The organism is Herbinix hemicellulosilytica (genome assembly GCF_002904165.1).
Lineage (GTDB): Bacteria > Bacillota > Clostridia > Lachnospirales > Lachnospiraceae > Mobilitalea > Mobilitalea hemicellulosilytica.
This window is the reverse complement of sequence record NZ_CVTD020000025.1, coordinates 1-57,671: the sequence shown is the minus strand read 5'-3', so window position 1 is coordinate 57,671 and position 57,671 is coordinate 1. Positions and strand designations below refer to the sequence as shown.

Annotated in this window: 50 protein-coding genes, 2 tRNA genes, 1 pseudogene, 1 riboswitch and 2 other annotated features (1 of these 56 running past the window's edge); of the genes and pseudogenes, 48 read left to right on the top strand and 5 right to left on the bottom strand. The window is 38.6% G+C overall.

Features of this window, described 5'->3' with window-relative positions:
• From HHT355_RS11410 to HHT355_RS11385, 6 genes are all read left to right on the top strand, one after another.
• On the top strand, window positions 1-96 hold the 3' end of the coding sequence (locus tag HHT355_RS11410; protein ID WP_103203572.1) for a glucoamylase family protein. The gene continues 6,006 nt to the left of window position 1, outside the view; only the last 96 of its 6,102 coding nucleotides appear in the window; its start codon lies off the left edge, out of view; the stop codon is at window positions 94-96.
• 12 nt (window positions 97-108) lie between these two features.
• Complete coding sequence (locus tag HHT355_RS11405) at window positions 109-2,541, top strand: GH36-type glycosyl hydrolase domain-containing protein (protein ID WP_103203571.1); 2,433 nt, start codon at window positions 109-111, stop codon at window positions 2,539-2,541.
• A 241-nt stretch (window positions 2,542-2,782) separates the two neighbouring features.
• Window positions 2,783-3,018 (top strand) — a binding site (T-box leader).
• Between the two features lie 178 nt (window positions 3,019-3,196).
• Window positions 3,197-4,186 (top strand): ABC transporter substrate-binding protein, encoded by a 990-nt coding sequence (locus HHT355_RS11400; RefSeq protein WP_103203570.1) that lies wholly within the window; start codon window positions 3,197-3,199, stop codon window positions 4,184-4,186.
• Window positions 4,187-4,343: 157 nt separating this feature from the next.
• Window positions 4,344-5,240: an ABC transporter permease gene (locus tag HHT355_RS11395; RefSeq protein WP_103203569.1), complete on the top strand. Its 897-nt coding sequence runs from the start codon at window positions 4,344-4,346 to the stop codon at window positions 5,238-5,240.
• The gene (locus HHT355_RS11390) at window positions 5,224-5,997 is read left to right on the top strand and encodes an ABC transporter ATP-binding protein (protein WP_103203568.1); all 774 of its coding nucleotides are present in this window, start codon (window positions 5,224-5,226) and stop codon (window positions 5,995-5,997) included. The genes HHT355_RS11395 and HHT355_RS11390 overlap by 17 nt, the downstream gene beginning before the upstream one ends.
• Before the next feature lie 83 nt (window positions 5,998-6,080).
• Window positions 6,081-7,301 (top strand): 6-phosphofructokinase, encoded by a 1,221-nt coding sequence (locus tag HHT355_RS11385; protein ID WP_103203567.1) that lies wholly within the window; start codon window positions 6,081-6,083, stop codon window positions 7,299-7,301.
• An 80-nt stretch (window positions 7,302-7,381) separates the two neighbouring features.
• Here HHT355_RS11385 and HHT355_RS11380 read toward each other — a convergent pair whose 3' ends face one another.
• The 3 genes from HHT355_RS11380 to HHT355_RS11370 all read right to left on the bottom strand — a co-directional run bounded on the left by HHT355_RS11380 (window position 7,382) and on the right by HHT355_RS11370 (window position 11,253).
• Window positions 7,382-8,650: a cell wall hydrolase gene (locus tag HHT355_RS11380; protein WP_103203566.1), complete on the bottom strand. Its 1,269-nt coding sequence runs from the start codon at window positions 8,648-8,650 to the stop codon at window positions 7,382-7,384.
• A 132-nt stretch (window positions 8,651-8,782) separates the two neighbouring features.
• A complete protein-coding gene (locus tag HHT355_RS11375) occupies window positions 8,783-9,496 on the bottom strand; it encodes a lysophospholipid acyltransferase family protein (RefSeq protein ID WP_103203565.1) in 714 nt (237 codons plus the stop codon).
• A gap of 383 nt (window positions 9,497-9,879) precedes the next feature.
• A complete protein-coding gene (locus HHT355_RS11370; RefSeq protein ID WP_103203564.1) occupies window positions 9,880-11,253 on the bottom strand; it encodes a TrpB-like pyridoxal phosphate-dependent enzyme in 1,374 nt (457 codons plus the stop codon).
• Window positions 11,254-11,334: 81 nt separating this feature from the next.
• Window positions 11,335-11,589 (bottom strand) — a binding site (T-box leader).
• A gap of 237 nt (window positions 11,590-11,826) precedes the next feature.
• On the opposite strand from HHT355_RS11370, the gene HHT355_RS11365 reads away from it, so the two are divergent.
• The 15 genes from HHT355_RS11365 to HHT355_RS11295 all read left to right on the top strand — a co-directional run bounded on the left by HHT355_RS11365 (window position 11,827) and on the right by HHT355_RS11295 (window position 28,004).
• Window positions 11,827-12,903: an IS30 family transposase gene (locus HHT355_RS11365; protein ID WP_103202157.1), complete on the top strand. Its 1,077-nt coding sequence runs from the start codon at window positions 11,827-11,829 to the stop codon at window positions 12,901-12,903.
• A 138-nt stretch (window positions 12,904-13,041) separates the two neighbouring features.
• Window positions 13,042-14,112, top strand: a complete 1,071-nt coding sequence (locus HHT355_RS11360) for a tetratricopeptide repeat protein (protein ID WP_103203563.1) — start codon at window positions 13,042-13,044, stop codon at window positions 14,110-14,112.
• Window positions 14,106-14,630, top strand: a complete 525-nt coding sequence (locus tag HHT355_RS11355) for a metalloprotease family protein (protein WP_103203562.1) — start codon at window positions 14,106-14,108, stop codon at window positions 14,628-14,630. Before HHT355_RS11360 ends, HHT355_RS11355 begins: the two co-directional genes overlap by 7 nt.
• A 262-nt stretch (window positions 14,631-14,892) precedes the next feature.
• Window positions 14,893-15,315 (top strand): 30S ribosomal protein S12, encoded by a 423-nt coding sequence (rpsL, locus tag HHT355_RS11350; RefSeq protein WP_103203561.1) that lies wholly within the window; start codon window positions 14,893-14,895, stop codon window positions 15,313-15,315.
• 221 nt (window positions 15,316-15,536) lie between these two features.
• Window positions 15,537-16,007, top strand: coding sequence for a 30S ribosomal protein S7 (gene rpsG / locus HHT355_RS11345; protein ID WP_199179192.1), 471 nt, complete (start codon window positions 15,537-15,539; stop codon window positions 16,005-16,007).
• 209 nt (window positions 16,008-16,216) lie between these two features.
• Window positions 16,217-18,337, top strand: coding sequence for an elongation factor G (gene fusA, locus HHT355_RS11340; RefSeq protein WP_103203559.1), 2,121 nt, complete (start codon window positions 16,217-16,219; stop codon window positions 18,335-18,337).
• 194 nt (window positions 18,338-18,531) lie between these two features.
• Window positions 18,532-19,725 carry an elongation factor Tu gene (gene tuf / locus HHT355_RS11335; protein WP_103203558.1) on the top strand — a complete coding sequence of 398 codons (1,194 nt, stop codon included), beginning with the start codon at window positions 18,532-18,534 and terminating at the stop codon, window positions 19,723-19,725.
• A gap of 677 nt (window positions 19,726-20,402) precedes the next feature.
• Window positions 20,403-21,395: a rod shape-determining protein gene (gene mreB / locus HHT355_RS11330; protein ID WP_103203557.1), complete on the top strand. Its 993-nt coding sequence runs from the start codon at window positions 20,403-20,405 to the stop codon at window positions 21,393-21,395.
• A 1-nt stretch (window position 21,396) separates the two neighbouring features.
• Entirely contained in the window at window positions 21,397-22,170 is a 774-nt protein-coding gene (gene flgF, locus HHT355_RS11325) for a flagellar basal-body rod protein FlgF (RefSeq protein WP_103203556.1), read from the top strand.
• Between the two features lie 40 nt (window positions 22,171-22,210).
• Complete coding sequence (gene flgG, locus HHT355_RS11320; protein ID WP_103203555.1) at window positions 22,211-23,023, top strand: flagellar basal-body rod protein FlgG; 813 nt, start codon at window positions 22,211-22,213, stop codon at window positions 23,021-23,023.
• A gap of 95 nt (window positions 23,024-23,118) precedes the next feature.
• The gene (locus tag HHT355_RS11315; RefSeq protein ID WP_103203554.1) at window positions 23,119-23,448 is read left to right on the top strand and encodes a rod-binding protein; all 330 of its coding nucleotides are present in this window, start codon (window positions 23,119-23,121) and stop codon (window positions 23,446-23,448) included.
• Window positions 23,449-23,565: 117 nt separating this feature from the next.
• Window positions 23,566-25,785, top strand: coding sequence for an SF1B family DNA helicase RecD2 (gene recD2 / locus HHT355_RS11310; protein ID WP_103203590.1), 2,220 nt, complete (start codon window positions 23,566-23,568; stop codon window positions 25,783-25,785).
• A gap of 98 nt (window positions 25,786-25,883) precedes the next feature.
• Window positions 25,884-26,774 (top strand): nucleotidyltransferase family protein, encoded by an 891-nt coding sequence (locus HHT355_RS11305; RefSeq protein ID WP_103203589.1) that lies wholly within the window; start codon window positions 25,884-25,886, stop codon window positions 26,772-26,774.
• 23 nt (window positions 26,775-26,797) lie between these two features.
• Entirely contained in the window at window positions 26,798-27,541 is a 744-nt protein-coding gene (locus HHT355_RS11300; RefSeq protein ID WP_103203553.1) for a ComF family protein, read from the top strand.
• A gap of 37 nt (window positions 27,542-27,578) precedes the next feature.
• Window positions 27,579-28,004 (top strand): flagellar protein, encoded by a 426-nt coding sequence (locus tag HHT355_RS11295; protein ID WP_103203552.1) that lies wholly within the window; start codon window positions 27,579-27,581, stop codon window positions 28,002-28,004.
• 154 nt (window positions 28,005-28,158) lie between these two features.
• Here the strand turns inward: HHT355_RS11295 and HHT355_RS11290 are convergent, their stop codons facing one another.
• Window positions 28,159-29,004 carry a CvfB family protein gene (locus HHT355_RS11290; RefSeq protein WP_103203551.1) on the bottom strand — a complete coding sequence of 282 codons (846 nt, stop codon included), beginning with the start codon at window positions 29,002-29,004 and terminating at the stop codon, window positions 28,159-28,161.
• Between the two features lie 434 nt (window positions 29,005-29,438).
• Between HHT355_RS11290 and trxB the strand changes: the two genes are divergently transcribed.
• Together trxB and HHT355_RS11280 are read left to right on the top strand one after the other, a co-directional pair.
• Window positions 29,439-30,362: a thioredoxin-disulfide reductase gene (trxB, locus tag HHT355_RS11285; RefSeq protein WP_103203550.1), complete on the top strand. Its 924-nt coding sequence runs from the start codon at window positions 29,439-29,441 to the stop codon at window positions 30,360-30,362.
• A gap of 220 nt (window positions 30,363-30,582) precedes the next feature.
• Entirely contained in the window at window positions 30,583-31,833 is a 1,251-nt protein-coding gene (locus HHT355_RS11280; protein WP_103203549.1) for a C40 family peptidase, read from the top strand.
• Window positions 31,834-32,023: 190 nt separating this feature from the next.
• Here HHT355_RS11280 and HHT355_RS11275 read toward each other — a convergent pair.
• Window positions 32,024-33,198: pseudogene (locus HHT355_RS11275) on the bottom strand (ISL3 family transposase).
• A 248-nt stretch (window positions 33,199-33,446) separates the two neighbouring features.
• Between HHT355_RS11275 and HHT355_RS11270 the strand changes: the two are divergent.
• The 25 genes from HHT355_RS11270 to HHT355_RS11150 all read left to right on the top strand — a co-directional run bounded on the left by HHT355_RS11270 (window position 33,447) and on the right by HHT355_RS11150 (window position 57,517).
• Window positions 33,447-33,809 (top strand): PilZ domain-containing protein, encoded by a 363-nt coding sequence (locus HHT355_RS11270; RefSeq protein ID WP_103203548.1) that lies wholly within the window; start codon window positions 33,447-33,449, stop codon window positions 33,807-33,809.
• A 743-nt stretch (window positions 33,810-34,552) separates the two neighbouring features.
• Entirely contained in the window at window positions 34,553-35,080 is a 528-nt protein-coding gene (hpf, locus tag HHT355_RS11265; protein ID WP_103203547.1) for a ribosome hibernation-promoting factor, HPF/YfiA family, read from the top strand.
• A 231-nt stretch (window positions 35,081-35,311) separates the two neighbouring features.
• Window positions 35,312-37,885: a preprotein translocase subunit SecA gene (gene secA / locus HHT355_RS11260; RefSeq protein WP_103203546.1), complete on the top strand. Its 2,574-nt coding sequence runs from the start codon at window positions 35,312-35,314 to the stop codon at window positions 37,883-37,885.
• A 72-nt stretch (window positions 37,886-37,957) separates the two neighbouring features.
• Window positions 37,958-39,080, top strand: a protein-coding gene (prfB, locus tag HHT355_RS11255; RefSeq protein WP_103203545.1) for a peptide chain release factor 2 whose coding sequence is annotated in 2 segments (ribosomal slippage) — window positions 37,958-38,032 and window positions 38,034-39,080 — 1,122 coding nt in all. Because the reading frame shifts where the segments join, the coding sequence is not laid out codon by codon here.
• Between the two features lie 38 nt (window positions 39,081-39,118).
• Window positions 39,119-39,574: a chemotaxis protein CheW gene (locus tag HHT355_RS11250; RefSeq protein WP_103203544.1), complete on the top strand. Its 456-nt coding sequence runs from the start codon at window positions 39,119-39,121 to the stop codon at window positions 39,572-39,574.
• A gap of 51 nt (window positions 39,575-39,625) precedes the next feature.
• Window positions 39,626-40,378 carry a transporter substrate-binding domain-containing protein gene (locus HHT355_RS11245; RefSeq protein WP_103203543.1) on the top strand — a complete coding sequence of 251 codons (753 nt, stop codon included), beginning with the start codon at window positions 39,626-39,628 and terminating at the stop codon, window positions 40,376-40,378.
• 148 nt (window positions 40,379-40,526) lie between these two features.
• Window positions 40,527-41,264, top strand: a complete 738-nt coding sequence (locus HHT355_RS11240; RefSeq protein ID WP_103203542.1) for an amino acid ABC transporter permease — start codon at window positions 40,527-40,529, stop codon at window positions 41,262-41,264.
• Window positions 41,251-41,973, top strand: a complete 723-nt coding sequence (locus HHT355_RS11235; RefSeq protein ID WP_103203541.1) for an amino acid ABC transporter ATP-binding protein — start codon at window positions 41,251-41,253, stop codon at window positions 41,971-41,973. Before HHT355_RS11240 ends, HHT355_RS11235 begins: the two co-directional genes overlap by 14 nt.
• A gap of 376 nt (window positions 41,974-42,349) precedes the next feature.
• Complete coding sequence (locus HHT355_RS11230; protein WP_103203540.1) at window positions 42,350-42,790, top strand: ACT domain-containing protein; 441 nt, start codon at window positions 42,350-42,352, stop codon at window positions 42,788-42,790.
• Between the two features lie 44 nt (window positions 42,791-42,834).
• A complete protein-coding gene (locus HHT355_RS11225) occupies window positions 42,835-44,049 on the top strand; it encodes a homoserine dehydrogenase (protein ID WP_103203539.1) in 1,215 nt (404 codons plus the stop codon).
• 41 nt (window positions 44,050-44,090) lie between these two features.
• On the top strand, window positions 44,091-45,290 hold the full coding sequence (locus HHT355_RS11220; RefSeq protein ID WP_103203538.1) for a cofactor-independent phosphoglycerate mutase: 1,200 nt from the start codon (window positions 44,091-44,093) through the stop codon (window positions 45,288-45,290).
• A gap of 39 nt (window positions 45,291-45,329) precedes the next feature.
• Complete coding sequence (locus HHT355_RS11215) at window positions 45,330-46,544, top strand: aspartate kinase (RefSeq protein WP_103203537.1); 1,215 nt, start codon at window positions 45,330-45,332, stop codon at window positions 46,542-46,544.
• Between the two features lie 276 nt (window positions 46,545-46,820).
• Entirely contained in the window at window positions 46,821-49,145 is a 2,325-nt protein-coding gene (locus HHT355_RS11210) for a Tex family protein (protein WP_103203536.1), read from the top strand.
• Window positions 49,146-49,211: 66 nt separating this feature from the next.
• A complete protein-coding gene (locus HHT355_RS11205) occupies window positions 49,212-49,967 on the top strand; it encodes a YdcF family protein (protein WP_103203535.1) in 756 nt (251 codons plus the stop codon).
• 177 nt (window positions 49,968-50,144) lie between these two features.
• Window positions 50,145-50,275, top strand: a riboswitch (FMN riboswitch).
• Between the two features lie 100 nt (window positions 50,276-50,375).
• Complete coding sequence (locus tag HHT355_RS11200; protein WP_242967665.1) at window positions 50,376-51,017, top strand: ECF transporter S component; 642 nt, start codon at window positions 50,376-50,378, stop codon at window positions 51,015-51,017.
• A gap of 340 nt (window positions 51,018-51,357) precedes the next feature.
• Entirely contained in the window at window positions 51,358-51,819 is a 462-nt protein-coding gene (gene tsaE / locus HHT355_RS11195; protein WP_103203534.1) for a tRNA (adenosine(37)-N6)-threonylcarbamoyltransferase complex ATPase subunit type 1 TsaE, read from the top strand.
• The gene (gene tsaB / locus HHT355_RS11190; protein WP_103203533.1) at window positions 51,816-52,547 is read left to right on the top strand and encodes a tRNA (adenosine(37)-N6)-threonylcarbamoyltransferase complex dimerization subunit type 1 TsaB; all 732 of its coding nucleotides are present in this window, start codon (window positions 51,816-51,818) and stop codon (window positions 52,545-52,547) included. Before tsaE ends, tsaB begins: the two co-directional genes overlap by 4 nt.
• A 17-nt stretch (window positions 52,548-52,564) precedes the next feature.
• On the top strand, window positions 52,565-53,005 hold the full coding sequence (gene rimI, locus HHT355_RS11185) for a ribosomal protein S18-alanine N-acetyltransferase (protein WP_103203532.1): 441 nt from the start codon (window positions 52,565-52,567) through the stop codon (window positions 53,003-53,005).
• 83 nt (window positions 53,006-53,088) lie between these two features.
• Window positions 53,089-53,334 (top strand): hypothetical protein, encoded by a 246-nt coding sequence (locus HHT355_RS11180; RefSeq protein ID WP_242967664.1) that lies wholly within the window; start codon window positions 53,089-53,091, stop codon window positions 53,332-53,334.
• Between the two features lie 177 nt (window positions 53,335-53,511).
• Complete coding sequence (locus HHT355_RS11175) at window positions 53,512-54,432, top strand: ribonuclease Z (RefSeq protein ID WP_103203531.1); 921 nt, start codon at window positions 53,512-53,514, stop codon at window positions 54,430-54,432.
• Window positions 54,433-54,473: 41 nt separating this feature from the next.
• Window positions 54,474-55,049: a DUF6715 family protein gene (locus tag HHT355_RS11170; protein ID WP_103203530.1), complete on the top strand. Its 576-nt coding sequence runs from the start codon at window positions 54,474-54,476 to the stop codon at window positions 55,047-55,049.
• Between the two features lie 46 nt (window positions 55,050-55,095).
• Window positions 55,096-56,118 (top strand): tRNA (adenosine(37)-N6)-threonylcarbamoyltransferase complex transferase subunit TsaD, encoded by a 1,023-nt coding sequence (tsaD, locus tag HHT355_RS11165; RefSeq protein WP_103203529.1) that lies wholly within the window; start codon window positions 55,096-55,098, stop codon window positions 56,116-56,118.
• 143 nt (window positions 56,119-56,261) lie between these two features.
• Window positions 56,262-57,053 carry a 2-C-methyl-D-erythritol 4-phosphate cytidylyltransferase gene (ispD, locus tag HHT355_RS11160; protein ID WP_242967663.1) on the top strand — a complete coding sequence of 264 codons (792 nt, stop codon included), beginning with the start codon at window positions 56,262-56,264 and terminating at the stop codon, window positions 57,051-57,053.
• A gap of 137 nt (window positions 57,054-57,190) precedes the next feature.
• A tRNA-Ser gene (locus HHT355_RS11155) sits at window positions 57,191-57,276 on the top strand.
• A 152-nt stretch (window positions 57,277-57,428) separates the two neighbouring features.
• A tRNA-Ser gene (locus HHT355_RS11150) sits at window positions 57,429-57,517 on the top strand.
• Window positions 57,518-57,671: the final 154 nt, after the last annotated feature.

Genomic DNA, 57,671 nt, shown 5'->3' with positions numbered 1-57,671 from the left:
AATCTTATATATACTGTGGCAAGGGTTGTATTTACTGAAAAAAGCGGCATTTATTTCAGAAAATTCAGTGAGGAATTTTCCGATTCCGAGGACTAGGAGGTGAATGATTTGGATAGAAAGCCAGGAAACCTGCAGATGTTAAATTTGGCCGAATATGAGTTCTTTAATGGATTTGGAGGCTTTATTAATGACGGAAGCGAGTATGAAATAGTGCTGGATGGACATAAGCGGCCGCCTGTCCCCTGGATCAATGTTGTTGCAAACAAGAAATTCGGCTTTCAGATATCGGAATCAGGAGGAGGCTTCACCTGGGCAATCAACAGCCGGGAAAACAAAATCACCTCCTGGAGCAATGACCCTGTTTGTGACAGGTCTTCCGAAGCTATTTATATTCTTGATGAAACCAGCGGTACCATAATGACTCCAATGTCGCTTGGCAGAACTGATCGGGGCCTTTACAGGGTCAGAGACGGAATCGGCTATAGCAAATTCCTGCATGAGGAAGAGGAGCTTGCACAGGAACTTGTGGTATTTACCCCCATTGATGAGTCAATCAAGCTATGGCTGCTTAAGCTAACCAATAATTCATACAGGAACAGGTATCTGAGGCTTAGCTATTATCTTGAGTGGGTGCTGGGGACCAGCAGGGAGCATACCAGCCCTTATATATGCACCGGATATGACAAGGAGCAGGATTACTTCTATGCGAAAAACTTGTATACATTTAACTTTGGCGACAGAATTTCATATATCTTTTCTAATCTTCCCACCCTGGGCTATACAGGTGACAGGAAGGAGTTTATAGGCTTAAAGGGCTCCATACAAAGCCCCAGTGGAGCGGATAAGACTCTTTCTAAAAATTGCGGTGTTTGCTACGACTCTTGCGGAGCTATACAGGTATCACTTGAAATGAAGCCCGGTGAAAGCTCCACCGTCCTTTTTGCCTTGGGACAGAGCAACGATCCGAATGAGATAAAGCAGCTTCGCAGCAAATACAGGGATATTGCAAATGCTGAAATTGAACTTGAAAGGGTTAGGCAATACTGGGATAAAATTCTGGGAACTGTTCGGGTAAAGACCGGCGACAGGGCAATTGATATACTTATTAACAGATGGCTCCTATATCAGACCATTTCCTGCAGACTAAATGCCAAGACCGCCTTTTACCAGTGCGGAGGTGCCATAGGCTTTCGTGACCAGCTGCAGGATTCGCTGGCATTGCAGCTTGCTGATCCTGATGCTTTGCGCACTCAGATTTTGATTGCCTGCAGCAGGCAGTTTGAAGAAGGGGATGTTCAGCACTGGTGGCACCCTCCTCATGGTGTGGGAGTCCGCACTAAGATAAGTGATGACCTGCTGTGGCTGCCCTATGCGGTGGAAGTCTATATAAGGGCAACGGGGGATTATTCTATACTTAAGGAGGAGGTAAACTATATAAAGGGGCCTTTGCTTGATGAAAGTAAACATGAAATTATGTTTACCCCTGAGGTTTCGCCTAAGGCCGGAAGTGTGTATGAACATTGCAAGAAAACAATAGACAGAATCCATTTTGGACAGCACGGTATCCCGCTGATGGGAGGGGGAGACTGGAATGACGGAATGAACGAGGTTGGAATAGGAGGAAAGGGTGAAAGCGTATGGCTGGGCTGGTTCTTTTATAAGGTGCTGACGGATTTTATTCCTTTGTGTCTGCATATGAAGGATACCGAATATGCGGCTCAGCTTGAGGCAAAAAGGGACGGCCTGCAAAGAAGCCTTAATGAAAATTGCTGGGACGGCAATTGGTATCTGAGGGCGTTTTATGATGACGGCACAAAGCTGGGCTCCAAGGACAATGACGAGTGTATGATAGATTCCATCAGCCAGTCCTGGAGTATCATATCGGGGGCCGGCAGCAGGGAAAAAAGTATACAGGCCATGCGGTCGGCATGGCGCTATCTGGTGAGGGAGGAGGACTTTGTATCTTTGCTTCTTACCCCTCCCTTTAACAAGACTAACAAAAATCCCGGTTATATAAAGAACTATCTGCCGGGTATCAGGGAAAACGGCGGCCAATATACCCATGCCGCCATATGGCTGGCTATTGCCACCGCCATGATGAGGGAGTATGACATGGCCCATAAACTCTTTACCATGCTTAATCCTATCCATATTTGCTCCAACAGCAGGGATACAATCAGGTATGAAAAGGAGCCCTATGTAATGGTGGCGGATATTTCCTCTTGTCCGCCATATGCCGGACGCGGCGGCTGGAGCTGGTATACGGGTTCAGCAGGCTGGATGTACCAGGGTTTGCTTTTTTGGTTTTTGGGCATAAGGAAGGAGGCGGATACTCTTGTTATCGATCCGGCCACTCCGGCCGGCTTCGGAGATTATACGGTTTGGTATAAATATGGAAGTTCGGAATATGAGATAAGGGTGGAAAACAGGAAAAGGGGCAGGCTCACTACCGAAGCACTGCTGGTAGATGGCAACAGGGTGAATGGCAAGCGCCTTAAGCTGGTTGACGACGGCAAAAAACATGAGGTTATTGTGTTGTGAAAGCTTATCTTTTTAATCACCGGAGTGGTAAAATGTAAATGCTCATTTTTGAGTGCTGTGGAGACCAATCTAGGCAAAAATCAGCAGAACAAGAGCAAAGAAATCTGCTATACGCAAAGACGATGATATAAAATTCAGCTTGATTATCTCGTTAATAAGCTGAATAAATATTCACTTTTATGACAGAAGATACTTGACAAAATTTTTAAGTCGTATTATTATGCTCATAATAAATAATATAGTTAAACCGATGAGAAAGAGGAGTAGGCTATTGTACGAAATCACAGAGAGTCGCCGGCGGTGAGAGTGCGATATGGAGTCTTTAGCTGAATGGGCTTTCGAGGGCAACCCGAAATTGCAGTAGGCGTTGACGGAATCCATCTCCGTTAAAAGGATGGCATATATGTAACGTATATGTAAGAGGTGGGCAAGTATTTGCCAAATTGAGTGGCACCGCGGATTTTATTCGTCTCAAGTATTTTATACTTGAGATTTTTTTATTGGGAAAATATCCGCTTTAAATCTGACAATTACTCAAGTAAGTGTAAAAGATGTGCTGAAATATCGAAAAACATAAATTAAGCAATCAGATAATATTTTTATATCCAAGCATTTTTAGAGATATCATTTTAATTTTAAAAGAGGAGGAGTAAGTATGAAAAAAATTATCACTGTAATTTTGTCTTTATCCTTACTTGCAGCACTTTTTGCCGGATGTTCCAAGAAAGACAATGAAGTTGTTATAGGCATAGGGCAATTTGCAGAGCACGGTTCACTTGATAACTGCAGGGAAGGTTTTATAGCAGGACTTGCGGAAGCCGGATTTAAGGAGGGAGAAAACCTAAAAGTCTTGTATGAGAACGCTCAGGCCGATGCCAATATGGCTTCCCAGATTTCAAAGAATTTTATAGCAAAAAAAGTTGATTTAATCTGTGCCATTGCCACTCCTATGGCTCAAAGTGCTTTTGGCGCAGCAAAAAATACGAATATTCCGGTAATATTTACAGCGGTTACTGATCCTATAAAAGCGGAACTGGCGAAAGAAGACGGTACCCCTAACGGCAATACAACAGGTACCAGTGACAAGCTTCCGGTTGAAAAGCAACTGGAAATGATAAGAAAAATTCTGCCGGAAGCAAAAAAAATAGGTATAATGTACACTACCAGCGAGGTTAACTCCCTGTCGGCTATAGAAGAGTATAAGGCTGCCGCTCCCGGTTTTGGTTTTGAAATCATAGAAAGCGGAATCTCTACTGCGGCCGATATTCCTCTGGCAGCAGATAATCTGCTGGAAAAAGTGGATTGTATCAATAATCTGACGGATAACACAGTGGTCAGCGCCCTGCCTATTATTCTTGATAAGGCTGCCAAAAAGAACATTCCCGTATTCGGCAGCGAAGTTGAACAGGTGAAGATAGGTTGCCTTGCAACTATGGGGCTTGATTATTATGACCTTGGCAAACAGACAGGCAGAATGGCGGCACAGGTTCTTAAAGGAGAGAAAAAGGCCAGTGATATTAAGTTTGAAATTATAGAGGAATTTGCATTCTACGGCAACTTTGCAGTGGCAGAAAATCTTGGGATAACTTTACCCGATGACCTGGTAAATAACGCAAAGGAAATGTTTGACAGTATAGCGGAATAATGACAGAGATATATTGGGGTTTATACAAAATCATATATAATTATAGTAAGAGAATTCAGGATATGTTATATTAAAAAATTCGAATAATACAGATTAGCTTAAATATTGGCATAAGGCAGAATAATGATTTTAGGTTTAAGCTGACTAAGGAGGAAAAATGCAGACTTTTATTCTCGGTATATTGGAAGAAGGATTTGCATATGCAATCCTGGCTTTGGGGGTATACATAACTTATAAAATATTGGATTTTCCTGATTTGTCGGTGGACGGAACCTTTCCGTTGGGAGGGGCTTTGACTGCGATTTTAATTACGGCAGGGGTTAATCCCTTGCTTGCCCTGCTTCTTTCCTTCATGATCGGAGCTGTGGCAGGTATTGTAACGGGGATTATTCATGTTAAATTTAAGGTACGGGACCTGCTTTCAGGAATTATTGTAATGACCGGCCTGTACTCAATTAATTTAAGAGTTGCCGGCAGTGCCAATGTGCCGATTTTTATGAAGGATTCGATTTTCGAAAACAGGTTTACCGAAAGACTTATACCCGACCGGTTCAATCCTTATCTGGTAGTAACCATACTCTTTTTAATAGTTGTAATTATGAAAGTTCTGCTGGATTTGTATCTGGGGACTAAATCCGGATACCTTTTAAGGGCGGTCGGTGACAACGAAACGGTTGTGACTTCACTTGCTAAGGATAAGGGAGTAATGAAGATAATAGGACTTTCCATTGCCAATGCCTTTGTTGCCGTATCCGGCAGCATATTTGCCCAAAAGAACGGTTATTTTGATATATCTATAGGTACCGGGGCAATTGTTACCGGTGTAGCAAGTGTTATTATAGGTATAAATACCTTTCAAAGGTTTTCAAAAGTTAAGGCTACGACTGCAGTTATCATAGGGTCCGTACTATATAAAGCATGTGTTGCTGTTGCGATAAACTTAGGGCTTAAGGCGCAGGATCAAAAGCTGATAACCTCCGTATTGTTCCTTATAATACTTATAACAAGCAACGAAAAGAAGAGGAGGGCAAAAAACCATGCTCAGGCTGATTGATATTAATAAATATTACAATCCCGGGACTGTCAATGAAATGTGTCTGTTCAAAGGATTTAACCTGACTATAAAAGAGGGAGAATTTGTATCAGTCGTGGGCAGCAACGGTTCAGGCAAGACCTCCATGCTGAATATTATTTGCGGCAGTATTCCCGTAGATCAAGGAAGAATAGAAATTAACGGACAGGACATTACTCATATGGCCGAGTATAAAAGAATGATGAAAATAGGGCGGGTTTATCAAAATCCTGCTTTAGGCACATGCCCTAATATGACCATTTTGGAAAATATGTCCCTGGCTGACAATAAAGGAAAAGTATTTAACCTAAGCCGGGGGACCGATAAAAAAAGAATTGATTACTATAAAGACCTTTTAAGGAAGCTGGGCTTGGGCCTTGAGGATAAGTTATATGTTAAAGTAGGCTCCCTGTCCGGCGGACAAAGGCAGGCCCTTGCCCTTGTTATGGCTACCATGACTCCTATAGAGTTTTTGATACTGGATGAACATACGGCGGCTCTGGACCCTAAAACGGCGGAATTAATTATGGTTCTTACAGATGCCATTGTAAGAGAAAAGAAGATAACCACTATTATGGTTACCCATAATCTTCGTTATGCTGTCGAATACGGAAATCGCTTACTGATGATGCACCAGGGGGGTATAGTTCTGGATAAATCGGGAGAAGATAAAAAAAAGCTACGGGTAGATGATATTCTGGATATATTTAATGAAATCAGTGTTGAATGCGGAAACTAGTGCCTTGACGCTTCTATACAGGGCATGATAAAATTGGTAGTTGGTAATAATGGTAAATGAACCATATCATAAGGAGGGCTATAATGAATAATTTGTTAGTGGCACAATCGGGAGGACCTACTGCAGCGATTAATGCTACCCTGGTTGGAGTTTTGCAGGGAGCACGTATAAGCGGTAAGGTTGATAAGGTTTACGGTGCCAAAAATGGTATTGAAGGGGCAATTAAAGGAAACCTTCTTGATTTGAGTGACCTGATGAAGGATACTCAGGCATTGGATACTCTTACCTACACTCCTTCTTCTGCTTTAGGCTCATGCAGATTTAAGATGAAAGACTGGAGAGTAGATGAAGAAAGCTATAAGAAAATAATTGAAACATTTAAAAAATACGATATTAAGTATTTTGTCTATATTGGCGGCAATGATTCCATGGACACGGTTAATAAGCTGTCGGAATATTGCAGCGTTAACAACTATGATTATTATATTATGGGAGCTCCCAAAACAGTTGACAACGATCTTAACCTTACTGACCACAGTCCCGGATTTGGTTCTGCGGCTAAATATATAGCTACAACCATAGCAGAACTTGAAAGAGATATCAGCGTTTATGATATACCTGCGGTAACGATTGTAGAAATAATGGGAAGAAACGCAGGCTGGCTTACCGCATCATCTGCTTTGGCAAGAGTTAACGGCGGACCGGGTCCCGATCTGATTTATCTGTGTGAGAAAGACTTTGACGACGACAGATTCATAGAGGATATTAAGAAGAAACAGGCTGTTAAACCCGGCCTTTTGGTAGCCGTAAGCGAAGGTATTAAATACAAAGACGGATCATATGTTTCAGATTCCATGTCCAGCGGTGCTGTAGACAATTTCGGACATAAATATATCGCCGGTGCTGCAAGGGCATTGGAACAACTGGTAAGAAACAGAATCGGATGCAAGGTAAGGGCCGTTGAACTTAACCTGATGCAAAGAGCTGCCGCTCATATAGGAAGCGAAACCGATATTATAGAATCTACCATGCTTGGCCAGAAGGCCGTAAATTGTGCTCTTAACGGCGAAACCGGCAAGATGGCGGCTATTAAAAGAGTTAGCAATAATCCTTACAGGGTTGAATTTATTTCCGTTCCCGTAAGTGAAGTTGCAAATCACGAAAAAACCGTACCCCTTGACTGGATTACTCCGGAGGGCAATGATGTGACTGAAGAAATGATGGAATATCTCAGACCGCTTATTATCGGAGAGACTAACGTCAAGTATGAGAACGGTATTCCAAAGCATCTGAGACTTTACTAAAAAATTAATGAGGCTGAACCGTTAAATACGGTTACAGCCTCTGTTTTTTTGATTTTTACAATGAAGATATTTGCTGACAACTACCAAAACAGTTGATCGCCAATTTTGATGCAATTTTTATTTTTATGATAGCCTTTTTTTACCGAAGCCTTATATCCGTTAAAATATAAACGGTTGCCAATATTATTTTCGCCTTCCAGGGCTGCCTTGGCGGCTTTAATAGCCTGCAGTTGGGATTTTGACGAATAATTGTCGTATTTTTTCAGCTGCTTTGCCAAAGAACCGTTTTTTACCACAGTAAACTGGCCCGGTTGATAGATAACATCCTTTATAGTGTTCGGAAATTTTGAGGATTTTACCCTGTTTATAACAACATTTGCCACAGCCAGTTTCCCTTCATAACTCTGATTGCCTGCCTCCGCATAGACCAGGCAGGCTAAAAGTTTTAAGTCTTCTTTGGAGTAATCTAAAGGATCTCGGTTTTTAAGTCCGGTATTATATTTGTTTTTTTCTTTTTGTTCTGATTTATTGAGTTCTTCTTCATTTATGGATATTGCTGTTTTAAAATCAACGAGCAAATTAACATATTCTTTGCTAACAAAACCTGTGATATTTTTATCAGGTACTTCAATTTCTACCCATTCGCCTAAAAAACCGGTTACGGTATAACATTCATTCCGATATATTACACCTATTCTTTCCGAGTCAATTTCAGGGCTTTTTCTTACATTTAAACCGTCGGTATTTACGGTTATACGTAAGGTGCCATATTTTTCTATCAGATCTAAAGTTGGAATACCTGTTTTAAGATATTTGGATTTTATATATCCTTTAACGTTCCCCGATTCTATATAATACCAATCACCGACCGTATTAAGGATTTTGGCTGCACCGTCCCTGTAAAGTTTACCTTTAACGGGGCTGTCGGTACTGGCTTTTTCTCTGATATTTACATAAGTATTCGCTATGGATATTCCTATATCGGAATAATCAGATGGAACAAGCTCCTGAATTAAATCGCTTGTTTCATTAATCTCATTTAATGATTCATCGCTTAATTTCAGGCCGGTTTCAGATTCCGCTTTAAGAGTAAGACTTTCCTGCGAATCTTCAGGTGTGGCGACGTCTGCTTTGGCATTCTGGTACTTTTCGTAAATAAATGTTTTAGTTGAAATGGAAGCTATCGATTCATTGTTGTTAAAATTTTCTATAGTATTGCTATTATTTTCTTCTATAAGCGCCGTATCTTCATTGGCTGCCATATATGGAGGTTTAAAAATGCATATTAAAATGAAGATACAGTAAATTGACAAAAACACCGCCAAAAATAAGGCTTTTTTTATTCTCATAATTCACCTTCCGTTTTTGCATGGCCGCCTGCTGTAGTCATATTAGCATAGTTTGTAAGTAAGCAGGCTAGGCATAAATTATTATGTTGGACAAATGTGGTAATATTATATACATTTTCCAAATAATTTATTCTATGCTTTATTTACAGATAGTATTTTGCTCTGTATCATGTCAGAGACAGTTCGGGCTATTTCGGTTGATTTCATATCTTTATAGTCTTCGTAATAGAGTGGTTTTAAGTAATGAATCTGTACCGTTATCTTTTTTATGGACCCGGTATCAAAGGCCTTATATGAATCAATCAGGGCTACAGGAACAATTGGGCATTTGGCATTTATGGCACTTTTAAAGGTTCCGCCTTTAAATTCAAGCAGAGTATTGCCCTGTTTTGAGCGGGTACCTTCGGCAAATATCAAAAAATTTTCCCCGTTTTTAACTCGTTCGGTCATATTGTTAATTACTTTTAAAGACTGTCTGATATCTTCACGGTCTATAATTTCGGCCTGGAGTAAAGTTATCGCCTGTTTAATCAGGAATATATCCTTAACTTCTTTTTTCATAACAGGCACAAAAGGCCTTTCATGTGTCTGTATAAAAGCCAGAGCATCAAAAAGTCCCTGGTGATTGGGGAACATTATATACCCGTTTTCTTTGGGGAGATTTTCAAGTCCTGTTACATGAATATTTATTCTGCCCCGTCTGACTATGGTAGGCATAATTTTATGCAAAAATGCATATCTGGTCCTGGCATCATATTTTTCCGTATTGCATAACTTAAATATCTTAAAAAGCCAAAAAGGAAGATTAAATAAGCTTCTAAAGACCATTAATAAAATTCTTTTCATAAACATTCCTTTCCAATATGTTTTTTAAGTTCCGTTTTACTGCCTATTTAACGAAACGCATATTAAAAAATCTTAGAATCATTTGGCTGGGGAATTCTTTTTTATATTATTATAAATTATGATATTTATGGCAAATCCTAATACTATTTCAAACATAGCCCATTATTACCTGTGAAAACAACATTGCTCTATATTATAACACAGCTATAATTTTTAGAAAACAAGTAAGAATTTGGGAAAGTAAACATGACACAAATAAAATAGGTATTATGATGTTTATATAATTAATATTTCCAATCATAATACCTATTTTTCGGCAGATATTTATGTATGTTATCTAATAATTTATCTTTGAACAACATATACAACGTTTATAAAAAATATTAAATATCAACTTTAGGAAGCAGGTCAAAACCTTTCTGCAAATCTTCATCACTGGGAATATAGTCTGTCATTGTACCGCTTAAATATGCATTATAGGCGGTCATATCGAAGTAACCAGTGCCTGTAAGACCGAAAAGAATGGTTTTTTCTTCACCGGTTTCACGGCATTTTATAGCTTCATCAATTGCCACCCGGATGGCATGAGCCGATTCAGGTGCGGGAAGGATGGTTTCCTGTTTTGCAAAAAATACGGCTGCTTCAAATACCTTGGTCTGTTCAACGGCAACTGCTTCCATATAACCGTCATGATACAGCTTTGATAAAATAGGAGACATACCGTGATAACGAAGGCCGCCGGCATGATTGGCCGAAGGGATGAAGCTGCTTCCTAATGTATACATTCTGGCAAGAGGCGTAACTTTTCCGGTATCGCAAAAATCGTATGCATATTTTCCTCTGGTAAATGAAGGACATGAGGCTGGCTCAACCGCAATTATCCTGGGAGAAGCCTTTCCGGTTAACTTATCCTGCATAAAAGGCGCTATAAGTCCCCCCAGGTTTGAACCTCCACCGGCACATCCGATAACAATATCGGGATATTCGTCCAGCATTTCCATTGCTGTTTTGGCTTCCAGGCCGATTATAGACTGATGTAAAAGTACCTGATTCAAAACTGAACCAAGAACATAACGGTAACCGGGGGTGGATACGGCTTTTTCAACGGCTTCGGAAATGGCGCATCCTAAACTTCCCGTAGTTTCCGGGTCATTTTTTAAGATTTCCTTGCCTATTATTGTGGTATTGCTAGGGCTTGGGATTATTTCTGCTCCGAATGTCTGCATAACAGTTTTGCGGAAAGGCTTTTGCTCGTAAGATACCTTTACCATAAATACGGTAAGGGGAAGTTTGTAGTAAGCACAGGCTTCTGCCAGTGCGGTCCCCCATTGGCCTGCTCCCGTTTCGGTAGTAAGGCCTTTAAGTCCCTGTTTTTTGGCGTAATATACCTGAGCAATAGCTGAGTTTAATTTGTGACTGCCTGAAGTGTTGTTGCCTTCAAATTTAAAATAGATTTTTGCGGGAGTTTGCAGGGCCTTTTCTAAGTTATATGCCCGGATTAAAGGAGAGGGGCGATACATTTTGTAAAATTCCTGTATTTCTTCCGGAATATCGATATACCTTGTTGTTGAGTCCAATTCCTGACGGGCAAGTTCTTCGCAGAAAACAGGATATAAATCTTCTGCCGTAACTGGTTTAAGTGTTGCGGGATTCAGCAAAGGATCCGGCTGTTCTTTCATATCGGCTCTGAGATTGTACCATTGCTTGGGCATCTGCTCCTCGGTCAAATACAGTCTGTGCGGTATTTTTTTAGCCATATTAATTCTCCTTTCTTTTTAAATTTAAATTTATACAATTGATAATTTAAGAAATTAAAAAAGCTTTTGCTCCAGTAATTTTACTGGGACAAAAGCTTTATTGCTTCTGCGGTACCACCCACTTTGGTGCAAAGCACCCCCTCATTTCCATGTACTGACATACATGCTCCCTTGATAACGGACGGAGTTCCCGTCAGGCATTACTTGTCGGCTTAAGCCGACTTTCTTCCTGCCCTCGTAAGCCCATTCGATATTACATTTATTACTGCAATTCCACCCTCTGCAGCTCTCTGTAAATAAATCGTAATATCTACTCTTCTTACTCAACGGTTTATGGTAAATATTAGATTTTTTATTAGTATAAATAGAAGAATAAAAAATGTCAATACATAAATTAGATATTATAATCAAATTATGTAAATTTATGCATAAAAATAAGTATTATCATAAGCAAATAAAAAAATTGGTTGATTGTAAAATCAAATTGAACAACTAAATAAAAGAGATCCATGTCGGATTTCTTTTGGTAGAATTAAGTCACCACAACAAAACCTGCCAAAGGAGAGCACGACCATGGATCAAACCTATTCTACCACATTTACACCCGATCGCGAAAGGGGCCAGCACTTAAATTTTGAAGACCGTTGCAGCATCAAAATTTTTATCAAACTCGGCTACTCCCTTCGAAAAACCGCAGAAGCAATCAATTGTTCTGCTTCTACCGTAATGTATGAGCTTCGGCGTGGAACAGGCAAGCGGAATGGAAACAGAGGACGAAACCCTGAGTATTCGCCAAAACGTGGCCAGTTGAACTACGAAATCAACAGGTCAAGATGCCATAAGCCACATACTCTAAAACAACATTCAAAGTTCCTACAATGGGTTGTTAAACAGGTTAAGGAGTATCATTGGTCTTTTGATGCCTGCGTAGGTTATGCCAGACTCCATAAGCTGTTTTCTGATGAGGAGATTGTCTGTACCAAGACGCTTTATAACGAACTGTGGGCCGGAAATTTGCCGTTGGTACCGCACGATTTACCAGAAGCCTTGTCAAGGAAATCCAAGAAGAATAATGCTCGCAGGAACAAACGTGTTCTTGGAAGGAGTATTGATGAACGCCCTGAAATAGCAAACATTAAAGAGGAATACGGCCACTGGGAAATCGATACGGTTGTCGGGCACAAGGCTGGTCATGAATCTGTCGTACTCACGCTGGTTGAGAAGAAGAGCGATTATTATATAGCACTTAAAATTCCCGGCAAAGATGCGGCATCTGTAATGGCAGCCATGGAAACCCTAAGGGAAGAATACGGAGAAACAAAATTCAGTGAAATCTTCAAAACCATAACTGCAGACAACGGGAATGAATTTGAGAGGCTGTCTGAACTTGAGGCATGGGGAGTGAAGATATATTTTGCTCATCCATATTCATCCTGGGAAAGGGCCCAAAATGAACGTCATAACAGGATTTTCCGCAGATATCTACCCAAAGGAGTATCAATAGAGAGATATACTGCAGAACAGATCCTGTGGTTTGCTGATGAGATGAATGAACTTCCTCGTAAGCATCTTGGATACCGGACACCAACAGAACTATTTGATGAGTTTTTGGATCAGGTGTATTCGATTGCCAAAGTACAGGTAACTTAATTCTATTAGTGTTCAATTTGAAATTGCAATTTTAGAAATAAAAAAATTATGTAAAATTGATAAAAATATTTAAAAAATTATAAAAAAATGATAGAATTTGTGATGTAATTATATTTTTGCTTAAAGGGGATGAATAGGGTGGAAGTACCAAACAATTTAATCGGAGAAAATAATCAAAATACTAATGAAGCTATGAATGAGCAAAGCTCTGATAACAGTATGGCTGAGACAGCTTGTGATAGTGCAAACGATATCAAGCTTAAAGTTCCGCTTCCGGTTATATTATTTTTGGGCACTATCATTATAGTGAGTGTTATCAGCCTGATTAAATTTCCCGGCATTTTAAAAGATTACAGAACATTTAAGACCGCAAAAGAAAGAGTAGAATACGGTGAGACATCACAGGTTTTAAATGACCTGCATATTTTGACAGAAAAATATCCTGAATCACTTCCTATAATAATCAGGACAATAGAACAGTCTTTGGAAAACGGTTATTATGAATATGCTGCATATGTTCATGATACATATATGGTCGGGAAGAAATTGACTAATGCTGAGTATCAATGGGTAGAGACATATACATCTTGGTTGGACAAATATTTTTATACTACGGATCAGGTTAATGCAATAATAAATCAGGCTTTAGATTACAGTGATGAAGAAACTATCAGACAGGAAATTATTTATAATTTAATAGGGCTATTATTTGATGAAAATATTAATCATGCGGTTGTCAATTATTTTCTGGGATTATATGAGTATAATACGGAATATGCAATTAATTATTTTATGGATTGCTACAGAGATGATCCAGAATGCTATGATGTTCGTGTACAGTTGGGTAACAGATACAGGAGAGCCGGCGATTATGAGAATGCTCTACTATATATATATGAGGCCTTGGCAAAAGATAAAAGGGACGCAGGGGCTTTAAGAGCTTTATCGATTATTCATATGCTAAAAGGAGATTTTGCAGAGGGCTTAAAGGCAGCACAAGAAGCTTATAATTATAATCCTGACGGAAACTACATACGTGAAACCTATATGATAGCTTTAAATTTTAACGGAAACAACAAAGAAGCAGAAGCAATTAAAAACGAAATTATCGAATTGAACGGACAGCTAGACCTGGATACTTTAAGTCTTTTAAATGGAGACTTAACATTGGAAGAATATTATCTTGACTGGGAGGTATATGCATGGTAATTCCTGGATTTATAATATCAATCTTAACATTTCCCGGAGTGATAGTTCACGAATTGGCTCATCAGATATTTTGTTACTTATGTGGTATTAAAGTTATTGAAGTTAAATATTTTCAGTTTAAAAATCCGAACGGCTATGTTATTCATGAATCAACCGACCATCCCGGCAAAGTGTTTCTGACATCTGTAGGACCGTTTATTATAAATACTTTATTGGGGTGCCTCATTATATTGCCGGCTTCTATAGAGTTTTTTGCATTTAAGGTAAGGACGGATTTTATAAACATTATACTTGTATGGGCCGGATTTTCAATTTTAATGCATGCGTTCCCCAGTACCGTGGACGCTAAAGCAATGATTAAACACATTCTAAAAAATAAAAATATCGGTATTATTCCTAAAATTCTAACTGCACCTATTATTGGCTTAATATATATCGGTGCTGTGGGATCGGTTTTCTGGCTGGATGCGGTGTATGCTGCGACAGTGGCTATGTTGTTGCCTAATATATTGGTATAAAGATGTACAAGTACAGTTAATAATATATAAGAAAATAAAGAAATGTTAACAAAAAAGTTACATATTGTTCATAATTTGTTTACAGTGTCAGGTACCAATAAAATTTTTTCTTGACAATTAATAACGAAAACCTTATAATCATTTAGCATGCAAACTTGCATGTAATGTATTTTTTGTGCGTATTTTGCTGATGATTATAGCATATACGATACAACTTAAAACCACAGAACTTCTTTATTTAATTTCAGGAGGTGAAAAATTAATGCCTACATTTAACCAGCTTGTCAGAAAGGGCAGAAAGACAGTTGAGTATAAGTCCACTGCACCTGCTTTGCAGAAGGGATTTAACTCACTGAAAAAGAAAGTTACGGACGCACCCTCACCGCAAAAGAGAGGTGTATGTACTGCCGTAAGAACCGCAACTCCTAAGAAGCCTAACTCGGCTCTTCGTAAGATTGCGAGAGTTCGTCTGTCCAACGGTATCGAAGTTACAGCCTATATTCCCGGTGAAGGCCACAACCTTCAGGAGCATAGCGTTGTACTGATCAGAGGCGGAAGAGTTAAGGATCTGCCCGGTACCAGATACCATATTATCAGAGGTACCCTTGATACTGCTGGCGTTGCCAACAGAAGACAGGGCCGTTCAAAATATGGTGCTAAGAGACCTAAAGATGCGAAGAAATAATTGAAAAAAGTGTGTTAAGTGCCGGATTAATTTTTTATTTCCTTTTGATTTGTATTTCTGTGGGTTACAAATTATGAAGTAGAAATATTTCAAGATGGAATATAAATTAAGCTGGGCACGGACACAAAAAAGGAAAGCAATGATCTTTCATTTGTGAGTACCTGTGAATTAATTTAACTAACGAAATTATTTCGTTAAGTATTGTTAAGGAGGGAAGAAGCGTGCCAAGAAAAGGACGTGTACCTAAAAGAGATGTTCTGGCGGATCCGATTTACAACAATAAGGTTGTAACAAAGTTGATCAATAACGTTATGATCGACGGTAAAAAAGGTGTCGCTCAGAAGATTGTATACGGAGCTTTTGATAGGGTAAGAGAAAAAACCGGAAGGGATCCCATCGAAGTGTTCGAAGAAGCAATGAATAACATTATGCCTGTACTTGAAGTTAAGGCAAGACGTATTGGTGGTGCTACCTATCAGGTTCCGGTAGAGGTTAGACCTGAAAGAAGACAGGCGCTGGCACTGCGTTGGTTAACATTATACTCCAGAGAAAGAGGAGAAAAGACCATGCAGGAAAGACTGGCGAATGAAATTCTGGATGCTGCAAATAATACAGGTGCAGCAGTTAAGAAAAAAGAAGATATGCATAAAATGGCAGAAGCAAACAAGGCATTTGCTCATTATAGATGGTAATAGAAAAGTATCATAGCATGTTCTTCTTTAATTCTTGACAATTTGTTAAGCATTTGTATAAAGGAGAAGGTCTATTAGAATTGCATTTGGTTTATCATGATAAACTAAATCGTGCGAACATGAAATCAGAAAATCGTTTATCATTCTATGCCATTATCAAGCAAGTTATAGACATGATTTGCTTGTCATGAATTAAGGAGGAATTATCTTTGGCAGAAAGACAATATCCGTTAGAAAGAACCAGAAATATCGGTATTATGGCACACATAGATGCGGGTAAGACTACACTGACCGAACGTATCTTGTACTATACCGGTGTAAATTACAAAATCGGTGATACACATGAAGGTACCGCTACCATGGACTGGATGGAGCAGGAACAGGAAAGAGGTATCACCATAACTTCGGCAGCGACCACATGTTTCTGGACTCAGGAAATCGAGCATAAAAAGGCTCCCGGCGCATTGCCGCACCGTATTAATATTATCGACACTCCCGGACACGTGGACTTTACCGTTGAGGTTGAACGTTCCCTTCGTGTTCTGGACGGTGCGGTCGGCGTATTTTGCGCAAAAGGCGGGGTTGAGCCTCAGTCTGAAACTGTATGGCGTCAAGCCGACAAATATCATGTACCGAGACTGGCATTTGTAAATAAAATGGACATTGCCGGTGCAGATTTCTTTAATGTTATAAAAATGATCAGAGAAAGACTGGGCAAAAACCCGGTTGCCATCCAACTTCCGATCGGTAAAGAAGATACCTTTAAAGGCCTTATAGATTTATTTGAAATGAGAGCATACTATTATAAGGACGATAAGGGTGAAGATATCGAAGTTACCGATATACCGGAAGATATGAAGGATTTAGCTGAAGAGTACAGAGCCAAAATGATTGAAGCCATCGCCGAAACAGACGATGAGCTTACCGAAAAGTACCTGGAAGGCGAAGAAATTACTATACAGGAACTTAAGACTGCGTTAAGAAAAGCTACAATAGACGTTCAAATTATTCCGGTACTTTGCGGTTCGGCATATCGCAACAAGGGTGTTCAGAAGTTACTGGATGCCGTTATTGAATACTTGCCGGCTCCTACCGATATAGCAGATGTTAAAGGTGTGGATCCGGACGGAAATGAAATTACAAGAAAATCCTCGGATGACGAACCGTTTGCGGCATTGGCGTTTAAGATTATGGCCGATCCTTTTGTAGGTAAGTTGGCATTCTTTAGAGTATATTCCGGTACATTAAACTCCGGTTCATACGTGCTTAACTCCACAAAAGGCAAGAAGGAAAGAGTAGGCCGTCTTCTGCAGATGCATGCAAACAAGAGAGAAGAGCTGGAAAAAGTATATTCCGGAGACATTGCTGCTGCAGTAGGCCTTAAGTTTACAACAACAGGTGATACCCTTTGCCATGAACAGCATCCGATAATTTTAGAGTCAATGGAATTCCCTGAACCGGTTATTGAGGTATCAATCGAGCCTAAGACTAAAGCAGGACAGGATAAGATGGGTGAAGCTCTGGCTAAGCTGGCTGAAGAAGATCCGACATTCAGGGCTTATACCAACGAAGAAACCGGTCAGACAATTATTGCAGGTATGGGTGAGCTTCATCTTGATATTATCGTAGACAGACTGCTTCGTGAATTCAAGGTTGAAGCTAACGTAGGTGCTCCGCAGGTTGCTTATAAGGAGACAATCACCAAGACTGTTGAAGTTGACAGCAAATATGCAAGACAATCCGGCGGACGCGGACAATACGGTCACTGTAAAGTTCGCTTTGAGCCTATCGATCCCAACGGAGAGAAGACATTCGAGTTTTCATCTGAAGTTGTCGGAGGCGCTATTCCTAAGGAATACATTCCTGCTGTCGGTGCCGGTATAGAAGAAGCCGCAAAAGCCGGTATTCTTGGCGGATATCCTGTACTTGGTATTAAGGCAGTTGTATTTGACGGCTCATACCATGAAGTTGACTCCAGTGAAATGGCATTTAAGATTGCCGGTTCCATGGCATTTAAGGATGCTATGAGCAAAGGTGATGCTGTACTGCTTGAGCCTATTATGAGAGTAGAAGTTACGGTACCCGATGATTACATGGGTGATGTTATCGGTGATATCAACGCCCGTCGCGGTCGTATCGAAGCTACAGAAGATCTTAACGGCTCCAAGCTGATAAGGGCATATGTTCCTTTGGCAGAAATGTTCGGATATGCAACATCACTTCGTTCTCGTACACAAGGTCGTGGTGCATATTCCATGTTCTTCCATTCATATGAACAGGTGCCTAAGAATGTTCAGGAAAAAGTATTGGCAACTAAAATTAAAAAATAGGCTTGCCTGTAAATAATTTATTAAACAATTAGTATAATTTCATTTCTTAGTGCTTGAAAATATTTCTAAGTTGAAATATAATAGGGCATATGAGACAATATATAAACAAGCCGTATGAGGAGATCCCTAGAGGGAATATCCGGGCGTAAATATTTGCTTAGAAGCATTTAATAATTAAAGGAGGACGTTGTAAAATGGCTAAGGCTAAATTTGAAAGATCAAAACCGCATTGTAATATCGGTACAATAGGTCACGTTGACCACGGCAAGACAACTCTTACCGCAGCTATTACCAAGACCCTTCATGCAAGACTTGGTACCGGTGAAGAAATTCCTTTCGATAAGATCGACAAGGCTCCCGAAGAGAGAGCAAGAGGTATCACAATTTCCACTTCTCACGTTGAGTATGAGTCCAATAAGAGACACTATGCTCACGTTGACTGCCCAGGACACGCTGACTACGTTAAGAACATGATTACCGGTGCTGCTCAGATGGACGGCGCTATCCTGGTAGTTGCTGCTACTGACGGTGTTATGGCTCAGACTAAAGAGCACATCCTTCTTTCCCGTCAGGTAGGTGTTCCTTACATCGTAGTATTCATGAACAAGTGCGACATGGTTGACGATCCTGAATTATTAGACCTGGTTGAGATGGAAGTTAGAGACCTTCTTAACGAGTATGGCTTCCCTGGAGATGAGACTCCTGTTATCCGTGGTTCAGCTCTCGGTGCTCTTGAAGATCCTAACAGTGAGTGGGGCGACAAGATTCTTGAGCTTATTGAGGCTGTTGACAATTGGGTTCCCGATCCTCAAAGAGAAAGCGATAAGCCTTTCCTTATGCCTGTTGAGGACGTATTCTCCATTACCGGTCGTGGTACAGTTGCTACCGGCCGTGTAGAGCGTGGTACCTTAAAAGTTTCTGAGGAAGTTGAAATCGTAGGTCTTACCGAAGAAAACCGCAAGGTTGTTGTTACCGGTATCGAAATGTTCAGAAAGCTTCTTGACGAAGCTGTTGCCGGCGACAATATCGGTGCACTTCTTCGTGGTGTTCAGAGAAATGAAATTGAAAGAGGACAGGTTCTGTGCAAACCCGGCACAGTTACTTGCCATAAGAAATTCAAAGCTCAGGTTTACGTATTGACCAAGGAAGAAGGCGGACGTCATACTCCTTTCTTCAACAATTACAGACCTCAGTTCTATTTCAGAACAACTGACGTTACCGGTGTTATCACTCTGCCTGAAGGCGTAGAGATGTGCATGCCTGGCGATAACGTAGAAATGACTATCGAGCTCATTTATCCTATCGCTATGGAACAAGGTTTAGGCTTCGCTATTCGTGAAGGCGGAAGAACCGTAGGTTCCGGTAAGGTTGCTGCTATTATCGAATAATTAAACGTAAGCGGGTTAATCCTTGGAGAAATTATGGTGATTTTTTCAAGGAGAAACGGTAAAAATGCCGAAATATATCTGACCTGCAACAATTAAATATATCTTGGTAATTCAAACTCCCGGATTAAGCATGCTTATATCCGGGAGTTTTTTACAATAACTATGAAAAATATGATTTTGAGTCAATAATTGGATGTAATATAAATTTTATAATAATACTGTTATTAGGCTAAATAAGTTTTAAAAAAATTACGATAAATATATTAAGTAAGATATTGTTTCGTAAATTTTATACTATCGATTTATTTTGATAGGATGAAAATAAGCAAGTTCATTTTATGTTAATGTATATTGAAAATATTCCGAGACACAGAAATATATGGAGTTTAAGTTTAAAATAGATTTAAGTTGCCACAAAAGTATGGTGTATATTTTGACGATTTATCCAACTTTATAAAATAACCTTTGAAAAAAACGGAAAATAAGATATAATATATTTCAGAATTTATATTAATATGTTAAGTTCGGCAGACTTGAAGAGAAATTAAGATTTTACGCCAAAGAAATGAAGAAATACTGCATTATTTTCTTTTTTTCTGTGAAGAATTTTATTAAGAACTATTTGCTAAAATACCAGATAAAATGTAATTTTTACGGTATAGGAAAGGAGTTACAAGATGTTGAGCACCGATATAGGAATTGATTTGGGAACGGCAAGTGTATTGGTTTATATAAAAGGGAAAGGTGTTGTTCTTAGAGAACCGTCTGTAGTTGCATTCGACAGAGATACCAATAAAATTAAGGCTATTGGAGAAGAAGCCAGGCTTATGCTGGGAAGAACCCCAGGAAATATTGTGGCGGTAAGACCTTTAAGACAGGGTGTAATATCCGACTATACGGTAACCGAAAAAATGCTTAAATATTTTATTCAAAAAGCCGTAGGCAAGCACAGATTCAGAAAACCCAGAATCAGTGTCTGTGTCCCAAGCGGTGTAACTGAGGTTGAAAAGAAGGCAGTTGAAGATGCAACATACCAGGCAGGTGCCAGAGAAGTAGCTATAATTGAAGAACCCATTGCCGCAGCTATAGGTGCAGGTATAGATATATCAAGACCTTGCGGAAATATGATTGTAGATATTGGTGGCGGAACTACAGATATAGCAGTTATTTCCCTGGGAGGCACCGTAGTAAGTACTTCGGTTAAGGTTGCCGGAGATGACTTTGACGATGCCATAGTAAGGTATATGAGAAAGAAACATAATCTGTTAATCGGTGAAAGAACTGCCGAAGAAATAAAGATAAAGATAGGTTCGGCTTACCGCAGACCCGAATCGGTATCAATGGAAGTAAGAGGAAGAAATCTGGTAACAGGTCTTCCAAAGACTATAGTTGTAACTTCGGAGGAAACCGAAGAAGCACTAAGAGAGCCGACAGCACAGATTGTTGAAGCGGTTCATAGTGTTTTAGAAAAAACCCCTCCGGAACTGGCAGCCGACATAGCGGACCGCGGTATAGTACTAACAGGCGGAGGTTGCCTGTTATACGGTATAGAACAGCTTATCCAGGAAAAAACGGGCATTACTACAATGACTGCTGAAGATCCTATGACTGCAGTTGCTATAGGTACAGGTAAATTTGTTGAATTTTTAAGCGGGAAAAGAGGAAAATAAAATGGTAAGAGGCTTATTTACAGCTTACACAGGAATGTCAAATGAGCAGAAAAGATTGGATATAATTGCAAACAATTTGGCAAATGCCGCTACGGTAGGTTATAAAACAGATAATGTAACCAATCAGGCATTTGACGATGTCCTTACCATAAAGGTAAGGGACGCTTCCGAAGCCTATAACGACAGGCCAATCGGAAGGATGAGCCTTGGAGTAAAGCTGGGTGAAGTTTATACAAACTTTTCACAGGGTTCTTTAAGGCAAACAGGACAACCTTATCATCTTGCATTGGAAGGCAAAGGATTTTTTACCCTGTCGGTTACGGACAGGTACGGCAATACCACTACCAAATATACACGTAACGGCAGCTTTACAATGACGAATGAAGGCTATATTGTGGATACAGAAGGAAACCGCCTTATGGGTGAAGCAGGAGAGATAGTAGTTCCTTTAGATGCAACAGATATAGTTGTTGATGCAACCGGCGCTATCTATGCAGACGGTAATTACGTGGATACTGTTTTACTTACCGATTTTGAGGATTATAACTATCTGAAAAAAACGGGAGACACTATGTTTGAGGCTGTTGACGGTGCAGTGACCGTGCCTGCCGAAGCAAAGGTTATGCAGGGTTATACCGAGCAATCCAATGTAAACGTCGTGACGGAAATGGTTGAAATGATTGCTATAACCAGAGCATATGAAGCCAATCAGAAGGTCATACAGTCCATCGATCAAACCCTTGATTTGGCTGCAAATTCAGTCGGTAAAGTTTAATTTTAACTTTAATTTCTTACCCGAATAGGAGGAAAATATTATGATGAGATCATTGTGGACCGCAGCATCAGGTATGACGGCCCAGCAAACAAACGTAGACATTATATCCAATAATCTGGCTAATATAAATACTACAGGTTATAAGAGAGAATCGGCAGAGTTTAAAACCCTTTTATATCAGACAATTCAGGAAGAATCCTATGACAATAACGGTAATCCTAAACCGGTAGGCATACAGGTTGGATTGGGTGTAAGAAATTCGGCGGTTACTTCTCAATATACCCAGGGAATTTTGGTTGAAACAGGCAACGATTTCGATTTTGCCATAGAAGGAAAAGGATTTTTCATGATAGCTTTGCCTGACGGAAGTGTAGGCTATACCAGAAACGGATCATTCGGACTGGCTAACGGGCCTTTAGGTTTAACATTGGCCGATTCTGACGGAAACCCGGTTCTTGATATCAACGGAGAACCCATAGTTATAGATGACATATATAATCCATCAAACATTACCGTAAACGAATACGGGGAATTTTATTATAGCAATGAAAATAACGAACAGATTTTTATGGACATAACAATCGGAGTGGCTCAGTTTAATAATCCGGCCGGCCTTCTGAAAGTATCCGGAAGTATACTGAAAGAAACTGAAAGCTCCGGAGCACCCAGATTGGAATTTGAGGATGAAACATTGTCAAAAAGTAAGTTGAGGCAAAGATATCTGGAGGGTTCCAATGTCCAGGCGGTTGACGAAATAGTTAACCTTATAGTTGCTCAAAGGGCATATGAAATGAACTCCAAGGTTATTACAGCGGCTGACCAAATGCTTCAACAGGCTAATAATCTTAGATAATAAAATTTAAACGGTTTTTACAAAAAGAGTTTAAGATATTACATAATAAACTTTTAGACACCAACGCTTCCTAAGAGAAAAGGAGAGAAGCCTTAATGAGTTTTTCAATAGATTCTAATATGCAGTATTTAACGGCGGGTAAAGTTGCAGCCGGTGATATTCAGGCAAAAACATTAGAAGACAAATTAAAATCAAAAATTGCCACCGATGATGAACTTATGGAAGTATGCAAAAGCTTTGAGGCATATTTCCTTGAGCAGGTCATGAAAGGTATGGAAAAAACAATTCCTTATGAAGAGAAAAAGAATTCATACAGAGAGTTTTTTGGTGACATGCTTTATCAGGAGTATGCAAAAAGTGCCACAGAAAACCAGGGGCTGGGTCTGGCTCAGATGCTTTATGAGTCAATAAAAAGAAACGGCTAATTACATAGGCAACAGTTGAATTATAGTTTTGTCAATGTCATTTTAAACATATAGCCCTTATGGGTTATAGTTTGAAATGACATTTTTTACAAACACACGTTTTAGGAGGTGGCCCCTATTGCTGCAACAGTAGAAGGTTTTGTAGACAGGATCGTTTTTCGTAACGATGAAAACGGTTATACGATTTTTACAATAATACAAAATGAAACAGAAATTACCTGTGTCGGTTACATTACATTCATAAATGAGGGAGAATTTATTCAGGCAACGGGCGCCTTTACGGAGCATCCGGTGTATGGAGAGCAATTTCTGATCGAGTCATATGAAATCAAAGAACCTGAAGATGCCTATTCTATTGAGTTATATTTGGGTTCCGGTGCCATTAAAGGCGTAGGAAAAGTTCTTGCATCCAGAATAGTTAAAAAGTTTGGTGACAACACTTTCAGAATAATAATTGAAGAGCCTGAAAGGCTTTCGGAGGTAAAAGGCATAAGTGAACGCATGGCTATAGACATATACAGGCAGTTTGAAGAAAAAAGAGACATGAGAGATGCCATGATGTTCCTGCAAAAATATAATATTACCGGGAATTTGGCCGTAAAGATATTTAAAGAATACGGTCGGAGGATGTACGACATAATAAGGGAAAACCCCTATAAACTGGCTGAAGATATAACCGGGATAGGATTTAAAACCGCAGATGAAATTGCAAGAAGAGTGGGTATAGAACCGAATTCGGAATTCAGAATTAAAGCAGGTATTTTGTATTTGCTTATGCAGGCTAATACAGAGGGGCATGTATATTTGCCTGAAACTGATCTTATAGCTAGAGCAAAAAGTTTGCTTTTATCCGACGAAGAATCAATCTACCGCCAAATAACCGATTTAAGTTTAGAAAAGAAAATTGTAGTGGTTGACGGAAAAGAGGGACGGTTAATTTATTCTTCCGTATTTTATTATATGGAATTAAACGTAGCCAGGATGCTTCATGATTTAAATATAAAATATGATTATGATCAAAAGGCCTTAAGCAACAGGGTGGCCCAGATTGAAGAACAGACAAAAACAGTTCTTGACGGACAGCAAAGGACTGCGGTATTTGAGGCCGTAAGGAATGGCCTTTTGATTATAACCGGCGGACCGGGGACGGGTAAAACTACGACCATAAATGCAATTATCAAGGTATTTGAAGCGGAAGGTTTAGATATCCTTCTTGCAGCTCCGACCGGCAGGGCTGCAAAAAGAATGAGCGAAGCCACCGGCTATGAAGCGAAAACTATCCACAGAATGCTGGAGCTTAGCAAACTCACACAAGGGGAAGGAAGCAGCTTTACATTTGAAAGAAACGAATATAATCCTTTGGAAGCTGATGTGATAATTATAGACGAGATGTCCATGGTTGATTTGGGCCTGATGCATGCTCTATTGAAAGCCATATCTGTCGGGACCAGGCTTATATTGGTTGGTGACGTTAATCAGCTTCCCAGTGTCGGACCGGGAAATGTTCTAAAAGATATTATTAATTCTCATTGTTTTAATGTTGTTATGCTAACTAAAATTTTCAGGCAGGCGGAAGGCAGCGATATTATTGTAAATGCCCATAAAATAAATGCAGGAGAGCAAATTAACCTTGACAACAAAAGTATGGACTTCTTTATGCTAAAAAGGGATAATTCAGCCGTAATAACTGCCGTAATTATTAATTTGGTTAAAAATAAGCTTCCTAAATACGTTGATGCCACATCTTTTGATATACAGGTACTTACACCTATGAAAAAAGGTGAACTGGGAGTCGAAAGATTAAATAAAGCCTTGCAGGCTGCACTTAATCCTCCTTCCGAAAATAAAAAAGAAAAAGAGTATAATCAGAATATATTTCGTGAAGGCGATAAGGTAATGCAAATAAAAAATAATTATCAGCTGGCCTGGGAAATAAAAAACAACTTCGGGATAACAGTTCAGATCGGTACCGGTGTATTTAACGGTGATTCCGGTATTATAAAAGAGATCAACTTTTTTTCCGAAAGTTTGCTGGTGGAATTTGATGACAACAGGCTTGTGGAATACAGCTTCAGCCAGCTGGATGAGTTGGAACTGGCTTATGCCGTAACTGTTCATAAGTCTCAGGGAAGCGAATATCCGGCGATTGTAATGCCGATTTTGGACGGACCTAAACTTTTGTTTAACAGGAATATTTTATATACTGCCGTAACCAGGGCCAAACGCTGTGTTGTAATTGTAGGCAGTGAATCTATGGTAAAATTTATGATTGACAATAAGAATGAGCAAAGCCGCTATTCCAGGCTTTGTGATCAGATTAGAGATATGGCCCTATAAATAGTTAGTGAAAAAATATAACAAGTAGGTTATAATATATATAGAAATTTTTAGGAACGGAGGTTTTTACATTGTCTTCTGTTACATCATTAGTTATTATGGCAGCAGGTATGGGGAGCAGATACGGGGGAATTAAACAACTGGAGCCTGTTGGACCAAACGGCGAAATAATTATGGATTATTCCATATATGATGCTATCGAAGCGGGATTTAACAAAGTTGTATTTATCATCCGCAAGGATTTGGAAAAAGATTTTAAAGAAGTTATCGGAAACCGTATAGAGAAACTTATAAATGTAGAATATGTATTTCAGGAACTTGATGATTTGCCTAACGGATATAAGGTGCAGGAAGGGCGAACAAAACCCTGGGGGACAGGCCAGGCAGTCTTATGTTGTAAAAATGTAGTAAACGAACCTTTTGCTGTTATTAATGCAGACGATTACTACGGAAAGGAGTCTTTCAGGTTAATATATAATTTTCTTAACTCCGAAAATGATCCGTATGTGTATTGCATGGCAGGTTTTGTCCTTGGCAACACCTTAAGTGAAAATGGGGCCGTTACCCGCGGTATCTGTAAAACGGATGATAACGGCTGGCTGGTGGATATTGTTGAAACAGGCGGAATTATAAGAGACGGAAATGTTGCCAAAGCCCGGGATAAGAATGAAAAAGAAATTACCATAGACCTTGACAGTGTGGTATCAATGAATATGTGGGGATTTAAACCCAGTCTGTTTAATGAGCTTAAGAAGGGATTCGAAGAATTTTTAGCAGAACTTAAACCGGATGAAGTCAAGAAAGAATATCTTCTTCCGGAAGTAGTAGGTAAATTGGTTAATTCGGGCAAAGTAAAAGTTAAAGTATTAAAAACAACGGATCAGTGGTTTGGGGTAACTTATAAGGAAGATAAAGACTTGGTAGTTTCGTCAATAAGAAACCTTATCGATAAAGGAGTTTATCCTGTAAAACTTTTTGACAGGAATTAATTTTTAAGGTTGGTTAATATTATATGGCAATACGGGAGTTTGCATTGCTTAAGACATTTTTAGATATGTTATATCCGGTAAGGTGTCCGGTATGCGGTAACATTGTCATTCCGAAGGACAGAAATATCTGCACCCAATGTGAAGATAAGCTTCAGTTTATCAGCGAGCCTCGCTGTAAGAAATGCAGTAAGCCTATAGACGATGAGCAAAAAGAATATTGCATCGACTGCGAGAAAAGGGAATATCATTATGAGCAGGGCTTTTCCGTATGGATTTACGATTCTGCAATTAAGAAAGCAATTATGGACTTTAAATACAGGCATAAAAAAGAGTATGCGAAATATTTTACCCAGGCAGTAGTCGAAAGGTACGGAAATAAAATTCTTTATCTGGCTCCGGACGCTCTTGTGCCGGTGCCGTTACATAAAAGCAAATACCGTGAAAGAGGGTATAACCAGGCGGAAATTTTGGCAAGAAGTATCGGAAAAGAGCTTAATATACCTGTTCTACCGGATTTATTGGTTAGAAATAAAAAAACCTTACCTCAAAAGCAGCTAAGCGACAAAGAAAGGCTTAAAAATCTCAGGGAAGCATTTGAAATTAACAAGGCCTACGATGAAAATAAGATAAGTAAACTAAACAGATTAATGCTAGTGGACGATATTTATACCACAGGAAGTACAATTGAAGCTTGTGCCAGCGTGTTGAAACAAAAAGGAATAAGTTGTGTTTATTTTATAACCTTATGTACCGGAAAAGGCTTTTAGAAGTCTGAATCCGAAGCCATGAAGGGGAGGATATCGAATGGATGTAAGAAATTGCAGAACATGCGGAAAATTGTTTAATTATTTAAGTGGGCCTCCTTTATGCCCCACCTGTATGAATGCATTGGAAGAAAAATTTCAGGAAGTAAAGCAATATGTGTATGATCATCCGAAAGCCGAGATGCATGAAGTATCCGAGGTATGTAATGTAAGCATTGGACAGATAAAGCAATGGATACGGGAAGAAAGACTTGCTTTTTCGGACGATTCCGTTATAGGAATAGATTGTGAAGGCTGTGGTGCCACCATAAAAACGGGAAGATTTTGCAAAGCCTGTAAGGACAAATTGGCCCGTGGGTTTCAGGAGCTCTATCCGAAGACTGAAGATAAGAAAAAAATCAAAGATTTCAAAGACCAAGCCAAAATGCGTTTTTTGGATCAATCTGAAAGAATACAAAAGGATTGATATACATTCTAAATAATATAGGCGAACATTAATGTTCGCCGTTTTATTTTTACCAATTGCCTGGCCTCATATTAAATTTAAAAATAGTTATTGTAAGTTTTTACGGGTTAAACTTAGTAATGATATTAAAGCCATTTAAATACGAAACATTGTTTTATGGCTTATTTTTAAGGCGTATACCGTCCTCTTCTATGATAATGGCCCCTTCTTTATAGAGTTTGCCTATAGCCCTTTTAAATGCTTTTTTACTCATTTGGAATTTATTCTTTATAACAGCGGCATCGGTTTTATCATGGTAGGGCAAATAACCGCCGGCTTCTTTTAATATTTTCAATATAACAGCGGCATCATAATCCATCTGAATATAAGACCGGTCTCTTAAGCTTAAGGTAAGTTTCCCGTCATCTCTTACTTCAATAACCCTGGCTTCAACAATGTCGCCTATTTTTAAGGGTTTAAACAGTTCTTTTTTTGGAATAAGAGCCGAATACTTGTTGTCAACCGCCACAAATGCACCGAATGCTTCAATTATTTCATAGACGATACCCGATACCGTGTCTCCTTTTTTATAATTGGAATTTGTATAAAGAAGGTCATATACCTTCATAGTGGCACAAAGCCGATTGCTTTTATCTACATACAGGGATACAAGAACCTCATCGCCCTCGCTAATCTTAGCTGTCTGTTCTTTAAAAGGCAGCAGCAGGTCTTTTGATAGGCCCCAGTCTAAAAATGCGCCTATCTTTGTTACTTCTTTTACCCTAAGAACAGCCAGTTCACCGACGGTAAGAGGAACTTTTGCCGTTGTTGCAATTTCCCTGTCTTCCGAATCTTTATAAACAAATACAGTAATTTTATCGTTAAGCTGAGTGCCTTCCGGTACTTCCTTCTGAGGGAGAAGAACCGTGTGACTTTTGTCTGAGCCGGGTTCACATAAATATATGCCGAAATCTGTCTTCTTACATACTTCTAAAAGCTGATACTTTCCTAATTCTATCATTTTAATATTCCTTTCTTAATTCTTATGTGTAAGAAAATTATTTCTGATAATAGAATATCATATATTTCAGGTAAATATTAAATTCACTCTTAATTGCAATTTCTGAATTTAAATAAATCTTACCGATATAAAAATCTTTATTAAACTTAATAATATAAATTGCTGGTATTTATTATTTTGCTCTGCTATAATATGTTTAACCAAAATGAGGGTAAGAACAAGCAATTACAAGACTAACTTAAGAAAAAATTTATAGACGCTTGTAAATGAATCTAAGCTGAGCACAGCAATTATAAATACCGGGATATAGATATATTTAATTAAGCAGATATGCCGAATTAAAATATCCCGGCTGTCATAATTGCGAAAATGGATGAATTTAGTATAACATATAAAAACCGGATTTCAAACATATTATCAGGAATAAAAGGAGGATTAACATGGTTTATGATGTAATAATAATCGGCTCAGGGCCTGCGGGACTGGCTGCTGCCATATATGCCCAAAGGGCTGAACTTAATTGTATAGTTATCGAAAAAAACGTTATTAGCGGGGGACAAATAATAAATACCTATGAAGTGGATAATTATCCTGGTACTCCCGGTATCAGCGGATTTGATCTTAGTACTAAGTTCAGGGAGCACTGCGAAAAATTAAATACAAAATTTATTACAGGTGAGGTTACGGATTTTAGGCTGGACAATGAAATAAAAGTAATTACATTGGATGACGGTAATGAATACCGTTCAAAAACGGTAGTTATAGCGACAGGAGGCCAACCCCGTCGTTTAGGCGTGGAAGGAGAAGATAAATTTTCTGGGCTTGGTGTATCATATTGCGCTACCTGTGACGGAGCCTTCTTTAAAAACAAAACGGTGGCGGTTGTCGGGGGAGGAGACGTAGCCGTTGAGGATGCTATATTTTTGTCCAGGCTATGTGAAAAAGTCTATATAATACACCGAAGAGATCAGTTCAGGGCGGCAAAAAGCAGCGTTAACAAGCTTATGGCATTGGAAAATGTAACGATTTTATGGGACAGTGTGGTAGAGAAGATAAACGGAACGGAAACTGTAGAATCTCTTGACATAAAAAATGTAAAAACCGGTGAAATATCTAATGTGGAAGTAGCAGGTGTGTTTATTGCGGTCGGTTATATACCAAATTCACATATATTTAATAAAATTGTTGCCACAGATGAATACGGTTACATTATTGCCGGAGAAAACTGCGAAACCAATGTTCCCGGAGTGTTTGCCGCCGGTGATATAAGGACAAAAGAGTTAAGGCAGATTATTACTGCGGCATCTGACGGAGCAAATGCTATTACAGCAGTAGAAAAATATTTGAACAATAACTAATGCCGGACAATTAAATGCAATTTTTTTCGAAAAGTTAAAAATATAAGAAAATACCTGATTTTCCGGTTTTACTTTACATTAATTTATTGACACCAAGTATAGGGTTTGCTATAATGATTTTAAACAATGTAATAATTTTGTAACAATTTGAAACAGTTCAACCCGTAGCAAAATGAATACGAGAGAAGAATAGCTATAAGCGTACTTGGGAGGAATACAGATGAAAAAATGTCCGGCTTTGAGAGTTGCCGTATTGGCAGCATCGGCCATAATAGTTTTATTAAGTTCTAAAGATAAAGCATACGCCGAGCAGTCGACATTGGTTGATTGTGGTGTGGCCGGAATATCAAAAACCTTGAATAGTGTATTTTCATGCGGAGATAGTTCGGTTACAGATAAAATAACGGAAATATATAAGACAGAATTATATTCTCCTTATGCTAATTTGGGGATTTCGATTGCCGCTAATTATGTAAATATCAGAAACCAACCGTCTACCGAAAGTGAGATAGTCGGAAAGTTATACAAAGGAAGTGCAGCCGATATTCTTGAATGGCTTCCCGGAGACTGGGTAAAAATAATATCCGGTGATGTGACTGGTTATATCGCTGCCAATTATCTTGCAGTGGGCAAAGATGCGGAAGGATTGATAGACAAGTATGCTGAAAAATATGCTACGGTAATAAATACCCAAACTTTGAGAGTTCGTGAAGAACCCAGTAAAGAATCAAGAACTCTGGAATTGATACCTTTGGGTGAGAGTTATCCTGTTCTGGAGGAAACCGATGAATGGGCAAAAATCCTTATAACTTCCGACGAATACGGCAATGATTTGACAGGTTATGTACATAAAGATTATGTAGAAATAGAAGTAATATTTAAAAAAGCCATTTCTATAGAAGAGGAGCAAAGATTAATCCGCATGCAGCAGGAAGCGGAAAGAGCGGAAGCTGAAAGACTGCAGCGGCTGGCTGAAGAAGAAGAGAGAAGACGCCAAGAAGAAGCAAGAAGACAGGAAGAAGCAAGAAAGGCTGCAGAGCAGAAGAAAAATGAACAGAAGCAATCTAATAATGAAGAAAAAACAACCGTAAATATAGGCAACGTAAGCCAGCTAAGGAAGGAAATAGTTAATTATGCCCTTAAATTCGTCGGCAACCGTTACGTATACGGTGGCAACAGCCTTACCAACGGAACGGACTGCTCCGGTTTTGTTAAACTGGTCTTTGCTAAATTCGGTATTTCCCTTGAAAGACAGTCAAGGCAGCAGGCTAAACAAGGGCGTAAAATAAGCGAAGGAGAACTTAAGCCGGGTGATTTGATCTTTTATGCCAACAGCAGTAACGTTGTAAACCACGTTGCCTTATATATCGGTGATGGAAAAATAGTACATGCAGCAAATTCAAGACAAGGTATTATAACTTCCAAATATAATTACAGAAAAATATATACTATAAGAAATGTTATTGATTAAATAAGCTAATATAAGACTGTCCTGGAGTAAAAGCAGGACAGTCTTTTTTGGCTCTTTGTCTAGTGTTGGGGTATGATATGTTTGAATCATGCTAAAACACTAGGCTTAGAGCCTATTTTTATGATTGACTCACCAATACCTGTTTTTGGGCATGACAAATAAACCTCGTGCCAGTCATATTTATTTTTATTTAATTGCAAGAATGTAAGATACGTGTACGAAATCTTTCAAAGTTTTTTATACCATAAGATATACGCTAAGTACCTTTATTTTATTATTAAATCCCTCTGTTACACCATTGGTTAAGCCATATTTAAATGCATTTAGTATTTCTTTTGACCAATGTCGGAAAGTTGCTGCACATTTTTTAAACTCTTTAATGCCTGAGTTTTCTGCATTCTTTATCCATTCAAATAATTCTTTTCTTTGAATAGAATACTTTTCATTATGACAAATATCATAAAACCATTCTTTAAGCATATGAGCTTTCCTTAAATCATCGTTATAAAGCAGCATAAGATCACAGGCTTTTTTATCTTCATCCTTTAACTTATAATACCTGGTAAGAATTAATTTACGGCTTCTTTTGTAGTATTTTCTCAAAGTAGGAGACATGGATTTTTGTATTCTTTTACGTACATTTTCTATTGCCCAGGTTACATGCCTTATGAAATGATATTTATCAATAATTACTACAGCATTAGGAAAATAACTATAAGCTAAATCAACATATGGCTGCCACATATCACAAACAAAGAATTTTACCCGATGCCTTTCATTACGATTCATTTCTCTAAAATAAGCAGAAAGATGAGATTGAGTTCTGTCAGGTAGGATGTCCATAATGTAATTCTTTTTAGGATTAACAATAATACATTGATATTTACCTGTTTCAGCGTTACCTTTAAATTCATCAATAGCAATAGCATCTTTCAAAGGGAAACTAGAATAATGAATAGTATCCAGAATTCTAGTGACCGTTGAATGAGATACATTAGATTTTTCAGCAACAGCTTTTATAGAAACCGAATTTCGTAATTCATTAGCTATGTATTGAGTAAGACGAGTGGTTCGTTGCTGATATCTAGCTAAAAAGGGATATTTTTCATAAAAACGTTTTCCACACTTACAACGATACCGCCTTTTTTTAAGAATTAGATAGCAGTCTTTGAACTGTAAAGGTAAATCTTTAATTTTTTGATAACGGTAATCATGTATCTGTTTAGTTTGTTGATGACAACAAGGGCAAATCTGTGTTGTGGCTTTTGTTTCAATATAAATTTTTAAATAATTATCTGCGTGGTTGATTTTTTTTACAAAAATACCTTCCAAATTTAATAAAGATGTGATATGCTTATTAAGCATATTTATTTACCTCCTGGTGGTCTACTTATTGACTGGCACTGGGAGGTTTTTTTATTATAAACTAAAATGCTGGGGTTGTGAACTAAATGATTCACTTACCCCAACATTTATTATAGAACCTCTTTTTTGTAGTTATTTAAGCTGTATTTTAATAAAATTATTGGAAAATAATTGAATTTGTGCTATTATTTTATTGTGATACCCGTATAATTTGTAATATCTTTTCTAATTCCAGAAGGGGTGTTCATGTGGATAACAAACAAATAAATGAAAGAAGAAGGTATAAAAGACTGCCTATTGATCTTAAAATGGAAGTAGACGAGCTATTTAAGCAAGATAATATAGTAGTAAAAAATTTAGGGGTTTCGATAAGGGTTTACGATATTTCAAAAAGCGGTATTGGTTTTGTAAGCGAAGCAGTCTTACCCGTTGGATACTATTTTAGAGGGACTATTAATTTAAATAACGGAGATTTCATTAGGGTTGTAATGCGCATTGTCCGGACGCAGAAGGTGGAAAAAAATTTATATGCTTATGGAGCGGAATTTGTGGGGCTTGCACCTTTTCTGGCAGATAAAGTTGATAAATATGAAAAGAGTTTAATGTCTTAATATTATAGTTATTAAATAAAATAAGCGTGATAGCAGGCTGTACTAAGTGAGTCATCATTTAGGACGGCCTTTTTTATTAATAAAATGCATGATAAATGGGATATATTAAAAAAAAGGAAGCAAATTACGAATTAAATCGTAGTATTTGCAATAAAATTTATCAACTTTCATAAAGTTTTGAAAATTGATTAAATTAGAGAAATTTTAATTTGAAATAAGATCAAAAAAATCATTAACAAAAACCTATTGACAAAGCCGGATATGGTTATCTTGCACAAAAGAAGAAAAGTTATTTACATAAAATGGATATAGTAACTTTAAGTGGATAACTTTATTAAGAAGTTATCCACATAATAAAAGCACTAATTTTAATTGAAAAGAAGTTATACACGAATTTATCCACATTATCCACATTTATAAACTACTCTTGTCGCACGTTAAAATTCATGTAAAGTTCGAAAATTCGTTTTGTTACTTCTGATAAATCGACATTTTATGTAAATCTATACGAAAAAGTAGCTGATTTTTATATTGTCGGATAATAGTTTTTTATAGGATTAATTGATTAATATTTAACGAAAATTGTTGGAAAATATGGTAATATGAAAATAAATAGAGTTTTATCTGTATAAATGAACCTTAATCTTAAAAAGCTTGTAACAAGATTTTGGCTATGATATAATAAAACTACAATCAAATTAGCATATTAGTTTATGTGCTAATTATGAAAAGGAGTTGATCATATGCGTTATATTATCAGTGGAAAAAATATTGATGTAACGGAAAGTTTGAAGAACGCAGTATATGAAAAGATCGGAAAACTGGAACGTTATTTCACTCCTGAAACAGAAGTTCATGTGACGTTTAGTGTCGAGAAAGATAGGCAAAAAATTGAGGTAACAATTCCTGTTAAAGGAAGTATTATAAGAGCAGAAGAAGTAAGCAATGATATGTATGTTTCTATAGATTTGGTTGAAGAAATCATTGAACGCCAATTAAGAAAATACAAAAATAAGCTGATAAACCACAAGCAGGCTGCTGCCAATTTTAACAAGGCGTTTATGGAAGATGATTATGCCGAAGACGATGGCGTAAAAATAGTCAAGACTAAAAAATTTGCCATAAAACCTATGGACCCTGAAGAAGCTTGTGTGCAAATGGAGCTTTTGGGACATAATTTCTTTGTATTCAGAAATGCGCAGACAAATGAAGTTAATGTGGTATATAAAAGAAAAGGCAATACCTATGGACTGATAGAACCCGAGTATTAAGATGGGTGTTACACAGTTAGATGTGTGAATACTTAACTAGATAATAAGGACTGCCGCAAATATTTCCGACATTATTTGCGGCAGTCTTCTTGTATTTGCTATGGATATGCCTAGGGGATAAAATTAAGTTGAAAAAATATAAACGGTAATGTTACAATAATAGGTGAATTATTACATTGAAGAACCCAGACGTTATAAGATTGAAAAGAAAGATACGGGAGTGAGTATATAATGGGACTGATAGAAAAAATATTTGGAACACACAGTGAAAGAGAAGTTAAGCGTGTGTTGCCTTTAGTTGACAGGATAGAAGCTCTTGAGCCTGAGATGGAGAAGCTGTCCGACGAAGCTCTAAGAGCCAAAACTGTCGAGTTTAAAAACAGACTGAAAAACGGTGAAACCCTTGATGATATATTGGTAGAAGCTTATGCGGCGGTAAGAGAAGCCGCAAAAAGGGTCCTTGGAATGAGGCATTTCAGAGTACAGCTGATCGGTGGTATAATTTTGCATCAGGGACGCATAGCCGAGATGAAAACCGGTGAAGGAAAGACCCTGGTGGCTACGCTTCCGGCATATTTAAATGCTTTGGAAGGAAAAGGCGTACATGTCGTTACAGTTAACGACTACCTGGCCAAGCGTGATACCGAATGGATGGGCAAGATTTATGAATTTTTAGGTTTGTCGGTCGGGGTAATTTTAAACAGCATGGACAGGGAAGAAAGAAAAAAGGCCTATGCTTGCGATATTACTTACGGTACCAACAATGAGTTCGGCTTTGATTATCTTAGGGATAACATGGTCATTTACAAAGAACAACTGGTTCAAAGGGATCTTCATTATGCCATAATTGACGAGGTTGACTCTGTTCTTATAGATGAGGCAAGAACACCTTTGATTATATCAGGAAGCAGCGGTAAGTCCACCGAATTATACAGGGTATGTGATATACTGGCAAGACAGCTGGTAAAAGGTAAAGCCAGCGGCGAGCTTACCAAGATGGCGGCCATAATGAAAGAAGAAATAAAAGAAGAAGGCGACTTTATAGTCAACGAAAAAGAGAAAAATGTACATTTGACAGAGCAGGGAATTAAAAAGGTAGAGCAGTTTTTTAATATTGAAAACCTTGCCGATCCTGAGAACCTGGAAATCCAGCATCATGTAATCCTTGCCCTCAGGGCTCATTATCTTATGCACAGAGATAAAGATTATGTAGTTAAAGACGATGAGGTCCTTATTGTGGATGAGTTTACGGGCCGTATTATGCCGGGAAGACGCTACAGTGACGGACTTCATCAAGCAATAGAGGCTAAAGAAAGGGTTAAGGTAAAGAGAGAGTCAAAGACCTTAGCTACCATAACTTTCCAGAACTTCTTTAACAAGTATAAGAAAAAATGCGGTATGACCGGAACGGCGCTTACAGAAGAGCAAGAATTCAGAGAAATTTACGGTATGGACGTAATTGAAATTCCTACCAACGTTCCCGTAATCCGTATAGACCATGAAGATGCGGTTTATAAGACAAAGAAGGAAAAGCTGGCTGCCATAATAAAAGATATTGAAGAATCCCACAAGAAAGGACAGCCGGTACTGGTGGGTACTATTTCTATCGAGGCGTCGGAAGAAATCAGTGAGTTGTTGAAGAAGAAGAGAATTCCTCATAACGTACTTAATGCCAAATATCATGAGATGGAAGCTCAAATAATAGCCGAGGCCGGAAAACTCGGAGCAGTTACAATTGCCACAAATATGGCCGGCCGTGGTACAGATATTAAACTGGGAGAAGGTGCTGCCGAAGTAGGCGGACTGAAAGTTATCGGTACCGAACGTCATGAATCAAGGCGTATTGACAACCAGTTAAGAGGACGTTCAGGAAGACAGGGAGATCCCGGTGAATCCCGCTTTTATATTTCATTGGAAGACGACCTTATGCGTCTGTTCGGTTCGGAACGACTTATGAATATATTTAATTCTTTGGGTATACCCGAGGGAGAGCAGATACAGCACAAGATGCTTTCCAGCGCCATTGAAAAAGCACAAAAAAGAATAGAGAACAACAACTTCGGTATAAGAAAGAACCTGCTTGAATACGACCAGGTAAATAACGAACAGAGAGAAGTTATTTACGCCGAAAGAAGAAGGGTCCTGAACGGAGAAAACATGAGGGATACCATATTCAAGATGATTACCGATACCGTAGAAGGGTGTGTAAATACTTGTATCGGTGATGATCAGTCTCCGTCCGAATGGGATTTGGATGAGTTAAATAATATGCTGCTTCCTATAATACCTATGGAGCCTGTAGTGCTTACACCGCAGCAGATGAAATCCATGAAGAAAAATGACCTGATTCAGCAGCTTAAAGAAAAAGCGGTAAAATTCTATGAGGAAAAAGAAGCCGAATTTCCTGACAGCGAACATTTAAGAGAGATAGAACGGGTTATTCTGCTTAGGGTTATTGACCGTAAATGGATGGATCACATAGATGATATGGACCAGCTGCGTCAGGGTATCGGGCTTCAGGCATATGGTAACCGTCAGCCTATAGTTGAATATAAATTCCAGGGCTTTGAAATGTTTGAAGCAATGATAAACTCCATCCGCGAGGAAACCGTTAAGGCTCTTATGCACGTAAGAGTCGAGCAAAAGGTTGAAAGGGAAGAAGTTGCTAAAGTAACAGGAACAAACAGGGATGACACTGTGGCAAGGACTCCGATTAAAAGAGCAAGCAAAAAGATTATGCCCAATGATCCGTGTCCTTGCGGAAGCGGAAGAAAATATAAGCATTGCTGCGGACGTAATGCTTAATAACGAATTTTTATACAATTTTGGTTGAATTTTTATAAATGGTAGTATATAATACTAGAAAGAGGTGATACAGTGGTAGAGTTAGATCAATATAAATATACCTTGGAGAATTTTGAAAAACCGCTGGCTGAAGTGGGGGATGCACTTTGACCTGGCAGGTAAGGAATCGCGAATAAAAGAGATAAGTTCGATAATGGAAGCCCCGGGATTTTGGGATGATGCAAAAAAGGCTCAGGAAATTATAAAAGAATTAAACGGGCTAAAAAACATTGTCGAAAAATACAACAGACTTAAGAATGAATATGAGGATCTAGAAACTCTTATTCAGATAGGATATGAGGAAAATGATGAGTCGCTGCTTCCTGAAATAAAAGAAGCATTGGACAAATTTGAGGAAGATTTTGAGGAGCTAAGACTTAGAACATTACTGTCCGAGGAGTATGACAGTTACAATGCGATTTTAACACTGCATGCGGGAGCGGGCGGCACTGAAAGCTGCGATTGGGCCGGAATGTTATGCAGAATGTATCAAAGATGGGCCGACAAAAAAGGTTTTACCGTACAGGTACTTGATTATCTGGACGGTGAAGAAGCAGGAATAAAATCTGTTACCCTTCAAATTAACGGTGAATATGCATACGGTTATTTAAAATCGGAGCGGGGAGTTCATCGCCTGGTAAGAATATCACCGTTTAATGCGGCAGGAAAAAGACAGACTTCCTTTGTATCCTGTGATGTCATGCCGGATATTGAAGAAGATATAGACATAGAAATCGATGAAAAAGATTTAAGAATCGATACTTATCATGCAAGCGGTGCAGGCGGACAGCATGTAAATAAAACCGCATCCGCAGTCAGGATAACCCATCTTCCTACCAATATCGTAGTACAGTGTCAGAACGAACGCTCACAGATACAGAACAGGGAAAAGGCCATGCAAATGCTGAAGGCGAAACTGTATATGATGAAGCAGCAGGAAAATCAGGAGAAAATATCCGAACTCAGAGGGGAAGTAAAAGAAATTGGCTGGGGCAATCAAATTCGTTCCTATGTTCTGCAGCCGTATACTTTAGTAAAAGATCACAGGACGAATGAGGAAGTCGGTAACGCACAGAGCGTCCTTGACGGGAACCTGGATCCCTTTATAAACGCTTATTTAAAATGGAATGCACAAAGAAAGTTACAATCGAAATAACCGGTTATTAAGGCGGGACAGCTTAAGGAGGTTTACAAATGAGTATAAAGCAAGCGGTTTTTCAGATAAACGGAGAAGAATACGGATTGGATATAACCAAGGTAAGTACGATTGAAAAGGATTTGGAAGTAGTTAAAGCCGAAAAAATGCCAAAAAACATAAAGGGCAAGATAAATTTGAGAGGAACTGAAATTCCCGTATTCAGTTTAAGGAGGAAATTTAACCTTCCTGATGAAGAAGCAGATAAAGATACAAGGTATTTGATTACCAATGCAGGAGATGTGCAAATTGCCCTTGAGGTAGACCTTGTAAAGGGTATTAAAGATTTTGACCAATCCGATGTATTTGATGTTCCCGAGGTATTAAAAAACAGCGGCACCTCTTATTTAAAATCTATAGCATATTCAGACGGAGAACTTATTTTGCTTTTAGACAGTAATTTACTTCTTTCAGACGATGAAGTGAATGCTTTAAAAATGCCTAAAAGTAATTAAGTATGGCTAAAAAGTCAAATTCTCCGATCGGGTTTTAGAGTGGAGGACAAGATGAAAAAGAGGATAATCGGTATTGTAACATTAGCAATATTTTTAATGATTTTAGCTACGGGATGCAAATCAAAGCAGGATAATACCATAATAGTAGGTACAGAAGCAAGTTTTGCGCCTTATGAATATTTGGAAGGCGATGAGGTAGTCGGAGTAGATATGGATATAGCCAAAGCCATAGCGGATTACCTTGGAAAAGAGCTTGTAATAAAGAATATGGATTTTGACGGGGCACTGGCTGCGGTGGCAAGCGGCCAGGTAGATTTTGTGGCAGCAGGCGTATCCATCAGCGAAGAAAGATTGGAAACGATGGATTTTTCCGTTGAGTATGTGGATAACACGGAAGTTGTTGTAGTAAATAAGGAGAATCCTACCGTCTCAAGTTTAGATGATCTGGACGGAAAGATTATCGGTGTTCAGCAAGGGAATATAGCTGATTTCTGGGTTGAAGAAAACGTAAACGCAAAAGAAATCAGACGCTATACAAAGTTTGGCCAGGCAGCGGAAGATTTAAAGAACGGTAAAATTGACTGTATAGTTATGGATAATTTGCCGGCCGAAGAAATGGTAGAAGCAAATCCCGAACTTACTATTCTTGACGGGGTATTGTTTGAGGATAAGTATGCCATAGCCGTAAAGAAAGGCAACAAAGAACTGCTGGAGGCAATAAATACGGTTATAGAACAACTTAAAACCGAAGGAAAAATTGAAGAATTTATAGCAAACCATACAAGCAAAAGCAAAAATCAATAATTTTGCCGAAGGTACACATATCCTTGCATGTGTATCTTTGTAGACCTACCTTTAAATGTAAGGGCTGTATCTATAGTGCAGCCCTATATTAATGCAAAAAGAAAGTCGTCCCTTATATCTTGTTGCATTAATTTTTTCCAAGGAGGTTATGAAAGGAGAGAAAATTTTGTATTTATCAGGTTCATGGTTTAACTGGGCAAATGATTTATATAAGTCATTTTACAATGCGTTAATTCCAAACCAGCGGTATATGTCATATATTAACGGCCTGAAAATAACCCTGTTAATTTCATTTTTTGCGGTTATTATCGGTATTTTAATCGGTATACTGGTAGCGGTTTTAAAAGTCGCTTCCGTAAACTATAAAATGCGGTGGCTGTCAAACATTTGCAATATTTATGTTAACGTTATCAGAGGTACACCGCTGATGGTTCAGCTTCTCATTATATACAATCTTATATTTACATCCAGAAATACCAATGAAATTGTGGTAGGGGCTGTTTGCTTTGGTATTAATTCCGGTGCATACGTGGCTGAAATTATCAGAGCAGGCATAGAATCCGTAGATAAAGGGCAGATGGAAGCAGGCCGTTCTTTGGGGCTTAGTTATGTGCAGACTATGAGAAAGATTATTTTGCCACAGGCTATTAAGAATATTCTTCCGGCTTTGGGAAACGAGTTTATTACCTTAATTAAAGAAACTTCCGTAGCAAGTGTTATTGCGGTAACAGAGCTTACAAAAGCCGCTCAATATATCGGATCAAGAACATGGAAAATACTGCCTCCGTTAATAATAGCAGCTTTATGTTATCTTGTCCTTGTAATGGGCTTATCTAAACTTTTATCCTTATTTGAAAGGAGGCTGGCTAAGGGTGATCGTAACTAAAAATCTAAAAAAGGTTTTCGGAAACAACTGGGTTTTAAACGGTATTGACGAAACTATAAACAAGGGAGAAAAGGTGGTAGTTATAGGACCATCAGGGTCCGGAAAATCCACATTTTTGCGCTGCCTGAATTTGCTTGAAGAGCCTACGGAAGGTGAGATTTGGTTTGAAGGAAAAAAGATAAACGATAAAAATGTTGATATAAATAAAATCCGGCAAAAAATGGGCATGGTGTTTCAGCAGTTTAATTTATTTCCTCATCTTACGGTTTTGGAAAATATAACATTGGCTCCGACAAAGCTTGGCATTATGACCAAAGATCAAGCCGACGATAAAGCAATAGAGCTTCTTAACAGAATCGGACTTAAAGAAAAAGCGTTATCATATCCGAATCAGTTGTCCGGAGGTCAAAAACAGCGTATAGCCATAATCAGGGCTCTGGCAATGAATCCTGATGTGATGCTCTTTGATGAGCCTACTTCCGCCCTGGATCCGGAGATGGTAGGGGAAGTACTGGAGCTTATGGAAGCCCTGGCTCAGGAAGGAATGACTATGGTTGTGGTAACCCATGAGATGAGATTTGCAAAGAGAGTTGCCACAAGAGTCATGTTTATGGATGAAGGAAAGATAGTTGAACAGAATACGCCGGAGGCGTTTTTCGATAATCCACAGCATCCGAGATTAAAGGAATTCCTTTCTAAAATATTGTAAAATAAATTATAATAATTCAAACTTAAGAACACGTGCTGTGATTTGAGAGTCATAAGCGGGATTTTTGATCCGGTTAGTGGCGCAAAGGATTGCAGCAGGTGTTTTTTCTGTATATATCGTGAATTAGGTTCTTAACCCTTTATTTATAATTAAAACATCAAATTTATTCTTATAAGAAAATATGTATTTTTATACAAAGAATTCAATAGATAACTTACATAATCTGTCATAAGTGACAAAAGTTATTTTTTCCGACCGCGGCTTTGTAATTTCGTCTTGCATTATGCATAATTATATGATAAGATTTCTTTCTATCAAAGACAATTGTATCCGTAGAAAATACAACTGAAAAATAAAAATTGGGAGGTATTTTGTTGTGCGGGATGACGAGTATTACATTGTAAGAAAGAAGGCTTTGCCTGAAGTGCTTTTAAAAGTAGTGGAGGCTAAAAGACTTCTTGATTCTGAGCGGGCTATGACCGTGCAGGAGGCAACGGATGCCGTTCAGATCAGCAGAAGTTCATTTTATAAATATCGTGATGACATTTTTCCTTTTTATGATCATTCCAGGGGCAAAACAATAACATTTATGATTCAAATGGACGATACCCCGGGGTTGCTTTCAAAAGTTCTGAATAATGTGGCTAAAGCTCAGGCGAATATTCTGACAATACATCAGTCTATTCCGGTTAACAAGATAGCAATGTTAACCTTAAGCGTAGAAATCTTACCCCAGACGGACGATATTTCACTGATGCTGAAAGCCATAGAAGATTTGGATGGTATTCATTATGTAAAGATATTGGCAAGAGAATAGTTCATATAAAAACAATTACTATAGCTAGGAAATGGAGGTTTTCAATGATTAACATAGCGGTTCTAGGATACGGAACAATAGGTTCTGGTGTTGTCGAAGTTTTGAAATTAAACGGGGACAGCATATGCAAAAGAGCCGGTGACAGAATTAATGTAAAGTATGTATTGGATATAAGAGATTTTCCCGGTAATCCCATTATGGAGATATTGGTTCATGACGTTAATATAATTCTTAATGATCCTGATGTTAAAATTGTGGTTGAGGTCATGGGAGGAACAGAACCTGCCTACACTTATGTGAAGGAAGCGTTGTTAAGAGGGAAAAGTGTTGTTACATCAAACAAGGAATTGGTGGCAAAGTACGGTGCAGAACTTATTGATATAGCAAAAGAAAGGAATACAAACTTTCTTTTTGAGGCCAGTGTAGGTGGAGGAATACCTATTATAAGACCCTTAAACCAGTCATTGACTGCGGATGAAATTGTTGAAATTACCGGCATTCTAAACGGTACAACAAACTATATACTGACTAAGATGGCAGAAGAAGGTATCGATTTTGAAACGGCGCTAAAAAACGCACAAAGCCTCGGATATGCCGAAAGGGATCCCAGTGCTGATGTGGAAGGGTACGATTCCTGCAGGAAGATAGCCATACTCTCATCCCTGGCATACGGTATGCAGGTGGATTATGAGGATATTTACACGGAAGGCATTTCTAAGATAACCGATACCGACATAAAATATGCCAAAGCGCTTGGTGCCAGGATAAAACTGTTTGCAACCAGCATAAGGGAAGATGACGATAGTGTATATGCGATGGTTGCACCGGTTATGATCAGGGCTAATCACCCCCTATACAGTGTGAATGATGTATTTAACGGTATTTTTGTCCGCGGCAATGTAATTGGGGATGTAATGTTTTACGGAAGCGGAGCGGGAAAACTTCCTACTGCCAGTGCAGTTGTAGCCGATGTGGTGGACTGTGCAAAGCATTTTAACAGGAACATATGGACCATATGGAGCAGCAAGAAACTCGAATTAACTGATATTAACAAAGTAAAACACAGATTTTTTGTAAGGGTTTTAAAGAATGAAAACTCAATTGATAGTTTAAGAGAATTATTCGGGGATATTGAGATTGCTCCCGAAGTGGTTGAGAATGAAATTGCTTTTATTACAAAGGAAATTGCGGAAAAAGAGATGAAGGATAAGAAAGAGAAATTAAGCGGATTCTTGGGAAGCATCAGAGTAAGGTTTTAAATAAAAATAAACGAATCTTACGTTTGAAGGGATTGGAGAAAATGAAATACATTATAGTACTGGGAGACGGGATGGCTGACGAACCGATCCAAAGCCTTGGCGGGAAAACCCCCATGATGGCGGCCAATACTCCATGTATGGATGCTCTGGCCAAAAAGGCGGAAATAGGTTTGGTAAAGACTATTCCGGAAGGGATGAGTCCTGGCAGTGATACGGCCAACCTTTCGGTACTCGGCTATGATCCACGCATTTATTACTCCGGAAGATCTCCTTTGGAAGCATTAAGTATCGGAGTGGATCTTGATGATACCGATATAGCATTAAGATGCAATCTTGTTACCCTTTCTGAGGATGGGGGATATGAAGACAAAGTTATAATAGATCACAGTTCCGGAGAGATTTCAACGGAAGATGCCGCCGTTTTAATTAATGAAGTTAAGAATTATTTTGAAAATGAAGTATATAAATTTTATGTCGGAACCAGTTACAGACATTTGACCGTATGGAAAGAGGGAGAAGTGGTTCCGTTATCTCAACCCCACGATATATTGGGAAAGGTAATCGGAGATTATTTGCCTAAAGATCCTGCCCTTAAAAAAATGATGAAGGACAGCTTTGATATCCTTAACAATCATCCTATAAATATTGAGAGAAAAAATAAAGGACTTAATAAAGCCAATTCCATATGGTTCTGGGGCGCAGGAACAAGGCCGGCTCTTACTTCCTTTAAAGAGAAATATAAAAAGAAAGGTGCTATGATATCGGCTGTGGATTTGCTTAAAGGAATAGCTGTCGGTGCCGGTATGAAAGTTATTGAAGTACCCGGGGCGAACGGGACCCTTCATACAAATTATGAAGGGAAGGCTAAAGCAGCCTTGGAGGTGCTTTTAAAAGAAAATTACGATTTTGTCTATATTCATGTGGAAGCCCCCGATGAAATGGGTCATCAGGGCAATGTCATGAATAAAATAAAAGCGATAGAGTATCTGGATCAAAGAGTAGTAAAACCCGTTACGGAAGGTTTGGAAAAGGCAGGTGTGGATTTCAGACTGCTTATTATGCCCGATCATCCCACACCGATCCGCTGCCGGACCCATACTGCTGATCCGGTACCTTATATGCTGTATGACAGCCGGGAAGACAAAAAAAATATTTATTTATTTGACGAAATTGATGCCGCAAAAAGCGGTATTGTAATCAGCGAAGGTCATACCATCATAGGGAGGTTATTTCACCAATGATTATGAGTAAGCACTATAACTTTGATTTAGGAGGCATCTATGTTAATAGTTAAGAAATTTGGCGGAACATCTGTAGGAGACAAAGAGAGGATTTTTAATGTTGCAAGAAGAATTGCCGAAGACTATAAAAAAGGGCATGAACTTGTGGTAGTACTGTCTGCTATGGGAAAGCAAACGGATATTTTAATACAGATGGCAAAAGACATTAATCCCAATCCGTCAAAAAGGGAACTGGATATGCTGCTTACGACCGGAGAACAGGTGTCCGTTGCCCTAATGGCCATGGCCCTTGATGTCCTTGGTGTGCCTGCAATTTCACTGAATGCTTTTCAGGTTGCAATGCATACCACATCGGTTTACGGCAATGCCAGATTAAAAAGAATTGATACCGACAGGATCAGAAACGAACTGCAAAACAGACGGGTAGTATTGGTTACGGGATTCCAGGGAGTAAACAAATTTGAAGACTATACCACCCTGGGAAGAGGAGGCTCGGATACCACTGCGGTTGCATTGGCAGCTGCTTTACATGCCGACATGTGCGAAATATATACGGATGTCGACGGAGTATATTCGGCCGATCCGCGGATTGTTAAGAATGCTATAAAGTTAAATGAAATTACATATGATGAAATGCTGGAACTGGCTTCGCTTGGAGCCGGTGTATTGCATAACCGTTCTGTAGAAATGGCTAAAAAATACGGGGTACAGTTGGTTGTTCGTTCCAGTATGAATGAAAACGAAGGTACAATAGTTAAGGAGGCAGTTAATATGGAGAAAATGCTTGTTAGCGGTGTGGCAGCCGATAAAAATGCAGCCCGTATTGCGGTAATAGGATTGGAGGATCAGCCCGGTGTGGCATTTAAATTATTCCACCATCTGGCAAGGCATAATATTAATGTTGATATCATATTACAGTCCATCGGGAGGGACGGAACCAAGGATATAAGCTTTACCGTAAAAGAAGACGATCTTGATGAAGCGGTTGCTACAATAGAACGTCACCGCGAAAGCATAAAATATCAAAAGCTGGATATAGAAAAGGGAGTCGCAAAAGTATCCATAGTCGGTGCAGGTATGATGTCCAATGCCGGTGTAGCAGCAAAGATGTTTGAGGCTCTGTACGATGTGGGAGTAAATATCAAAATGATATCTACTTCAGAAATCAGAGTTACCGTACTTATTGATGAATCACAAGTAGAAAAAGCCATGAATGCTGTTCATGATAAATTCTTTCCTACCCAAATGAATTAACCGGTTGCTTATAAAGATAAAATATAAATAGTTGAATTGACAGGGGTATACGGTTGTAAACACCAAGAAAGAGGCGTGTTTAGACCGTATACCCCATTTTTATAGTTGGATTATAGGTAAATTAATAATGCTACACTGTCTGTCACAGGCAGGTTTTATATTGATTTTCGTTAATCATTTTGATAATATAAAAATAACGCGTATCCATAAGTAAAAATATGGTTATTATATCGGTTTATTAAAACATAAAAAACTATTATGAAACAGGAGTAAGAGATGGATATTTTATATCAATTGAAAGAAGAACTAAGTATAAGACTGGAACAGGTAGAGGCAGCAGTCAGGCTTATTGACGAAGGCAACACCATACCTTTTATAGCCAGATACCGTAAAGAGGCAACAGGCTCGTTAAATGACGAGCAGTTAAGATTATTGTATGAAAGACTGCAGTATTTAAGAAATTTGGAAGAAAAAAAGAATCAGGTTATAAACAGTATTGATGAACAGGGAAAACTTACCGAAGAATTAAAAAATCAAATTCTTGAGGCAAAGACCCTGGTTGAAGTGGAGGATTTGTACCGGCCTTACAGGCCAAAGCGAAGGACCAGGGCTACAATAGCCAAGGAAAAGGGTCTGGACGGCCTTGCAGAACTTATAAAAGCCCAGGATACGGACAAGCCCATAAGTGAACTGGTGGTGCAATTCTTATCCGAAGAAAAAGAAGTTAATACAGTCGAAGAAGCCATTGCGGGAGCACTAGATATCCTTGCCGAAGAAGTATCTGACGAAGCGGAGTATAGGAGCTATATCCGAGATATAACAATTAAAGAAGGAAAGATTATATCTCAGGCTAAGGATGAGAATGTAGAATCTGTATACGAGATGTATTATAACTTCGAAGAAGAAGTCCAAAAAATACCGGGACACCGGGTGCTGGCCATTAACCGCGGAGAAAAAGAAAAATATCTTTCGGTAAAAATAGCTGCTCCGGAAGAAAAAATACTTAATTATCTGGAAAGAAAGGTTATAATTAAGGACAATCCATATACAAACGATTTATTAAAGGCTATGGTAGAAGACAGCTATAAAAGGCTGATTGGTCCTGCTATAGAAAGGGAAATTAGGAATAAACTTACCGAAGAGGCGGAAGACGGAGCCATAAAAGTGTTCGGAAAGAATCTGAAGCAACTGCTTATGCAGCCTCCTATAGCCGGCCATACGGTACTGGGATGGGACCCGGCCTTTCGTACAGGATGTAAACTGGCTGTTGTTGACCCTACAGGTAAGGTGCTTGATACGGTGGTAATATATCCTACCCCTCCCCAGAATAAAATCGATGAATCTAAGAAAATTCTTAAAGAATTAATTGATAAATATAATATTACACTTATATCTCTGGGAAACGGAACGGCTTCCAGAGAATCCGAAAAAGTGATAGTAGAACTCCTTAAAGAGATAGACAGACCGGTGAGTTACGTTATCGTAAACGAAGCGGGAGCTTCAGTATATTCGGCAAGCAAGCTTGCCTCGGAGGAATTCCCGGAATTTGATGTGGGACAAAGAAGTGCTGTATCCATAGCAAGAAGGTTGCAGGACCCTCTGGCTGAGCTTGTAAAGATTGACCCTAAGTCCATAGGGGTGGGACAATATCAGCATGATATGGATCAAAAGAAGCTCAGCGAAGCTTTGGCAGGGGTCGTGGAAGACTGCGTAAATAAAGTTGGAGTTGACCTTAACACCGCATCCGTTTCCCTGCTCGAATACGTTTCGGGAATCACTAAAACGGTGGCTAAAAATATTGTTGCATATCGCGAAGCTAACGGGCCGTTTAAAAACAGAAACGAACTGCTTAAGGTGCCTAAGCTTGGCCCGAAAATTTTTGAGCAGTGCGCCGGCTTTCTTCGCATCCGTGACGGTGAAAATCCCCTGGATGCAACCGGTGTTCATCCGGAATCTTACGAAGCTACAAATGCTTTACTTAATAAACTGGGATTAAGCTTGGAGGATATAAAAAACATTCAGGCTCAGGCTGCAGCGGCTAAATTAAATCCGGAAAGCATTCGCAAGAAAACCGCAAAGAAAAAGCAAAACTTGGTCGTAAAATCCGATAACACCGAAGTGGCAAAAGCTCTGGCATCAGCTGTAAAAAATGAAACAGTATCGGAGGATATGAAGACCGGTACAGACCTGCCTGAATATAGTTCAACATTATTAAGTGACAGAATAAAGGATATTAAAAAACTGGCTAATGAGTTGGGTATAGGAGAAATTACCTTAAGCGATATAATTAAAGAACTGGAAAAACCGGGCAGGGATCCTAGAGACGAAATGCCAAAGCCTATTCTTAGGACTGATGTTTTGGAGATATCCGACCTTAAGGAAGGAATGATTTTAAAAGGTACTGTAAGAAATGTCATAGATTTCGGAGCCTTTGTCGATATCGGAGTTCATCAGGACGGACTGGTTCATATTTCACAGCTTACAAACAAGAAATTTGTAAAGCATCCATTGGAAGTAGTCAGTGTAGGAGATATAGTGGATGTAAAAGTAATCGGTGTGGATGTTACTAAAAACAGGATTCAGCTTTCTATGATATTATAAGTTGTGTCATATGTGTTTTTCTGTGATATTATAAACTGCGGTAATCTGTTTCTTGCGGGGTATGAGATGAATACGGTCAATTATTTGATACTGGCAGTGGGGATACTTTGTTTAATTTATTACGGAATTATAATTTGCTATGCCGGAATCGGGGCTGCTTTTTCCCGGTTCTGGCTTTTTACCGGCATATCCTGCGTATTATTGTATATATCAAAAAGATATATGACTATAAAAAACATAACCTTGCCGTGGCAGACCAGATTAGGTGCTATTATTATACTTTTAGGCGGAATATGTACTTTTGTCATAATTGAGGGCTTGATTATATATCATTCAGTTATGAAAGCTAAGCCTGATGCGGAATATTTAATAGTTTTGGGAGCCCGGATAAGGGGAACAAAGATTACCAGAAGCCTGTATATGCGGCTTAAAACGGCGAAGGAGTACCTTAAGGATAATCATAAAACTCTGGTAATCGTGTCCGGCGGACAGGGACCGGGGGAAGATGTGCCGGAAGCGCAGGTAATGAAGAAATTTTTACAGGAAAACGGCATAGAAGAAAAAAGAATTTTGGTTGAAGATAAATCAAAAAATACCCTTGAAAATATTTTATACAGTAAAAAATTATTATGTAAAGATGATGCCGGGGTAGTGGTGGTAACCAGCGGTTTTCATATATTCCGTTCACTTTGTATAGCAAAAAAACAGGGATTAAAAAATGTTCAGGGCTTATCGGCACCCTGTGACAGGATTCTTTTAGTAAATTATTATGTAAGAGAAGCTTTTGGTGTTATAAAAGACTTTTTATACGGAAATATGTGATAGCCTGCTTGCAAATACCGGTCCAGCAGGTTTATCTGCTTTTATATATAATTTATGATTCCGGTGTTTTATGCAAATCGTACAGAAACTGCATATTATAGAGACAGTATTTGTAAAGTTGCCGGATTGACAATATAAAAACAGTGATATATTATATAATGGAAAAATAGAATAAAGGCAAATCTTCGGGGCAGGGTGAAATTCCCGACCGGCGGTATAGTCCGCGAATCACAGTAAATAAATTTTACTGTGACCGATTTGGTGAAATTCCAAAACCGACAGTAAAGTCTGGATGAGAGAAGAATAATAGGCTTAGTTATTACTGGCCCCGATATTCGTATCGGGGCTTAATTTTTACCTTTTTGCCTATTAAACCGGGATTTCCTTTAGAAAAAAAGGAGAGGTAAAATGAAAGCAAATATGAATCCGAATAAGAATCAGAAAACTGCAGGGGTCTTGTCTATAGAGTCCCTGACTATTATGGCCATGCTTGGCGGAATTTCCGTGGTACTTATGCTGTTTGATTTTCCGCTGTGGTTTGCTCCACCCTTTTATAAGCTTGATTTTAGTGAGGTCCCGGTACTTATAGGAGCTTTTGCCCTGGGACCGGCAGCAGGCATTATAATTGAGATGATCAAGATACTTTTGAACTTCGTCATTAATTTTACGGATACTGCCGGAGTAGGTGAAATGGCTAACTTTCTTATAGGCTGTTCCATGGTTGTACCCGCAGCTCTTATATATCACAGAAATAAGAAATTAAAGTCGGCAATAACAGGATTAATTGCGGGAACATTGTGTATGGTTGTTTTGGGAAGCTTTATGAATGCCTTTGTCCTTCTTCCTACTTACGCTTATTTCTTTAAAATGCCTATTAACACCATAATAGAAATGGGAACAAAGATAAATTCTTCCATAAAAAGTATGTCAACTTTTATTTTCTATGCGGTAGTACCGTTTAACCTTTTTAAAGGAACGGCGGTATCGCTCATAACACTTTTGCTTTATAAAAGACTAAGCAGAGTTATAAAAGCCGTTACAGGAATGTGATAGAACTATAAGAAATGATTGAATACTAAATCAAGTAAGACTGTCGCAACTTGTCTTGCGGCAGTCTTATAAATTTTCTTTAAAAATATAAAAAGAGGGTGCAGGCAAAACCAAATATTTATGAATAGGCAAAAGATTAAATGCTTATGTTCACCTTAATAAGTATTCTATGTCAGATGGCACACAAATAAAGGCATGGGTATTTGTTTATTTTTTTTGGTTTTTTTGCTATAATTGTCTTGCAAAAATTTAAGGAAATGTTATAACATACATGATACATGAAATAAAGATATCGTTTGTTATCTTTTGCTAACGAGATGTTGGTTAAATGAGGGAAATTATGATTATTGAGAGCTTTAGTCCTGAAGAAACCTATAAAATCGGATATGATATTGGCTGTAAAGCAAAAAGGGGACAAGTGTATTGCCTAAACGGCGATTTGGGAGTAGGTAAAACCGTATTTACCCAGGGGTTTGCAAAAGGGCTGGGAGTAGACGAGCCCGTAAACAGCCCTACATTTACCATTGTCCAGGAATATATGGGAAAAGACATGCCTTTTTATCATTTTGATGTATACCGTATAGGCGATGTATTGGAAATGGAAGAGATAGGATATGAGGAATATTTTTACGGAGACGGTGTCTGCCTTATAGAATGGGCGGGACTGATAGAAGATATATTGCCCGAAAACAGGATAGTTATAAATATAAAAAAGAACCTGCAAAAAGGTTTTGATTACAGAGAAATAGAAATTATTAATGCAATTAAACCATTTGAGGATTTAAAAGGAGAAACATTATGATAATACTGGCACTGGACAGCTCCGGACTGGTTGCTTCCGTTGCGGTGGCATCAGAAGAAGCGCTGCTGGCCGAATATACATTTAACTATAAAAAGACCCACTCACAGACTTTACTTCCAATGCTTGATGAAGTGGTCCGAATGCTTGACCTTGACTTAGCCGATATAGATGCTATAGCAGTTACGGCAGGACCCGGTTCTTTTACGGGACTTAGGATAGGTTCGGCGACAGCCAAAGGTTTGGGACTTGCTTTAAAAAAACCGATAGTTTCCGTTCCGACTTTGGACTGTATGGCTTATAATTTATACGGCACGGATATGTTAATCTGCCCCATGATGGATGCAAGAAGAGATCAGATATATACGGGACTGTATGAGTTTAGTAATGATGAGTTTAAAGTTATCACCCCTCAAAAGGCCGTAAGTATTGATGAAATTATTGAGGAAGTAAATAAGACCGGACGAAAAACGGTATTTCTGGGGGATGGGGTACCGGTTCATAAGGAAAAAATTACAAGGCAAATAACAACAGAGTATGTATTCGCACCGGTGCATATGAACAGGCAAAGGGCCGGAAGCTTAGCTGCTTTAGGAATAGAATATTTTAAAGCCGGACGAATTGAATCAGCCGCAGACCACCAGCCTGTATATCTTAGAATGAGCCAGGCCGAAAGAGAGCGGGCCGAGCGGCTTAAACGGGAAAATGAAAATAATACCGATAACATTTAATATAAGGAGCCAATCGGATGTTAGTCAGAAAGATGGAAGAAAGCGATTTGGAAGAAGTATGTACTATCGAGAAGGAAACCTTTTCCGAACCCTGGAGCAAGGCAGCCTTTATAGAATCTCTGTCCGGCGATAATAACCACTTTTTTGTAGTTGACATAGAGGGTACTATAGCCGGATATTGCGGTTATTACGAAGTTGCCGGAGAAGGTTATATATGCAATGTTGCGGTAAGAACTAACTTCAGAAGACAGGGCATAGGGTATAAGATGCTTAAGGAACTTATAAGGCATACACAGGAGAGAGGAATATATTCTTTGACCCTGGAAGTTAGAAAATCAAACTTGCCGGCAATAAATTTATATAAAAAGCTGGGATTTGTCGAAGCCGGTCTAAGAAAAGATTTTTATACCAAGCCCACTGAGGATGCAATTATTATGTGGAGGAACGACATACATTAATTCCCACTGTAAATATAAGTGTGTTGCGTTTATAATGTAATAAGATACGGGCAGGGCTGTCTATATTTCAGGAGGGATAAGTGGTGAAAAGAGCAGCAAGCAACAAAAATGATGATATGCAAATCTACTGCAACGCATGCGGTAAAAAGCTTAAAGTCGAAAACGGAATATTAAAAGAGGATGCTTTTGAGGCAGTTAAGGAATGGGGATATTTTTCCGAGTGGGATACACAGATTCATCGATTTAATTTATGTGAGATGTGTTATAAGAAAATTACCGGTGAATTTAAAATTCCCGTTGAAGTTAAAAATAAAACAGAAATCATGTAAACGTAAATTTAGGGAAGACGGCATAAAATGTACCGCCTTCCTTTTTTTAGGTAAAATGTAAAATAAGCATAATAGCACTTATATGATTTCGCAGAATGTGGTAAAATGATATTGTAGCCTATACTTCTTTATAGTAGAATTTAATATACTGATATGACATGAAAGGTACGAAATGTAATGTTGGATGTATGCTTATTGGGAACAAGCGGAATGATGCCGTTGCCCGGAAGATGGCTGACGGCTCTTATGACAAGATATAACGGAAGCAGTTTACTCATTGATTGCGGAGAAGGGACGCAAATAGCTATTAAAGAAAAGGGGTGGAGTGTTCATTCGATAGACATTATCTGCATTACTCATTTTCACGGAGATCATATAAGCGGCCTTCCAGGTTTATTACTATCGATGGGGAATTCTGACCGGACAAAACCGGTGTATATGGTGGGACCGGCGGGATTAAAAAAAGTGGTTGATTGCCTGCGGGTTATAGCCCCTGAACTTCCATATGAACTTAAATTTATCGAATTAAACGAAGCTGAACATGAAATAGAGCTATGCGGTTATACAATACGGGCATTTCAGGTCAATCATAATATCCCATGTTACGGTTACAGCTTAATTATAAAAAGGGGCGGTAAATTTTATCCGGAAAAGGCCAAGGAGAACAATATACCTATAAAGTATTGGAATTTACTTCAAAAAGGTGAAACCGTAGAGGATGATGGAAAAATATATACTCCGGAAATGGTACTCGGCCCCGAAAGAAAAGGCATCAAGCTTACCTATTGCACCGATTCCAGGCCGACGAATTCTATTATAGAAAATGCAAAAAATGCCGATTTATTTATATGTGAAGGTATGTACGGTGAAAAAGACAAGGATATCAAGGCAAAAGAATACAAGCATATGACATTTTGCGAAGCTGCTAAAATTGCAAAAAAGGCACAGGTTAAAGAGCTGTGGCTTACTCATTACAGCCCGTCTTTAGTTAGGCCTGAGGATTTTATAAATGAGGCAAAGAGGATTTTTACCAATACTAAAGCAGGTAGGGACAGAAAGAGTGTTACTTTGAAATTTGAGGATGACGGGGAGGATTAATATTTAAAACCGTTCAGTATTTATAAGCCGGAGGTGCAGTCATGAAAAGAGCAAAAAAACCTTTAGCTAATATATTTACATTAATATCGCTAGTTGCGGTTATAGTAGTGCTGTTTATCGTAAATCAATCGCAAAAAGCAAACAAGCAAAGAGAAACTTCAATAGAAAAGTTGACTGAAGTACAAAGAATATTGAAAATGGATTTGGTAAACGATTATCCTAAAACCCCCAGGGAGGTGGCTAAACTTCATGGGGATATGACCAGGCTTTTATATTCGGGAATTAAGGATGAGGAAATCGAAGAGCTGGCGATAAAAATAAGAGAACTGTGTGACGAAGAGTTTTTGGAACTTAATCCTATGGAGCAATATCTGACTGATTTATATTCTGATATATCTTTGTGGCGTAAGGTTGACCGAAAGATAGAAAATAACTTTATCGTTAATGAAGAAAAAGAAGAAAATTATAAAAAAGACGGCAAAGAATATGCTACGGCGTATATTTCCTTTACCGTGACAGAAAAGGGAAAAACATCGGAACTCAGAAAATATCTGATGAGAAAAGACAAAGACAACAGATGGAAAATTCTTGGATGGGAATATATAGCAGATAAATAAAAATAGTTATTAGACAAAATATAACTCATGACGAAAAGAGGAAATTATGAAAAGCAACATTAATATTTTGGCAATAGAAACCTCCTGTGACGAAACTGCTGCCTCAGTAGTAAGAAACGGTCGGGAGGTCCTTTCTAACATAATATCATCCCAAATTGAAATTCATAAAATATACGGAGGGGTTGTTCCGGAGATTGCATCAAGAAGACACATTGAAAAAATCAACCAAGTTATCGAAGAAGCGCTTAAAGAAGCGAATGTTACTCTGGATGATATAGATGCAATTGGTGTAACTTATGGTCCGGGATTGGTCGGGGCACTTTTAGTCGGAGTTGCAACGGCTAAAGCCATAAGTTTTGCAGCAAATAAACCCCTAATAGGTGTACATCATATCGAAGGACATGTATCAGCTAACTACATTGAAAACAAAGAACTTGAACCTCCTTTTTTATGCCTTATTGTGTCGGGAGGACACACCCATCTGGTATTGGTTAAGGATTACGGTGAATATGAAGTGATAGGAAAGACCCGGGATGATGCTGCCGGAGAAGCCTATGACAAAGTGGCAAGAGCGATAGGACTGGGTTATCCCGGAGGGCCAAAGATAGACAAACTGGCTAAGGAAGGAAACAGCCGGGCTATAGTCTTTCCCAGGGCTCATATTGAAGGGGCCCCTTATGATTTCAGCTTCAGTGGGTTGAAATCTGCTGTGCTAAATTACTTAAATTCCTGTGAAATGAAACATGAAGATATAAACAGGGCGGATGTGGCGGCATCTTTCCAGGAAGCCGTAGTGGACGTTCTTGTGTCAAAAACTATCCAGGCTGCAAAAGATTATAATATGAAAAAGGTTGCCATTGCAGGGGGAGTTGCTGCAAATTCGGCTCTGCAAAAAGCTATGAAGGAAGCCTGCATAGAGCATGGTTTTGAATATTATCATCCGTCACCTGTATTTTGTACTGATAATGCGGCTATGATAGGCTGCGCAGCTTATTATGAATATATAAAGGGCAGACTAAGCGGCCTTGACCTGAACGCTGTTCCTAATCTCAGAATAGGGGAGCGGTAAAAAATTACTTGCTTTTATTTTGATTAAAAGGGGTAAATAAATATTTTATATTACCTACAAGTTTTAGCTCCATAATAGCAGAATAAGGAGTATTGGGTAAACCTTGATAAGGATTTTAAGGTTTATAACGGAGAATGATTAAAATGCAAAATTTGCACAAAACGCATACGATGGACGATATACTTAAATCGGATGCCGGTCATTTGGAAATAGACGGGGTATATGAGTTAAAAAAATATGTTACTGCAATAATCCTGGCAGCCGGACAGGGTAAGAGAATGAATATGCCGGTGGCAAAGCAATTTATTATGCTGGATGGAAAGCCGATTATCTATTATTCTGTCAAGGCATTTGAAGAAAGCTGCGTTGACGATATAATTTTGATCTGCGGACAAGGGCAGGTTGATTACTGCAAAGAAAATATAATAAAAGCATATGGTTTTAAAAAGGTAAGGCATATTATAGAAGGCGGCAAGGAAAGATATGATTCTGTATATAATGGACTTTTGGCAATAAAAAACACCGATTACGTTCTTATACATGACGGAGCAAGACCTTTTATATCTGTTGACCTGATAAACGAAGTTATTAAAACAGTGTATGAAGACAAAGCCTGTATAGTTGCTGCTCCGGTTAAGGATACAATAAAAATGGTTGATAAAGGCGGATGGGTTAAAGATACACCGGACAGAAAATTGTTATGGGCTGCCCAAACCCCTCAGGCTTTTGAATATGGATTGATAAAAAAAGCTTATGAGGATTTGTTTAATTCTGAAGAGTTGCTAAGGGAAAATATTACAGACGATGCCATGGTGTTTAATATGTTTATAAATATGCCTGTTAAAGTTGTGAGGGGCGATTATTATAACATAAAGATTACTACACCTGAAGATTTGATATTTGCAAAAGGTATTCTTGAAGGGAAAACCAGGTAGATTATAGTTGATGGCTTCCTAAATTTTTGAAATTGTAATTAAAGTACAAACAATTCTAAAATGAAAAACAGAAAACCACTTGACACAAATTTGTTGTGGTGATACAATAGCTTAGCGACGTTCGAAATACGACGTAGGGAGAGGTGCCCGAGCGGCTTAAGGGGCTGGTCTTGAAAACCAGTGATTCCGCAAGGAACCGTGGGTTCGAATCCCACCCTCTCCGTTTAACATATACTATATGGATTTATAATAATCATATATGTATATGTTGAATATATTGAATTGTCCAAACAATTTAAAAAGTTTGACAATTTGATTAAACAGACAAAATTTGATATGGACATAATTATCAAAATGTTGTATTGTAATTAATACGGAGAAATACCCAAGTGGTTGAAGGGGCTCGCCTGGAAAGTGAGTAGGTCGTTAATAGCGGCGCGAGGGTTCAAATCCCTCTTTCTCCGTTCTGCTTTTCAAGTAAAATAAAAATCAAAAAAATATTTGAAAAGTAGTTGACAAAATAAATGAGGCATGATAATATTTTAAAGCTGACGTTAACAAGCGGCAGCAAAAAAGAAGGTTTTAAACGATAAGCGTATTAAGTTGTCGTTAGAGACT

Bases quoted from the DNA above. Each gene is read 5' to 3' on its own strand.
- rimI (WP_103203532.1), top strand. From the start codon at position 52,565: ATGTTAGTCAGAAAGATGGAAGAAAGCGATTTGGAAGAAGTATGTACT.
- HHT355_RS11215 (WP_103203537.1), top strand. From the start codon at position 45,330: ATGTTAATAGTTAAGAAATTTGGCGGAACATCTGTAGGAGACAAAGAG.
- HHT355_RS11205 (WP_103203535.1), top strand. From the start codon at position 49,212: ATGAATACGGTCAATTATTTGATACTGGCAGTGGGGATACTTTGTTTA.
- HHT355_RS11400 (WP_103203570.1), top strand. From the start codon at position 3,197: ATGAAAAAAATTATCACTGTAATTTTGTCTTTATCCTTACTTGCAGCA.
- HHT355_RS11280 (WP_103203549.1), top strand. From the start codon at position 30,583: ATGAAAAAATGTCCGGCTTTGAGAGTTGCCGTATTGGCAGCATCGGCC.
- HHT355_RS11210 (WP_103203536.1), top strand. From the start codon at position 46,821: ATGGATATTTTATATCAATTGAAAGAAGAACTAAGTATAAGACTGGAA.
- HHT355_RS11300 (WP_103203553.1), top strand. From the start codon at position 26,798: ATGGCAATACGGGAGTTTGCATTGCTTAAGACATTTTTAGATATGTTA.
- hpf (WP_103203547.1), top strand. From the start codon at position 34,553: ATGCGTTATATTATCAGTGGAAAAAATATTGATGTAACGGAAAGTTTG.
- HHT355_RS11250 (WP_103203544.1), top strand. From the start codon at position 39,119: ATGAGTATAAAGCAAGCGGTTTTTCAGATAAACGGAGAAGAATACGGA.
- secA (WP_103203546.1), top strand. From the start codon at position 35,312: ATGGGACTGATAGAAAAAATATTTGGAACACACAGTGAAAGAGAAGTT.
- rpsL (WP_103203561.1), top strand. From the start codon at position 14,893: ATGCCTACATTTAACCAGCTTGTCAGAAAGGGCAGAAAGACAGTTGAG.
- flgG (WP_103203555.1), top strand. From the start codon at position 22,211: ATGATGAGATCATTGTGGACCGCAGCATCAGGTATGACGGCCCAGCAA.
- HHT355_RS11220 (WP_103203538.1), top strand. From the start codon at position 44,091: ATGAAATACATTATAGTACTGGGAGACGGGATGGCTGACGAACCGATC.
- flgF (WP_103203556.1), top strand. From the start codon at position 21,397: ATGGTAAGAGGCTTATTTACAGCTTACACAGGAATGTCAAATGAGCAG.
- tsaE (WP_103203534.1), top strand. From the start codon at position 51,358: ATGATTATTGAGAGCTTTAGTCCTGAAGAAACCTATAAAATCGGATAT.
- HHT355_RS11315 (WP_103203554.1), top strand. From the start codon at position 23,119: ATGAGTTTTTCAATAGATTCTAATATGCAGTATTTAACGGCGGGTAAA.
- HHT355_RS11170 (WP_103203530.1), top strand. From the start codon at position 54,474: ATGAAAAGAGCAAAAAAACCTTTAGCTAATATATTTACATTAATATCG.
- mreB (WP_103203557.1), top strand. From the start codon at position 20,403: ATGTTGAGCACCGATATAGGAATTGATTTGGGAACGGCAAGTGTATTG.
- HHT355_RS11175 (WP_103203531.1), top strand. From the start codon at position 53,512: ATGTTGGATGTATGCTTATTGGGAACAAGCGGAATGATGCCGTTGCCC.
- tsaB (WP_103203533.1), top strand. From the start codon at position 51,816: ATGATAATACTGGCACTGGACAGCTCCGGACTGGTTGCTTCCGTTGCG.
- HHT355_RS11295 (WP_103203552.1), top strand. From the start codon at position 27,579: ATGGATGTAAGAAATTGCAGAACATGCGGAAAATTGTTTAATTATTTA.
- HHT355_RS11305 (WP_103203589.1), top strand. From the start codon at position 25,884: ATGGCAGCAGGTATGGGGAGCAGATACGGGGGAATTAAACAACTGGAG.
- HHT355_RS11200 (WP_242967665.1), top strand. From the start codon at position 50,376: ATGAAAGCAAATATGAATCCGAATAAGAATCAGAAAACTGCAGGGGTC.
- HHT355_RS11390 (WP_103203568.1), top strand. From the start codon at position 5,224: ATGCTCAGGCTGATTGATATTAATAAATATTACAATCCCGGGACTGTC.
- tsaD (WP_103203529.1), top strand. From the start codon at position 55,096: ATGAAAAGCAACATTAATATTTTGGCAATAGAAACCTCCTGTGACGAA.
- HHT355_RS11290 (WP_103203551.1), bottom strand. From the start codon at position 29,004: ATGATAGAATTAGGAAAGTATCAGCTTTTAGAAGTATGTAAGAAGACA.
- HHT355_RS11385 (WP_103203567.1), top strand. From the start codon at position 6,081: ATGAATAATTTGTTAGTGGCACAATCGGGAGGACCTACTGCAGCGATT.
- HHT355_RS11370 (WP_103203564.1), bottom strand. From the start codon at position 11,253: ATGGCTAAAAAAATACCGCACAGACTGTATTTGACCGAGGAGCAGATG.
- HHT355_RS11245 (WP_103203543.1), top strand. From the start codon at position 39,626: ATGAAAAAGAGGATAATCGGTATTGTAACATTAGCAATATTTTTAATG.
- HHT355_RS11395 (WP_103203569.1), top strand. From the start codon at position 4,344: ATGCAGACTTTTATTCTCGGTATATTGGAAGAAGGATTTGCATATGCA.
- HHT355_RS11365 (WP_103202157.1), top strand. From the start codon at position 11,827: ATGGATCAAACCTATTCTACCACATTTACACCCGATCGCGAAAGGGGC.
- HHT355_RS11355 (WP_103203562.1), top strand. From the start codon at position 14,106: ATGGTAATTCCTGGATTTATAATATCAATCTTAACATTTCCCGGAGTG.
- tuf (WP_103203558.1), top strand. From the start codon at position 18,532: ATGGCTAAGGCTAAATTTGAAAGATCAAAACCGCATTGTAATATCGGT.
- HHT355_RS11240 (WP_103203542.1), top strand. From the start codon at position 40,527: ATGAAAGGAGAGAAAATTTTGTATTTATCAGGTTCATGGTTTAACTGG.
- HHT355_RS11375 (WP_103203565.1), bottom strand. From the start codon at position 9,496: ATGAAAAGAATTTTATTAATGGTCTTTAGAAGCTTATTTAATCTTCCT.
- HHT355_RS11380 (WP_103203566.1), bottom strand. From the start codon at position 8,650: ATGAGAATAAAAAAAGCCTTATTTTTGGCGGTGTTTTTGTCAATTTAC.
- ispD (WP_242967663.1), top strand. From the start codon at position 56,262: ATGCAAAATTTGCACAAAACGCATACGATGGACGATATACTTAAATCG.
- HHT355_RS11225 (WP_103203539.1), top strand. From the start codon at position 42,835: ATGATTAACATAGCGGTTCTAGGATACGGAACAATAGGTTCTGGTGTT.